Raw genomic sequence first — 56252 nt, 5'->3', positions numbered from 1 at the left:
CTCGGGCGGCCTCGCGACGTCGGTCAAAGGAGCGATGGCCGCCTTGCCGACGCTCCAGGACGTCAAACATTATCTTTGAATATTCCTGGGACAGGCAGGATTCACCGCGTCGAAAAAGGAATAATCTGGTACTGGAGAAATCACAAGGGGGTGTGAGTTGATGTTCGAAAAAATCACGGATACACGCGAATCCCGGCTCTTTGCGAGCATCACGACCGGTACCATGCTGCTGTCCGTACTGATTGCGACGGTGCAGTTCCTATGAAACGCATCCATTTCCTCTACATGGGGATCCTCTTCCTGATCGCAGGCGGCATCCTCTACTCGCTCGAACGCATCGTCGCCCATATTCACTGGACCGCCCTCGTCGGAACGGGCGAGTATCCGCAGTTTCCGCCGCTCGAACCTTTCACGCAAAATCTCTTCCTCCCGCTCTTCCTGGTCGTCGGCATCATCCTGCTCATCATCGGCAGCAGGCGCACCGACTGACGCTTCATTTCGCTAAAGCGATTGTCACTCTCTCCTTCTTTGTACTAAGATGGAGGGAGTTGTTGTTTTTTTGAAAGGAGAATCTTTTTGCCGCGACCTGCCCTCGCCACGCTCCAGTGGTTTTTATTCATCATCTGTACGAACATCGCCCCGCCGCTCGCGATTGCCGCTTCGTTCGAATTGTCAGGTGCGGACACGCTCGCCTTCCTGTCCCGCTCGCTCTTCCTGTTCGCCCTGCTCAGCATCGTCCAGGCCGCCCTCGGACACCGTTTGCCGATCATGGAAGGACCAGCCGGCATCTGGTGGGGTGTGTTCGCCCTCTATGCATCGATTGGCGTGACGCTCTACGGCAGCTATTCGAACACGCTTCAATCGCTCGGCTTCCTGCTCATCGTCAGCGGGGTCATCTGCATCATCCTGACGCTGACCGGTGTGCTGCGCCGGCTCATCCCGCTGTTCACCCCGCAAGTCATCGGGGTCTACATGCTTCTGCTCTCGGCACAGTTGTCAGGTTCCGTCATGAAGGGGCTCATGAACATCGAGAACGGCCGGATCCAGGTGCTTCCTGCACTCATTTCCGTCGTCACCGTCCTGATCGCCCTCTACCTCGAACGCAGCGACCGTTTGCGTCAATACGCGCTCCTCATCACGCTGATCGCCGGGTGGACTATGTTCGCCCTGATCGGACGCGCCGAACGCCCTGAATGGGACGGTTCCTGGTTCACGCTTCCTGAGCTGATGCCGTTCGGGACGATTCACGTCGATTGGAGTCTGCTCCCGACCGCTCTCGTCATCTCGCTCCTGTTGATGACGAACGTCCTCGCGAACATCAAGGTCATCGAACGGATCATCCATTCGAAGAACGGTCAGCGTGTCAAAGGTAAGGTCAGTCCAGCCGGCGTCTCTGCCGGTATCGGGCAGATGTTCGCCGGTCTGTTCGGGACGGTCGGACCGGTCGCGATCTCCGGCACGGCAGGCTTCATCGCCTCGACCGACAACACGGAGCGCAAACCGTTCCTGCTCGCGAACGCGATCAGTCTCGTCCTCAGCATCTTCACCCCGTTCATCGGGCTGATCGCGAAGATCCCTGTCGCCGTCGGCTACGCGATGGTCGCACCGATCGTCGCCGGCATGGCGATCATCGGCGTGACGGAATCGGGCCGTGACCTGAACCGGAAGACGGCGACGATCACCGTCGGACTCCCGCTTCTCGTCGGCATCGGCGCGCTGCTCCTGCCAAAAGGCGCGACGAGCGACCTGCCGCCGCTCGTGACGACGCTCATGTCGAACGGTCTCGTCCTCGGCACGCTCGTCGCCTTGTTCGCGGAGCTGTTGCGCCGCGTCCGGACGAATGATTGAACGCAAAAAATCCCGATCCTTCCTTTCCGGAAGAGATCGGGATTTGTCGTTTAGCGCACGCCGCGCATATATTTTTGCATCCGTGGCGCGATCAGGTAGAGGACGAGTCCGAAGAAGATCGCCACTGCACCGATGACACCGAAGTACATGACTTGGTTCGCATCGTTGTAGAATTTTACGATTTGGGCGTTGATCGCCTGCGCCGAGGCGTTCGTCAGGAACCAGAGGCTCATCGTCTGTGCCGAGAAGGCAGCAGGCGCGAGCTTCGTCGTCGCAGACAATCCGACCGGCGACAGGAAGAGCTCCCCGATGACGACGAGGAAGAAACTCGCGACGAGCCACATCGGGCTGACGAGCGTATCCGTACCGTACAGGAGACCCGGGAACATCATGACGATGAACGAGAGTCCTGCGAAGATCAGGCCGAACGAGAACTTGCGTGTCGTCGTCGGCTGGTGGTCGCCGAGGCGTACCCAGAAGCTCGCGAACACTGGAGCGAGCGCGATGATGAAGAGCGGGTTGACCGACTGGAAGTAAGCCGCCTTCAATTCCCATCCAAGCAGCGACAGACGCGTCTGTTCGTCAGCGAAGATCGACAGGACGTAAGCCCCCTGCTCCTGGATCGCCCAGAAGATCATCGCCGCGATGAAGAGCGGGATGTAGGCGAGAAGACGCGATTTCTCGTCTTCCGTGACCTTCGGGCTCTTGTACATGACGACGAAGTAGGCGATCGGCAAGAGGATACCGAGGATACTGACGAGGAACGTGAAGCTGTTCAACGTCAGGATACCGATCGATGCCGAGACGAATGCGAGCGCGGCCACGACGACGACTCCGATCGCGATCCGTCCGAGCACCTTCTTGCGCTCTTCCGGAAGCAGCGGGTTCGGCACGTAGGCACCGGCTTGACCGAGGTTCTTCTTCTTCGTCAGCACGAACACGAGAAGACCGAGGAACATCCCGATCGCCGCAAGACCGAATCCGAGGTGGAAGTTTCCGCCTTCAGACACCTTACCGACGATGAGCGGGGACAGGAACGCCCCCATGTTGATCCCCATGTAGAAAATACTGAATCCAGCATCGCGACGGCCATCCGTGCGGCTGTAAAGGTCACCGACGATGTTCGAGACGTTCGGCTTCAGAAGCCCTGTCCCGATGATGATGAGGCCCATCGAGATGAAGAGCGCGGTCGCTCCGCCTGGAAGGGCGAGGACGATGTGCCCGAACATGATGAGAATCCCTCCGTAGAAGACGGTCCGGGACGTCCCGAGCAGACGGTCCGCGATCCAGCCCCCAAGGATACCCGACATGTAGACGAGTGAACCGTAGACGGCCATGATCGACGCGGCTGTCGATTTCTCGAAGCCGAGCCCACCTTCTGAGACTGAGTAATACATGTAGTAGATGAGGATGGCGCGCATCCCGTAGTACGAGAACCGTTCCCAGAATTCCGTGAAGAACAATGTGAACAGGCCTTTCGGGTTTCCGAAGAAGCCCGTTTGCGGGACGGTCTCATAGACCTTTTCCCGGTCGAACGATGGCGGTTGTTTGGCCATTGTAGTAACCCCTTTCTGTCGAACGGATGCTTTTTGACAAGCACCCGCTTCCATGGAAGCACCTCAAGCGAAGCGGCCACGGAAGCTACATTACTGACTGAATTGTCTCAATTCTTTTTTTCTTGAGACAGCACTATACTATTCAACATCAAAACGTTTCATCCGTCAAATGCCCCGCCGGCTATCGAAAAAAGGACTGCCGGGCGAAAGCCGATCAGTCCTGACGCATCTCTTTTGATTCTACGATCGTCACACCCGGCGTCGCGGCAAGCGTCCGCTCGATCATCGCCCGCGCGACGTCCCGCGCCTCGATCGGCGCATAGGCACTCTTGCGGATGATCGGACGGAGTAACGTCGAGACGCGCGCCGCCGCCTGTTCGCCGAGCCGGAACTCGTCACGTTCCCCAAGCAGAAGCGATGGACGGAACAGAAGCAGTGATTCGAAACCGATCACGCGCAGCCCGTTCTCGACGTCACCCTTGACCCGGTTATAGAACGTCTTCGCGTTCGGATGAGCACCGAGCGCAGAGACGAGCGCGAAGCGTGTCGCCCCGAGTTCTTGAAGCTCACGCCCGATTTCAAGCGGATACGTGTAGTCGACTTTGCGAAATGCTTCCTGGGAACCTGCCTGCTTGATCGTCGTACCGAGCGCGCAGTAGACATGATCGACTTTCGGCAACTCGATTTCGTTCACCTCGTCGAAATTGATGACCCACTCCTCGAGCTTCGGATGGAATCGGTTGTATGGCCGGCGCACCAAGACGTGCACCTCCGAATAATTCTCATTCGCGAGCAAAAGATCGACGAGCTCCTGCCCGACGAGTCCTGTCGCCCCTAAAATTGCCGCTTTCATCCGAATTCCTCCCCCTTGATCCCGATCGGCAAGAAATACGACCGGTTGCCTGTGATTCGTTCGCCAGCACGTACGCCGATCGCGCTCGGCTTCCCACCGAGTGAAAACGAGCCGAACATGTAGGCGAGACCCTCTTTGATTGGAGTCACAGGCAACTCCACGTAACTTTGATAGACTGCCGCCTGGTCGCGGAATGATTGCTGATGCTCGGCGAGCCGGAGCGTACCGTCGGCCTCATGGATCGTCACCGTGTCACCTTCCCGACCGAAGACCGGCTTGCGCACGTACGGGCGACCGAGACGCCGAATCTCCTCCTCGTCAAGGTAGGTCGGCAGGAAATACCGGCCGATCCACTCGTGTTCCTCTTCATCGAAATATGGATGACGTGTCTCATGCAACATCCAGATCAATGCTTGTACGGATTTCGCCTGCATGAGAAAGGCAGACGGCGGATTGATGATCTCAAGCAGGCCGGTCTCGACAAGCTCGAGCAGCCCTGCACCGATGTTCTCCCCTGCCTCCCCGCGGTCGAGCAGCATGACCTCGACCGGGAACGTCTGACGGTAGAGTATGTCGATCCGTTGTCCTTCCGCGTCGTACAGCCCGTCTCCCGCCCGCAGTTCGAGCTGATCGAGCGGGCAATAGGAAGCCTGTGTGAAGGAGCGCAAGTATTCCGTCGTCAACCGGTCCTCGATGTGGTCTCCGTGAGAAGTAAAGACGACTCGTGCCTCGTGAGGCACCCGGTGCCGGCACGCCGCGATCGCCTTGTTGACACTCGCAGCGAGCAACTCCTCCTCGCCCGTGTTGACGCCGAGAAATCCGCGCTTCGCAGCGATCCTGTCATTGACGACGAACAGTTCCTTGATGAAGGTCGGCGTGTCCGCGTTCCACTCCATCAGCGCGATCCGGTCAGGCGTGACGATGAAGTCGTACCGCCCGATCACGGTCAATGGCCGCATCGTCTCAAGGCGAAGGAACGGCAACGTCTCCTCCGGATATCCGAGTTCACGAAGCGCCGCATCGTCCATGTCCCGCAGGACGGGTGCCGTCTTCTCGAATATGCGCTGGACGCGTCCGGTCGCTTCGCGAATCCGGCGGACGGTCTCCTCGGAGACCTCCATCACTTCCGTCAAAGCATATTCTTCCCCCTCGAGGATGTCCCAAAACCCCTCGATGTCTCCATACAGCGCCTCGCGACGCGTCATCCGCCGAAGAATCCTTTCGACGATCCCGTCCCGGAACCCGTACCGAACCCTTTCGTCTTCGAGTTGTAACGCATCGTCTCCTTCGAACCCGGTGTGTACCCTTTCTTCTTCATCGCGCTGTGCATGAGTGCCCGTGACGCGAAGTAGGTGCCGCCCCAGTAGAAGAAGCCGTAGTGCGGACCGCTCGCGTCGTCACAGTACCAGACTCCCTCCTCGTTATCGTATTCGTAATCGTCGCAATCCGGATCGTTCGGCTGTTCCGCCATCGTATCATCCGTACCGCAACCGCTGAGCGTCGTACCGATGAGAAGCGTCGCCGCTAATGTCGCCTGTTTCATCCAACTCACGTTGCATTCCCCTCCATTAATCGTTATATGTTCTAAGTATACGCCTTTTCGGAGAAAAAGTTTCTGTTCGAACGGCAACTTTTTCGGTACGCTCAAGTCAACAAGGAAAGGAGCGTTCACTATGTCACTTGCCTATTACGCGGAACAGGACGGCGAATTCAGACCGATCTATCAGTACACGCGCTTCGCGATCGAGGCCGACGAGATCATCGCCCATCAGCTTTGTGAGTATCATGTCATCCAAGGAGCGCAATACGCCCTCAAGTCGAATGAGATGAACGGGGAGTATGATCAACTGATCGTCGAATACATCGCGGACGACGTCCGCAAGCCGGACGAGAAGGTTTACCCGCCCCATCAGATCCATCTCGAGTTCCGGACCTATCAAGGGAAGGACGACTACCCGCTCCTGAAGACGATGACGGTGCCGGATCACGTCCAGGCGATGCGCTATCTCGTCAAGGACATGATCTCGCTCGATCAGGAGACTTACGAGCGCGACAGCTGTGAAATCGACATCGATCGCAACTGTTATGTCGTCTATCTGGGAAAGAAGGTCTCCTGAATCGAGTCCAGTCCATTTTCATTTCCCCGCTTTTTTGGCATACTAGGGATAAGAACTTACCGATCGAGGTGAACACATATGGCAGAAGAAAAAAAACTATCGCTTCAAGAAGCGATGATGGAACGTCTGAAAGCGAAGAAACAGGCGCAGACGAAACGTCCGACTGGCCTTCACGGGACACAGACGAAACAACTGACGAGCCAACAGACGAAGAAGGCGAACAACCAGAAGAAGCGGACCGGCGTATAAGCCGGTTCCTTCGATTTTTTTGATAAGGGAGAAAATCATGAGTATTTTAACCGTAACGAACTTGAGCCATGGCTTTGGCGACCGCGCGATTTTCGAGGACGTCTCGTTCCGCCTGCTCAAAGGCGAGCACATCGGTCTCGTCGGGGCGAACGGCGAAGGAAAATCGACGTTCATGAACATCATCACGTCGCAGCTCGAACCGGACGAAGGGAAGGTCGAATGGGCGAAGCACGTCCGTGTCGGTTATCTCGATCAACATGCGGTCCTCGCGCGCGGCCTGACGATTCGCGACGCGCTTAAAGGCGCATTCCAATACCTGTTCGACATCGAACAGGAGATCAACGACCTCTACGGCAAGATGGGCGAGGCGACACCGGAAGAAATCGAGCAGATGCTCGAAGAAGTCGGCGTCCTCCAGGACATCCTGTCGAACAACGACTTCTATACGATCGATGCGAAGGTCGAGGAGATCGCCCGCGGTCTCGGACTCGACGAGATCGGACTCGATCGCGACGTCCAGGACCTGAGCGGCGGACAGCGGACGAAGATCCTGCTCGCGAAGCTGTTGCTCGAGAAGCCGGACATCCTGCTGCTCGATGAGCCGACCAACTACCTCGACGTCCAGCACATCGAGTGGCTGAAACGCTATCTGCAGGAATATGAGAATGCCTTCATCCTCATCTCGCACGACATCCCGTTCCTCAACAGCGTCATCAACCTGATCTACCACATGGAGAACCAGGGACTGAATCGCTACGTCGGCGACTACGAGAACTTCCTGTCCGTCCATGAGGCGAAGAAGAAGCAGCTCGAGTCCGCCTTCAAGCGTCAGCAGCAGGAGATTTCGGAGCTGAAGGACTTCGTCGCCCGCAACAAGGCGCGCGTCTCGACGCGCAACATGGCGATGTCACGTCAGAAGAAGCTCGACAAGATGGACATCATCGAACTCGCGCAGGAACGTCCGAAGCCGGAATTCAATTTCCTGACGGCCCGTACGCCGAGCAAGCTGATGTTCGAGGCGAAGGACCTCGTCATCGGTTACGACGAGCCGCTCTCGCGTCCGCTCAACCTGACGATCGAACGCGGACAGAAGATCGCCCTCTACGGTGCGAACGGCATCGGGAAGTCGACGCTCCTGAAGAGCCTGCTCGGTGAGATTCCTGCCGTCTCAGGGACGGTCGAGCGCGGAGAGAACCTCCACATCGGCTATTTCGAACAGGAGATCAAGGAGAAGAACTCGAACACCTGCATCGAGGAGATCTGGAACACGTTCCCGTCACTCAACCAGCAGCAGGTCCGGGCGATGCTCGCGAAATGCGGCTTGATGACGAAGCACATCGAATCGAAGATCGAGGTGCTCAGCGGTGGCGAGAAGGCGAAAGTCCGTCTCTGCAAGCTGATGAACACGGAATCGAACATCCTCGTACTCGATGAGCCGACGAACCACCTTGACGTCGACGCGAAAGCGGAGCTGAAGCGCGCGCTTCAGGAATATAAAGGCACGATCCTCCTCATCTCACACGAACCTGAATTCTACGAGGGTCTCGTGACGGACAAGTGGAACTGCGAATCGTGGACGACAAAAGTATTCTAAAAAAGCGAAGGCTGCGGCCTTCGTTTTTTTGTTAACAGACTTAACGTTTGATTTCAGGAGCCACTTCCATCAAACTGGAAAGAACAGCATGTCAGCAAGGGAGAGATTCATATGGAAACGAAGACGCTTCAAGCAGACCTGACCTTACTTTCTTTGCCGAGCGGAGGGAACGAACCGCTCTTTTGCCGTCTCTATTCTCCGGCAGGGACGGGACCCTTCCCGACGATCGTCCTGTTCCACGGATTTCCCGGGAAACAGCTCAACATCGACTGGGCCGTCGACCTGCAGAAGCAGGGATACAACGTACTCGTCACGACATATCGCGGCTCCTGGGGAAGCCCCGGCGACTTCACGTTCGCTCACGCGCTCGAGGACGCTGAGGCTATCATGGACGAAGTGCTGTCGGAGGCATTCGCGGCAACGCACCATGTAGACCGCGAAGCCGTGACGATCGTCGGCCACAGCATGGGCGGCTTCGTCGGTCTCCATGCGTTCGCGGCCTTGCCGATGATCAAGTCATGCGTCGCCATCTCCCCGTTCAACTTCGGACTCGTCGGGTCATTGATCCATGATTATCCGGAGCACGAACCGACGCTGCTCGGCGTACTCGAGCGCGGTGCCGTCTTCTTGAACGGCAGTGACGCGCACGCCTTGCTCTCGGAGCTGAAGGAACATCATGAAACGTGGAATCTCCTGACGCTGAAAGAAGCGCTCGCGGCCCGCGACGTCCTGCTCGTGACGTCCGAGACGGACGAGACGAGCGTCAAGTCGCTCCATCATGATTTGCTCGTCGATGCCTCGAACTTCGAGGAGCTGGTCGTCGAGACCGACCACAACTACATCCAGAACCGCGACGCGACCTTCGCCTCGTGGACGAGCTGGTTGAACGCGAAAAAAGGCTCTTCCTCACGCTGAGGAGGAGCCTTTTGCCGAACGTTCCTGTTTTACGGCAGGCCGTTTCCGAAGCGTCATCCGGTAGAGGACGAGCCCTGCGAAAGCTAGCGTCGCAAATACATACCATAACAGGACGAGAAGGGATCCGCTGTCCGTTCCGGCCATCACGCCGTGAAGCGTCATGAGCAGCCAGGCCGGCAGGACGAGCCAATGCGTCAACTTCCAAATCCGTCGTCCGAGCGTCTGTTTCAAGAAGTCCGAGCTGATCAGGACGAACCCGAACAGGTAGAAACCGACCGTGCCGACGCCGTTCCAGAGGGCTTCGTAGGAGGCGTTCCCCGGCAACAGGATTTCGCTGACCGTCAGCGGCGCATAGTGGTCGACCGTCAAGAGCACGATATGGAGGATGACGGCAAGGAAACCGAACCAGCCGCTCTTGAGGTGGACATCATGGAGCAGCGCCCGGTGCCGCTTCAGAGCTGGGAACGATCCGAGCAAGCCGGCGAACAATGATGCCGTGAACATGAAGTGGCCGAGTAAGCCGCCTAAGCGGATCAGCATCCACGTCGAGAAGAGCCATTTCAACCATTCCATCGCATTCGTTCCCCCTTCTTCTCCAAGGTGATTTCACTGGAAGCCTCGACGACGAGCAGCTGGGCGTTCGGGAACCAGTCGAACAGCAAGTCCTGACGCTCCTCGGCCGTCAGCTGGAAGGCCACCTTCGTCATCACCTCTGCATCATACAGCTGGTTCGCGATCGCCGTCACCTGGACGACGGACGTCGTGACCGAGCGGCCCGTACGGCCGTCGAGCAGGTGATGCCGATCCTCTTGATCGGTCTTCCACGACCGGTACCGGCGATTGGATGTGGCGACCCCGCCTTGACGGAGCGTCAGTTGCGTCATCTCCTGACCGGTCTCCGGATGGATGATGTCGATCGTCCAAGGCGTGCCGTCCGACCAGACGATGACGTCCCCTCCCGCCTCGACCATCCCGCGGGCATGTTGTTTCCGCAACAGCTGAGCGGCCTGCATCGCGGCCGCGCCCTTGCCGATCCCGCCGAGGTCGATCCGGCCGCCGCCGACCCGTGTGACGTGCCGTTCCTCGATCTCGAACGGGATCGCCTGTTCCGGCGAGGGAACGGTCTGTGCGACCGCCTCGGTGAATGGAAACGACTGACTGTAGCCGTTCGCCTGCTGCTGCTCGAGCAGATATGGGGAGAACAGCCGGTCCGTCTGCTCGAGGTAGCGCGTCGCCTTGCGCAGGAGACGAGCGAGCGGCAGCGAGACGCGAAGGCTCTCTCCGATCCGAAGCCCGTTCAGCCGGCTGACCTCGCTGTCCGGTGTGAAGCGGGACCATTCGGCGTCGACATAGCGGAAAAAGGCGGATATCTTCTCCCACTCCTCCTCGCTCATTCCGTCCCGCGTCATGAAGCGGACGGTGTTATGCATGGCATACAAACGCTTTTCCATCGCGCCCACCTACTTCGAGCGCTCCGAGCGTCCTTCACCCGGTTGCGACGGGGGCGCAAAGCTTCCGCTCTCGTCATCGTCCCATCGTTCTCCTTCATCCTCATACTCATCCTCGTACTCGCTGTCCTCTCCCCAGTCTTCGTTCTCCTCATAGGAATCGTTGCCCGAGCTCCATTCGCCGTCGCTCGGCGCGTAACTGCCTTGCGCCGATTCAGTCTGTCCCTCGTTCGAGGAATCGACGCTCAACTGTCCGATCATCAAGGCGAGGAACGCGGCACCGCCCGTCCCGACGACCCAGCGTCCATAAGGTTTTTTCGCTTTCATCCCGCTCACCCCTTCTTCAGTTCATACTCTTACCTTAAGCTGAAAATCTGACAGCCGCCTGACGAATCTTATGGGATAATGAAGAAAACAAGCACGGGAAGGGATGGATGACATGCGGATTCTAGTGGCGGAGGATGATGCTCGTCTCGCGAAGATGTTACGCCTGCATCTTGAGCGCGCAGGATATCTCGTCGACGTGGCGGAGAATGGGGAGGAGGCTCTCCTCCAGTGTGAGGCGCACCATTATGCCTTGGTCGTCCTTGATTGGATGATGCCGGTCCACTCCGGGATCGAGGTCGCTTCGCGCCTGCGCAAGGACGGGTTCGAAGGCGGCATCCTCATGCTGACGGCGCGCGACACGGAGCACGACCTCATCCATGGCCTCGACAGCGGAGCCGACGACTATCTCGTCAAACCGTTCCAGGCATCAGAGCTCCTCGCCCGCCTCCGTGCCCTCAGCCGCCGTCAGAGCAAAGCGTTCGTCCCCGTGCTCGAATACAAAGGGTTGAAACTCGACGTCATGTCGCAGACGATCCATTACGAAGACACGCCGCTCGATCTGACACGGCGCGAATTCGAGCTACTCGCCGTGATGCTCCGCCGGCCGGAACAGACGATGACGCGCGAATTGCTGATCGAGGTCGTCTGGGGAATCGGGGCCGACATCACAGACAACGCGCTCGACGCGCTCGTCCGGCTCGTCCGCAAGAAACTTGCGTCGACAGGCGCCCCGCCGCTCATCAAAACGGTACGCGGTTTCGGCTACCGGCTCGGTGACGACAATGTTTGAGCCGGTCCGCAGACGCTTGACGCTCCTCTACACGGGTACCTTCCTCCTCCTGTTGCTTGCGATCCTCGGGACGCTCTACTTCTCGACCGAGCACCTGCTCAGCCGGATGGAATCGAGACAGCTCGAGAGTATCGCGGACCGTGAATTGTTCGAACGGATCGAGCACGGTGAAAACACCAGCGGAGCCGATACCATCTATTTTGAGATCAGGAATCCTGAAGGACGCATCCTCTTCTCCTCGCTCCCCGACTTCGCGGAATCCGAAGCGCTCGACCGCTTCGCACGGTCCGACGACGCTTTCACCGAACAGGAGTGGTCCGGACGAAATATCCTCCTTCATAAGAGGGAATCGGATGATCGGACGGTGTTGCTCCTAAAGAACGTCACCCCGACGAAGGAGACGCTCAATCAACTGATTCTTCTTCTCGTCGCGATCGCGATCGTCGCGACAGTCCTCCTGACCGCGATCGGCTACTTCCTCGCCGGTCGGACCGTCCGGCCGATCCAGGCCGCCTTCGAACGGCAGCGACAGTTCACTTCAGACGCTTCGCACGAACTGCGGACGCCGCTGACGATCGTCTACAGCGGCATCGAGCTGCTCGAGACGGAACCGTTGACCGAAGAAGGACGACTCGTCCTGAAAGACGTCAAATCGGAGACCGAGACGATGCAGTCGCTCATCTCGGATCTCCTCCTGATCGCAAGGGAAGGGCAGTCGACACGGATGACGCGCATCTCGCTCAGCGAATCGGTCTTGCGCGCTGCCGAGCGCTTCCGTCACGTCCTGCCGGCGGGCCATCACCTCGAGCTGTCAATCGAGCCTTCGATCCACATCATGGGCGACGATCAGCAGATCGGGCGACTCGTCCACGTCTTCCTCGAGAACGCCGTACAGTACAGTGATGGCGGTGTCATCCATATCTCTTTGACGGACGAGGAGGGACCATCTTTGCGCGTGACCGACACTGGCATCGGCATCGATGAGAAGGACACCCCTCGCCTGTTCGACCGGTTCTATCGCGGCGACCACGCGCGGCACGGAAGCGGGAGCGGCCTCGGTCTCGCCATCGCGAAGACGATCGCGAACAACCACGGGGCGACGATCGGCGTCGAATCCGTACACGGACAAGGGACGACCTTCACCGTCCGTTTCCCTGACGCGCCTGTCAGCTGATTGTCAGAAAAAGCGGGTATCTTCATAGTAGATTCTTATCCAGATCAAGGGAGGACTCACCATGTTGAACGGAGTACCGCTCCACCCGCTGCTCGTCCATGCGCCGATCGGCCTTTTGCTCTTCGCCACCGTCCTGATTTTGTTCAGCCTCAAATGGGTCCAGGCCCGCCTGTTCGCGCTCGCGACAATCGCTGCAGGATTGCTCAGCGGCGTCGCCGCCTACCTGAGCGGTGACGGCGCGGAGGAATTCGCTGAGGCGAACTTGAACGCGAGTGAGATGCTGATCGAGGACCATGAGCATTTCGCCCTGTTCAGCCTCGTCAGTTTCGGCGTCGCCTTCGTCCTGCTTCTGCTCGGATACCGGGCGAAAGGGAAGCTGTTCGTCGTGCTCTCCTTGATCGCCGCACTGATCGGCAGCGGACTCCTCGCCTATACCGGGCATCTCGGCGGCCAGATCGTCTACGGCAATTTCTGAGCACGACAATAAGGGAGTGAGGTCGATTGACCTCACTCCCTTTGTTTTGCTCACGTCATCTCCGGCGTGAATTGTTCGTCCGCCGGTTCGAGGAACGGCGCGTGTTGCCGCGCCCTTCGGCTGGCTTGCTCGACCCTTTGCTCTGGTCGTGCTGGCTTGCGATCATCTCTTCCGACAGTTCGACCGTGATCGGCGTCACGTCGATGCCGAGTGTCCGTTCGATGTCACGGAAGGCGCGTTCGTCGCGCGGCGTGACGAGTGTGATCGCCATGCCGTCGTTCCCGGCCCGGCCTGTCCGACCGATCCGGTGGACGTAGCTCTCGGCGTCATCCGGCAAATCATAGTTGAAGACGTGCGTCACACCTGTGACGTCGAGTCCGCGCGAAGCGACGTCCGTCGCGATCAGGAACGGTGTCTTCCCTTGATAGAACTTCGCCATCGCCTTCTCGCGCTTCGCCTGCGTCAAGCCGCCGTGCAGTTCGTCCGTCGGGTAGCCCTGCATCTGCAGCTCTTCGTTCAGCTTGCTTGCGCGGCGCTGTGTCCGGCAGAAGATGATCGCAGCGTATGGGCGCATCTCATCAAGCATCGCTCGGAGCGTCACCTGCTTGCGCCGGTCCGTCGTCATGATGACGTGCTGATCGATCGTGTCGACCGTCACCTTCTCCGCCTCGACGCTGACTTCCGCAGCGTTCTTCAGATATGTCTTCGCGAGCTTCTCGACCTTGTCCGGCATCGTCGCCGACAACATGACGAGCTGACGGTCGCGCGGCGTCGCAGCGATGATGTCCTCGACCTCCGGCAGGAAGCCGATATGGAGCATCTGGTCCGCCTCGTCGAGGACGAGCGTCTTCAGTTCGCGGAGATCGAGCGTGCCCCGGTCGATATGGTCAAGGATACGCCCAGGCGTCCCGATGACGATCTGCGGCATCCGGTCGAGCTTGTTGATCTGTTTGACGACGTCCTGTCCGCCGTAGACGGCGAGCGCACGGATGTCCTCGAGGTTGCGGATCAGCTTATGCGTCTCGTCCGCGATCTGGCGAGCGAGCTCACGCGTCGGTGCGACGATCAGCGCCTGGACCGATTTCTGCTCGAGGTCGATTCGCTCGAGGATCGGCAACAGGAACGCGAGCGTCTTGCCCGTTCCCGTCTGTGCCTTTCCGAGCAGGTCTCGTCCAGTCAGCAGGTGCGGGATCGCTTGCGCCTGGATCGGTGTCGGTGTCTTGATTCCTTGTTTTTGCAGTTTTTTTATCCACAGTTCTTGAATATGAAGTGTTTCGAATGTTGACATGGTGCCCTCCTAAAATTAATCCACAGAAAAAAGCTGTGGATAACCTGCTTCGCATTGACCAAAACAGTTATCCACAGCCGTGCTGTATCCAGTATACACAATTTTTGCTTACGCTGCTTCCTCTTTCAGTTTCCGGTCGAGGACGAACGTCCCGAACGGAATGAACGACGCAAGGAAGGCGATGCCCGTCTTGAGAATCGACCAGCGATACTTGAACTTGACGACGACGAGCCAAAGCCCATACATGACGAACAATACTCCGTGAGCAGCACCGACGACAGCGACCGCCTGCGGCATATCCATCATATACTTGAGCGGCATCGCGATGAACAACAGAACCAAAAATGAAATCCCTTCTAAAATCGCGATCATGCGGAACTGACCTAATACGTTGCGTAACATCCCGTCACCCTTTCAAACGTTGCTGACCCCATTATACAGGGTGTGACGGAAGAACGGGTGCATGTCACAGGATTGTCAGATTTCGAGCGGACGCAGGCGTGCCTCGATCTCAGCCCGTTTCGGCTCGAGGAAGGGAGGAAGGGCTAGCTTCTCGCCTAACGTCTCGACCGATTCGTCCGTCGCGAATCCCGGCGTGTCGGTCGACAGCTCGAACAGGATCCGGTTCGGCTCACGGAAGTAGAGCGCCTGGAAGTAGTGCCGGTCGATCTTGCCGGAGTTCGGCAGGCGAACTTGCGAGAGACGCTCGTACCACTCGTCATACTCTGCTGAATCCGGTACGCGGAACGCGACGTGGTGGACGCTGCCGCGTCCCGGACGCTCCGGTGCGAGATCCGGCCGTGCCTCGAGATGGACCTCGGCTCCGACGCCGCCCTCGCCCGTCGCATAGACGTCGATCGCATGGCCTTCGTCCGTGTAGCTGCCGATTTTCCGGAAGCCCATGACGTGCGTCAACACGAGCGCGGTCGGCTCCGGGTCCTGGACCGTCAGCGTGACTGCCCCGAGCCCGACGATCGCGTGCTCCGCCGGAATCTCGTCATGTTTCCACGGGACGCCGCCTGCGACTCCCGCTTCCCCGTCCTCTGCCGCGAGGATGAGGCGTGTCCCCTCCTGATCACGGAAGGCGAGCGTGTTGCGCCCGGCGCGTTTCTTGATTTCGTCATGGTCGACGCCGAGCTTCTCGAACCGCGCCTTCCAGAACCGAAGAGACTCCGTCGTCTTGACGCGCAGCGACGTCGACGAGATGCTTGATGATCCAGGAACCGCCGTCCCGAGGTGCGGGATGTCGAAGAAAGTCAAGTCCGTCCCTGGATTACCTTCCGCGTCCCCATAGAACAGATGATACGACGTCGTGTCGTCCTGGTTGACCGTCCGTTTGATCAGGCGCATCCCCATCGTCTGTGTATAGAATTGATAATTGCGCTCCGCCATCCCCGTCAAGATCGAAACATGATGAATGCCTAGCAGTTCCATATGATCCACTCCTTTTGATTTGGTTGTTGTTTCCAGTATAGCGAATGATTATCTTGAATTCAAGATAATTGACCGGAAAAGAAAACCGCCCGTCGCGAGACGGGCGGTTGAAGAGTCGAAATTAGAGTTTTACAACGTTAGCAGCTTGCGCGCCGCGGTTGCCTTCAGTGATTTCGAATTCAACTTCTTGACCTTCTTCGAGAGTCTTGAAGCCTTCACCAGTGATTGCTGAGAAATGTACGAATACGTCTTCTCCGCCTTCAACTTCGATGAAACCGAAACCTTTTTCTGCGTTAAACCATTTTACTTTACCTGTGTTCATGGGAACAACCTCCAAAAATAAATTAGCTAATACATACGATACATACGCCTCGCATATGAAAGCAATCCATTATTGTCCCGAATCCCATGATCGACGAAAAGTGTTCGCAAAAATGTGAATCAGTGAAGACAATAACCGTATTGAGCTGACTTCAGTATAGGTGCAACAAGCCGTTAAGTCAAGTTGTCTTACCAATTCATTTTCCATCTTTTTTCCAAAACTATATCGAAATATAAAAAAACGGAGCGGAAAATCCCGCCCCGTCCATTCATCATTTGTGGATCCAGACCGCTCCAGCAGAGTTGTCCTTCGCTTCGCCGATGACTTGGACTTTGAGTCCGTGTTTCGGCAGAAGTTTACCCGCGTCAGGAATCAGGCTGTTGATGTACGAGTTCGCGTCGTCGAACGTCGTCACGCCTGCAAGGCCTTTGTAGTCATAGATTCCGCGTGATGGTGAGTTGATGTACCAAGCTGGTGCCTTGTCGTAGCTGAAGGCAGCGTCAGCGATTTGGTACCGTGTGCTTTGGTTCGTCGTCGGCTGTCCGTTTAGCGTTCCGACGATTGCCCCTGCGTGCGCATCGACGACACCGAGGAATCCTTCGCCCGGGTGTACACCGACCCAGTTGTCCGTGAAGCTTTCATCGCCGTACCATACGACCATACCTGTGTTGTATTTCACGCCTCGTGCGTACTGGAGCGCGACATCCGATCCAGCGTAGTTGCGCCATTCGAGGTAGTAGTAGTGTTTCTTGAAGTCGAATCCGTTCGAGACTTCGAAGCCGTCAAGCGCAAGCTTCGCTTCGCCTTCCGCGCCGTCCTCGAAGACGACTTTTCCGTCGACCGTCAGTTTCGCTTCGTCGAGAGCGAATCCGTCGAGGGCGAGACCGCCATCCGTCACGTACTCGAACTCGAGCGTGACTTTTTTGCCTGCGAACTGGCTGAGGTCATATGATTTGTCGACCCAAGCGCCTTTCGTCGACTCTGCACGAGCGTCTCCGTCCGTATCGTCGTCGCCGATCGTATCAAGAAGCGTCTTCTTTCCATCGACGATCGCGTTGACATACAAGTAGTCATATTCGAACTCGACATCGTAGAGCGTCTTGAAGTCGAACGATGCACTCGTCGCATTCGTCAAATCGAATTCAGGCGTCGTGAGTGCCGTATGAAGGTCGTCGCCTTTCGTGCTGTAGTAATACTTTTCACCGAACGCCGGCTGGATTCCTTTGACAGGTTTGTCCGGCAGGTTGACCTTGATGATCCCAGGGTTCGCCGACTTCGTGACGCTCTGGTCGAGGATCGCAGCGATGCCGTTGTTGTCGAGCGCGCTGTAATCGATCTCCGTCATGTTCGCCCAGTTGCCGCCCATCGTCTTTTGGAAGAATTCCTTGTTTTGCGGCGAGAAGCTCGTCGGCTCCGTACCCGCTACGCGACCGTTCCAGCTTCCGCCGGACATGATCGACCACGAAGCGACCGGTTCGCCTTGTCCCGTGTACTGCGTGTCATACTCATCCGGCAGACCAAGGTCATGGCCGAACTCGTGCGCGAAGACGCCGACTGCGCCGTCTTCAGGCTGAACCGTGTAGTCGTAAGCTGCCATCTTTCCGCCCCAGTAGCCGACTTTCGCAGTCGTGTTCGCTACAGGATAGACGCCGTTGAGTACCCAGCGGTGTGACCAGATTGCGTCGTCTCCGAGCGTTCCGCCGCCAGCTTCCTGTCCAGTACCGGCATGGATGATCATCAAGTGATCGACGAGACCGTCCGGCTCGTTCTGATTGCCGTCACCGTCGAGGTCATAAAGGTCGAACTCATCGTATTCCGCGAGATCGATTCCCGAAGCGACCGCTGCGTTGAGCGCGTCCTTGACGAGGCCGCGCGGACCTTTCGTTCCAGGATTGTTATCGTTTCCGCCGGCAGGGTTGTCACTGCCGTAGTCCTTCGCTGTGCCCGGAACCGACAGCCAGTTCGAGACCGTCCCGTCGACCGTATAGCTGCCGCCAGACTGTTCTTCGTAGTACTGCTTGAACGTCTTGACCTTGTCTCCGCTGAACAGTTCGAACTCCTCGTCGCCGAACATCAGCTTCTCGTAGTGCTCCTTGCTGAAGTTGTCGGCGTACATGTAGCCTTCTTCCTGAACGACGTTGTTATGCTTGAAGTCACTGTATTCCGTCAAGAGAACGAGTACCTTGTCGCTGCGGACGCCACCATTGTATGTAGCTGGCTTCGCCGGGTCGACTTTGACCGCGCCGTTCGGTTTTCCTTTCTTGAAGTTCTTGTGCCCTTTATCGAGCTGCTTCGCGAGCTTGTCCTTCTGCTTCGTCAGGAAGGCCTTTGTCTTTGCGTCGAACTCCTGTTCCTTCTCCGAGTGTTTGCCGTGTGCGGCCGGTTTGCCGTTCGCCTTCTGCTCGAGGTATTGCTGGACGGCTTTTTGCACTTCCTTCGCCGAAGCCGCCTTCGAGATGACGCCGCGCTTCTGGAGCGCCTTACCGAGCCGTTCCTGATCGACTGTGTTCAAATCCATCGGTGCGCCTGATACCGTCGCGCTTGCTGCTTCCACTTGGTTTACCTTCCCACCTGGTAAGACCGGAGTGAATGCGAATGCACTTGCCGTGATGCCTGACAGGACGACGAGTCCTAATTTTTGCTTTTTGCCCACGTGATGTACCCCCTATGTTGGATGAGTGATTATTCAGAATATTCAAATCATAATCCATAATACTTAACAAAGCAAACATTTTATGATAAATAAGGACTTTTTTCCTATACCTATTTTTGGTCCTGTTTCCATTTTTTATTATTGGGTTACCCGCCCCCGCTATCCAACCCGATGCCCCGTCCCCTATACTGTACTTAGAACGATGATTAAGAAAGGAGCAATGCGGATATGGCAAGACGACGCTGGTACCGCAGGAAGGAATGGCTCATCCCGATCCTGCTGTTGCTTTTCTTCGCTTCATTCGGTGTCTACAACCGCGTAAAACCGTTGCCTGAAGGCACGTCCTATCAGGGAGAATGGCGGCAAATCGCTAGCAATGACGTCAAGTTCCTCGAGGATTCGACCTACTCGGTCGATGGCCAATCCCGGAGCGATCAGATGATCTTCGACGAACTTTTCGACACGATCGGGAAGGCGGAAGAGTTTCTCGTCCTCGACCTGTTCCTCGTCAACGGTTATCACAAGGAGGACCGCCTCTATCCGAAGCTGAGCAGCCAATTGACGGAGGCCATCAAGCAGCAGATGGAGCGACATCCCGATTTGAAGGTCGTGTTCATCAGCGACATCGTCAACACGACTTACGGCTCGCACGAGGCGGAGGCGCTCGCTCCGCTCGAGAAGCTCGGGGCAGAGGTCGTCTTTACCGACCTCGATCGTTTGCGCGATCCGAACGTCCTCTACTCGAGCGTCTGGCGTCCGCTCTTCTCCTGGACGGGAAACTCGACGGACGGCTGGATCCCGAATCCGATGGGCACGAACGCACCTGACGTCACTATCCGCTCCTACGCGCGGCTCCTCAACGTCAAGGCGAACCACCGGAAGGTCGTCATCACGGAGGACACCTCGCTCGTCCTGTCGGCGAACCCGCATGACGCGAGCGCCTATCATTCGAACATCGGATTCCGCGTAGACGGCAAGATCCAGGAGGACCTGCTCGAGTCGGAACGCGCCGTCTTCGCTTTCTCAGGCGGAGACGCGGAGCGTTTCCCGCGCTTCGAGACGAAAGAAGACGTCGAAAATCCGATCGGGGAAGCCCGAGTCGTCACCGAGCAGCAAATCCAGGACGCCGTCGTCGGAGCGATCGACGATGCAACGACGGGCGACATCGTCTGGGTCGGCATGTTCTATCTCGCGGACCGTGACATCATCGACGCGCTCGAGGACGCGGCAGAGCGCGGCGTGACGGTGCGCCTGATCCTCGATCCGAACCGGAATGCCTTCGGCCAGGAGAAAATCGGTCTGCCGAACCTTCCGGTAGCTGCCGAACTGTATGAGACGCGCTCAGAGCACCTCTCGATCCGCTGGTATCAGACAGGGACCGAGCAGTATCATTCGAAGCTCCTCTATATCGAAGGGGCGGATACGAGCCGGATCATCGGCGGCAGCGCGAACTACACGTCGCGCAACCTTGACGACTACAACATGGAGACGAACCTCGACTTCCGCGTCGATGCCTCCTCTCCTTTCGCGCAGTCGGTCGATCGCTACTTCAAGAAGCTTTGGACGAACGACGGAGCCGTATACACGGCAGACTATGAGAAGTTCCAGGAAGACATCCCGCTCTTCAAGCTGACGCTCTATGCCATCCAGAAGCTGTTCCAGGTCACTACCTATTGACTCCGGTCTCCGCATCCGTGCGGAGATTTTTTTTACGCTGAACCTATCGAACCTCAGCATTCCACCCGATAAACAAGATAGTACGAATTCGAGTTAACTCAATTGGAGGAATCGCCATGTTTTTCAAACGTAAGCCAACAGAATCGGCAGAACGCCCTGCCATCAAGACACGTCTTGATTTGACAGGAAGCGAGAAGGAACAAGCGGACATGATCGACCTGACAGAGGAGGACCTCGCACACCTCGTCGCCATCTGGCCAGATATCGCTGGCCACATGCCTCAGGCAGCCGAGGCCTTCTACGCCGCCATCTCGAAATCACGTGAGACGGCTCAGATCATCCGTCAGCACGGGGATACGAAATCGCTCACACAGACGCTCGCACGCCATGTCGAGACGATGTTCTCCGGGACGATCGATTCGAACTATGTCGCGGGCAGACAAAGGGTCGCGATGAGTCACGTCCGCATCGGACTCCCGTCGCACCTTTATCTCGCCGGATTCCAGGCACTCGAGGCCGTCCTTCGTGACGCCGTCTTCAACGTCCAGTCAGGCGTGTCCCTTCAGCAAACGCTGACGGCCCTGCGGAAGGTGATGAACTTCGAGGCACAACTCGTCCTCGACCGTTACGCACAGGTGATGGATGCGCAACGCGCCGAGGCGGAATTGACGGTCCGCCGCGCCGTCCAGCAGCAGATCGGAAAGAACACCAATGATCTCGCCGCCTTCTCGCAAGAGACGCTCGCCCGCTTCGAGGAATTGGCTTCGACGGTCCGGACGTTCAAGAACGATTCTGTCGAACTCGTCTCCGAGTCCGAGACGATGCTCAGCCAGGCGACGAAGAGCAGCAGTGCGACACAGGCCGAGATGCAGAAGCTCGCCGAGACGGTCGAGCGCGTCTCGAGTCTTCTGACTCAGACGGAAGAACTCAGCCAGGTCATCAACGAGATCACGGACGTGACGACGATCGTCAAGGGCATTGCCGATCAGACGAACATGCTGTCGTTGAACGCCTCGATCGAAGCGGCTCGTGCCGGTGAAGCAGGACGCGGTTTCGCGGTCGTCGCGACCGAGGTCAAGGTGCTCGCGGATGAGACTAAACGATCGACCGACCGTGTAGACGACCTCGTCCAGCGCATCCAGACTTCCCAGCAGGCGGTCCGGCGTGAGCTCGACACGGTCAGCGGTCGGATCAACGAGACGGCTCAGTCGATGCGTGACTTGACGTCGCAGCTCGACGCGATCGTCCAGTTCGCCGAGGTCACGAAGTCGAAGTCCGCCCTGTCAGCAAAACGGACGGATGCGATCGATCAGACGGTCCATCAGTTGACGCATTCGACCGAACGACTGTCGACGAGCACACTTCACCTGAACGAAGCCGCAGCCTCGCTCGACCAAATCTGACTTTGTGTGCCCCTTCATTCGAAGGGGCGCTTTTCATCCACCATCCTCAGAGAGCAAGGAAGTGATCTCATGCCGGTCTTCCAACTCGTGGAACGCCAACTCATCAACAACTACATACTCGGTTCCCTCTTCGCCGTGTTCGGCGTCGGATCGCTGTTCATCTTCGAGACGCTCGATCTGTCGCTTCGCGAGACGCTCGTCCTGCTTGCGATCATGGGCGTCTCCGGGATGCTCATGCTGACACTCGAATATTCCGTCTACCGGCGCCACATCCGCCCGGTCGCGCGTGCTTGCGCGTCGGAGGCACCGGACTTCCGGATGATCGAAGCGGCCTACCGTACCGTTCACCGCTTCCCGTTCCTGACGATCAAGCGGATACTCGGTCCGCATCTGTTCGGACTGTCGGTCCCGGCGTCACTCCTGTCCTTCTTCGCGATACGCGCCGGTCTCCTCGACCTGCCCTATCGTCTGATCGGGTTCGCCTGCTTCGGCGCCGTGTTGATCGCGATCCTCCATGCGCTGATCGAGTTCTTCCTGACGTACCGGGTGACCGGTCCGCTGCTCGCCCACCTGAACGACCAGGCTGTCGTCCTTCACGGTAGACAGCCCGCGCTGAACGAGGACGACATGATCAGCCTGCGTCAAAAGATGTTGATCAGCACGCTGATCATCGGTGTCTTCCCGATCTTCCTGTTCAGCCTCGCCTCTGGCATCCAATTGTCGGAAAACGAAGGCATCCGCTCGTACTGGAGCTGGGCAGCACTCATCCTCGTCGTCATCCTCGGTGTCGCGACGTTCTGCAGCCTTCTTCTGTATGAGAACATCAAGAAGCCGATCAGCGCTCTGCAGACGAGCGTCGAGAACATCGAGGCCGGCCGGATCGAACTGATGGACAACCCCTATTCGGACGAGTTCTTTCATCTCGTCAAAGGCTTCAACCACATGGTCGACAGCATCAAAGGACGCGATGCCGAGAACGCACAGCTGCTCGACGCGCTGTTCACCCTGTTCGCGGCGACGCTCGACGCACGTGACCCGTATACGGCCGGGCACTCCCAGCGCGTGGCGGAGTACACGGTCCGGATTGCCCGTGCGGCCGGCATTGCTTCAGGCGAGCTCGACCTGATTCGCAAATCCGCGCTGCTCCACGACATCGGAAAAATCGGGATACGCGACGACGTCCTGCTCAAGGAAGGGCGTCTGACCGACGTCGAGTTCGACCGGATCAAGGAGCATCCCGTGATCGGGGTGCACATCCTCGAGCAGATCGAGCTGCCGGAAACGTTACAAGGAATCATTCCCGGGGTAAAGTATCACCACGAAAGATATGACGGAAAAGGGTATCCGGAAGGTCTCGCCGGCGAATCGATCCCGCTCTTCGGACGGATCATGGCGATCGCCGACGCCTACGACGCGATGACGTCTGACCGTCCTTACCGCAAGGGGATGCCCGCCGAAAAGGCACTCTCGATCCTCGAGGCAGGAAAAGGGACGCAATGGGATCCCTATTATCTGCAGATATTCCTTGAACTCATGAAGCCGAAGGAGGAACCGAAGTGGAACCTGAAATCGTCGAACGGGAAAGTTTCAACACCATCGGGCTGACGTTGACTTGTGAGGAGAATGAGCTTCATTTCCTCATGCCGGAGCTGTGGCGGGAATTCTCGCGCCGTTCAGGAGAAATCCCTGCGCTCCCCGAGGCGCGTCCGATGGACATCGCCCTCAGCAGACGGGGGACGACCTATACCCAGTGCGTCGGACTGCCTGTCGCTTCGCTCGATTCCGTCCCGAAAGGAATGAAGGGACATGAAGTTCCAGAGGGACGTTATCTCTTCGTCAAGCACGCCGGTCCCGAGACAGACATCTGGAAGACGTTCGCAAACATGCAGCAGTTTGCCGAACGCGAAGGGCTAGCACTCGATCCGGTCGACTTCAAGATCGACGAGACGCACGACGATGGACATCATCTCTATCAAAGATTGTCATGAACTGTGATCCCTGCTCAGCCGCTAAGCTGAGCAGGGATTTATTTCGTTCCCGGGCGCATGCTTCGCAACAAAAACAATTTACTTCCAGTACTTTGTCCCTAATTATCAGAATTTTCTAAATAAGTCGATTGACTCATGTTCACTACCCGCCTCCTTTGGCATAGTTAGACTCAACCCAATCAAGGAGGCGATTTATTTGAAAAAGTTCTTGGCAACATCGCTCGTCGCAAGCGTGCTCGTCGTTCCATCGCTCGTCGGTGCAGAAGAGGTCAAAAGCGGCAAGCTGACTCCTGCTTCTAACGAGCCGGCAGCCACGGTCGTCAAAGGATACGTCAAACAAAAAGGTGAGTTTTCGGTCAAGGGAATCGAGAAGGATGGTACATCCAGCATCGTTCGCCTCCAACAACATGTAGACGGTGTGCCTGTGTTCGGCAGCGTCGTCATCGGACACGTCGCGAAGGACGGGAGCTTGAAGGCTGTCGTCGACGATGCAGTGGACGTCAAAGGTAAGCCGGGTCTCGCAAAGAAGCCGACACTCTCCGAGAAGAAGGCGATCGAGCTGTACAAGGCGGAGATCAAGGAGACAGAATTCGAGGTGGCGCCTCGCGCAGAGCTCGTCATCTTCCCTGACGGAGACGACGCGGTCTACGCTTATCAGGTGACATCGACGGCACACGGCGAGACACCGTCGCGCTGGGTAGCATTCATCGATGCGAACTCAGGCAAGGTCCTCAACAAGTTCGACCAGCTCAACCATGCGAAGCCGGTCACGACGATCGCAGGCACGACATATGTCGGATCCGGGACGGACGTCCTCGGACGCAGCGTGACGTTCAACACGACGAAGAGCAGCTCGAACGGCTACTACTACCTGCAGGATTCGACGCGCGGAAAAGGTGTCTTCACGTATGACGCGAAGAACCGGACGACTCTGCCGGGCTCGCTCTGGGCAGATGCGGACAATGCGCTCAACGCTACGTATGACCGCGCAGCGGTCAGTGCGCACGTCAATGCTTCGAAGACGTACGACTTCTATAAGAACACATACGGACGGAACAGTTACGACAACGCAGGCGCGGCACTCCACTCGACGGTCCATTACAGCACGCGCTACAACAACGCGTTCTGGGACGGCACGCAGATGGTCTACGGTGACGGTGACGGCACGCAATTCACGTACCTCTCCGGCGGACTTGACGTCGTCGCTCACGAGTTGACGCATGCAGTCACGGAATACACGGCTGGCCTCGTCTATCAGAACGAGTCAGGCGCGATCAACGAAGCGGTCTCAGACATCCTCGGTACGGTCGCTGAGTACTCGGTCGGCTCGAACTTCGACTGGCTCGTAGGGGAAGACATCTACACACCTGGCACGAGCGGCGACGGTCTGCGTTCGATGTCGGATCCGGCAGCTTACGGCGATCCGGACCACTACTCGAAACGCTACACAGGAACGCAGGATAACGGCGGTGTCCACATCAACTCCGGTATCGTCAACAAAGCCGCTTACCTCCTCGGTAACGGCGGCACGCATTACAGCGTGAGCGTCACTGGAATCGGAGTACCGAAACTCGGTGCGATCTACTACCGTGCGCTCAACGTCTACCTGACACCGAACTCAAACTTCAGCTCGCTCCGTGCGGCGGTCGTCCAGTCGGCGAAGGACCTCTATGGCTCGACGAGCGCGGAAGCGACAGCGGCAGCTAAGTCGTTCGACGCGGTCGGCGTATACTAAGCAGAATTCTCTCCCAAGAGCAGACACCCCCGAAGCCTATGGCCTCGGGGGTGTCTTGTCGTTCACTCGCGGATTTTGACGCGGACCTCGTTCTTCCGCAGCATCGGCGGTACGGCAGGACCGTTGTAGAAGGCATATTCCGCCTCGCCGACCGGGACGAAACCCGTCTTCTCGAGCCGTTTCAAAAGCGTCCGCTTCTTCCGCTCGAGCCGTTCCTTCGTCGCCCGTCCCTTGAACGACAGGACGGCGTAGTCATGGGCGGGAACCGCTTCGATCCGGACGTGTCCGTCGGTCGGCGCCGGGACCGAGTCGAGCTTCGGCAGGACGAATGCCATCTCCTTGTTCGCCGTCCCGTGATTCAGGTGCAGCACGGGGGCCGTCATCTTGATTTTCTTCTGCTCGGCATTCCCCTTGTTGATGTAGCCGAACAGACGGCGGAACGCCTGGTCGTCACGTGCCTCGAGACTCGCCGTCTTCGCGATCGTGATCTCCGGGTAGTGCCGCAGTTCGATCTGCTTCGTCTTCTTCAGCTTGTCGTACGGTACTTTCTTCACCATTCGAATCTCCCCTTTCCCTACTGCTAGTTCCCGTTATCGGACGAAAAAACACCTCCTTGAGCTGCAGCTCGAAAGAGGTGTATCCTGATTATTTCCCGGGATCACGCGCGAGACGGACCCGTGTCGACCCGTTGTCAGGGAAGGCTTTCAGTTGCAGCTTCTCCCCCTCGTACCACGTCCCGTACTCCGTCTCGACCGCCGCGTCGAGCGCTTGAAGCGCTCCTTGCGCGCCGGGGACGTTCATCCAGTCGATCGCCTCGACGACTCCGTCCGAGACGACGAGCAGGTAGCCCGCGTTCGAGAAGTAGTACGTGTTGACCGCATCCTGTTGTGTGTTGCCGAGCTTTCCGTACTTCGCCTCAAACTCCGCGACCGGTTTGCCGAGGTATTGCTCCGGCTGCTCGATCGGTTGGCTCGGAATCGCCGCCGCGAGCGCGCCGAGCAGCTCCTCGTCGCTCGCTCCCTTCGGCGCGTCGAGCGACACGTCCGATTCCGGCATCCAGCCGTCGATGGCATCGGTCAGCTGAAGGTGGACCATTCCGTCTTCCGTCTCGAGCACCTGATAGACGTCTCCGAGGTCCGCCTTGTAGACGACCTGCCCGCCTGACGCTGATGCGAAGACGTTCGCGAACGGCCGCTTCACCCAGGCCGCCTGTTCGATCTCAGGCTTTTCCTTTTTCTCTTCCTTCTTCGCCTCAGGCTTCTTCTCTTTTTCTTTCGCCTTCGGTTCCTCTGCCTGCTCAATCGGCTTCTCGACGCTCGTCGTCGCCTTTTCCGGGCTGTCGTCGTTCGTCTGGACGAGATATGTCCAGCCGGAGACGATCAGAGCGGCAGCGAGTACGCCTCCTGCTCCGAGCAGGCGTCTACTGCGCTTCTGGCGCCGGCGTTCGTGGCGCGAGACGCGTTCATTCTCGGCCTGAGTCTGTTGATGTTCTTCTTTCATGTTGATTCCCCCTCGCCATGCTTTTCCACCATTCTAACATGGCGACACTTCCTTATTTCCTAAAAAGCGATGACAGTTCTCCCGCGATGCGTCCCAGCGAGCAACTGTCCGACGACTTCCGGCAAAGCGTCGAGCGGACGGACCTCCGCCATCTCGTCGAGCTTCGGCAGACGCCATTCCTGGCCGAGCAACTTGAAGAGGCGTTCCCGGTACGCGATCGGCTGCTGGACGGAGTCGATGCCGATCAAGCTGACGCCGCGCAGGATGAACGGGTAGACCGTCGCCGTGAACTCAGCTCCGCCAACGTTTCCGCAAGCCGTGACGACGCCGCCATATCGGACACGCTTGAGGGCGGACGCGAGCAACGGGCCGCCGACCGTGTCGATGACTCCTGCATACTCGCTCTTGAGCAGCGGACGACCGGAATCGTCAAGCAGCTCGTCGCGCGAAAGGACGGTCTCAGCCCCCAGTCCCTTCAGCCAATCCGCCGCCTCCTGCTTGCCGGAGACCGCGTGGACGGTGAAGCCGATCCGGTGGAGCAATGCGACGGCGACGCTGCCGACGCCACCCGTCGCCCCTGTGACGAGGACCGGTCCATCCTTTGGCGCGATCTTCTTGAGCAGCTCATCGACAGACTGGGCCGCCGTCAGTCCTGCCGTCCCGAGGATCATCGCCTCGCGCGCAGACAGCGTCGACGGCAACGGCGTCACCCAGTCGGCCGGGACGCGGATGTATTCCTGAAACCCGCCCGACGTGTTCATCCCGAAGTCGAACCCGTTGACGACGACCGTCTGACCGGGCGAAAAACGATCGTCCCTTGATTCGACGACCATACCGGCCGCATCGACGCCCGGCGTGTGCGGATAGTTCCGCGTCACGGCCTTGTTGCCCGACGCGGACAAGGCATCCTTGTAGTTGACGGACGAATAGCGGACCTTGATCAGCACATCCCCCTCCGGTAGCTCCGAACGGTCCTTCTCCTCGATCCGTCCCGTGAAATTCCCGTCCTCTTCCCGAACCACGTACGCACGAAATCTCTCCATCTCGATCCCTCCTGAAGTCATTTTCTGTCGACCATCTTTCCGATTGTCGTCTTTCCCTTCGAATGATACCGTTGATGCATACAAAAGTCACCGGGAGGTACGGCCATGAAACAGAATATCTATGATGATCCGGAGTTCTTCTCCGGATATAAGGCACTGCGCGAACAGGCGCACAACTACAACGTGCTGCTCGAGCAGCCGGCCCTTCGCGCACTTCTGCCAGACCTGGCCGGGAAGACGGTGCTCGACGCCGGCTGCGGCGCGGGCGACCTGTCCGCCTATCTGACCGCGCGTGGCGCGACGACCCACGGAATCGATTTGTCGGAGAAGATGTTAGCGCTCGCGCAGAAACGCTATCCGGAGTTGTCGTTCGAGCGGCTTGCCCTTGAGGACATCGCGTCACTCGAAGAATCGTATGACCTCGTCGTCAGCTCGCTCGCCTTTCATTATATCGAGGACTATACCGGCTTGATCGCATCGATCCGTGAACGGCTGAAGCCGGGCGGAGAGCTCCTCTTCTCGATCGAACACCCGTTGACGGTCGCAGACAAGCAACGCCGCTACTGGGTGAAGGAGGCGGATGGAACGGACCACTACGCGTTCGACGACTATCAGGAAGAAGGGCGCCGTGAGTCGCGCTGGTTCGTCGACGGCGTCGTCACCTTTCACCGGACGTTCTCGAGCCTGCTCCGCCCCTTCCTGAACGCAGGATGGACGCTCGAGGCGGTCGAGGAACCGGTCCCGTCGGAAGAGGCGATCATGCAGATGCCGCGAATCGCGCGCGAGCTGCGGAAGCCGTCCTTCCTGATCGTCAAGGCGAAGAGGTTCTTACGCGTGTTAGGTGAAGGTGTCGACCATCCGTTATCGTTGTATAATCAGGGAAAAGGTCGTGAAGACAATGGATGACATCCTGAAAAGGTTGGATGAAAGACTGTCGGTCACATCGGTTGTCATGGAAGAAAGCCAGATCCGTGTTGAAGCTCGGCTGTCGAGCAACGGTGCATCATGTCCGCGATGTGGCTGCCATTCCTCGAGACGTCATAGTCTGTACACCCGGACCTGGATGGACGTCCCGGAGGGAGCGATGCCAGTCTCTGTCCGTCTTGCGTTGCCGAAATGGTTCTGTGACGAGAAAGGATGCGCCCAATCCGTGTTCGCCGAGCGACTCGAGTGGCTCCCGTCCTACAACCGCCGGAGTTCCCGTCTGGACTCACAGATACGTGCGCTCGCTTTTTCGATGAGCGCCCTACAGACCGAGCGGGTCTGTTCACAGTTCGGCATCAGGATAAGCCACGACGCCGTGCTCCGTCTGGTCTACAAGACAGGCGTCGACGAGTCGGCCAGCCCCTTTCGTCGGAATCGATGACTTCTCGCTACGACGGGGACACACGTACGGAACGATCATCTGCGACCTGAGGACGGGCCGGCCGATCGACCTATTGCCCTCGCGTGACACGGAGGCCGTATTGGAATGGCTCGACGCTCAGCCACGAATCACCTTGGTGTCCCGCGACCGCTTCCTGCCTTATGCGGAGGCGGTCCGTCTGACATCGCATCCCGTCGTCGACGTCCTCGACCGTTTCCATCTGGTCCAGAACCTTTGGAAACTGTATGAAACGGCGGTCGCGTCCATCCTGCCGAACAAGATCTTCTTGGATGAGGAGGAACAGTCAGAGACGATCACGCAGCAGGACGAGGCCGAACGGAAGAGATGGGACCATCCGACGTGGCATCGGGCGTTGGAAATCAAGAAGGCGAGGGCAGAGGGTGAATCGATTGCCTCGATCGCTCGCCGTCTGGCGATCAGCCGGAACACCGTATACAATGACATCCATCGTGAAGCGCCAATCATATGGGGCAGGAGGAGCAGGACGCACGAGGTCCAACAGTGGAAGGGGCGCATCATCGAACTGGAGGAAAAGCACCTCACGGTGCAGCAAATCCTTGAGACTGTGAGGAGTGAAGGATACACAGCCGCATCCAGGGCCGTCCGGCTGGTCGTGGAAGCGATACGGCGCGACCGTCGAAACGTATCCCGCTATCCAGAGCCGCCGTTCTTTTCCCGGAGGCGCGCACTCGGATACCTATGGAAATGGCACATGGGAGACGCTCCCGAGCGCAGGGAGGTCGTCGACAAGCTCTTGGTCCGCTTCCCGGAACTCCGGCCAGTCTTTTGTTTCGTCCACAGCTTTCGCGAGTCGATCCGACACAAGGACGGACCAGGTATGCTCGCCCTGTTGACGTCAGAGTTCGAACGCAAGGACCGGTTTACGATCCGGTTCGTCCGGCGACTACTCAAAGAAGCGGAAGGAATCAAGAACGCCTGTGAAAATCCCGAAAGCAACGGTCTTGTCGAAGGTCACGTCAACCGGCTGAAGTTGGTCAAGCGTACCATGTATGGGCGGGCCAGTTTCAGACTCTTGCGGATCAAGGTCTTACATCATCCATCCTAAAACATATATCGATATATCAACAGATTCTGTCGAGGGGTTCACCCGAATTTATTCCCCAACATTGCGTAAGAACCGCGAAGAAAACGGAAAATCCCGCTTGAATGAGGACACGCACGGGAACAAAGGTAAGGACAAGTAGTCTTCAAAGGAGTTGTTCGTATGCTTACCTTAGATCCACACCATGACCCGAAAGACAACGCCCGCCTGATCGCGGAACACGTCGAGAGCGCGAGCAATCGCGAGGCGATCACCGCGGCCGAGGCGATCATGCAAAAAAGCGCCTGGGTCGAGCCGCTGCGCGACCAGACGCTCGGACGCATCCTGCGCGCGAAGATCTCGCCGCTCTTCCTGACCGACCGTTCGAAGCACATCCTGCCCTTCACGCCCGCCTTCGTCGGCGCGGACGATCTTGTCCGGCCGAGCTGGTTCGGGCGTCTCAAGTACGCGCTCGAGCAGTTGCGCGGACACGTCGAGACGGTCGACGTCCGCGACTTCGGTGCGAAGGGAGACGGCGTGACCGACGACACGCTCGCCTTCAAGGACGCGCTCGGCGACGGCCATCGGCAGGTCATCGTCCCGGAAGGCGTCTATGTCGTCCGCGGCATCCGCCTGCCGAGCTGGTCGATCCTGACCGGTGCCGGCAAAGGCAAGACGATCATCACGTTCCACTCCGATACACCGAAGGGTCGGCGCCTGATCACGAACGACAGCTATACGCTCGGCAACAGCCATCTGCTCGTCGAGAAGCTGACGCTCGACTGGAACGTCGAACGGCTCGGCGAGGCGAAGAAATCTTGCACCTGGGGGACGCACTCGAGCTGCCTGACATACGCCCGCGTCACGTTCGGTTTCGCCTTCGACGTCGAGGCACGCAATCCTGGGTTGCACGGATTCGACGTGACGACGCCGTTCTACAACTACAACGGGGACGGGGCACGCGCTGCCGGCAGCAGCTCGTTCGTCTGGTTCGACGGCCTGACCGGCTACGGCTTCGGCGACGACGGCATCACGACCCACCACAGCGACCATCTCTACATCTCGAACTGTTACATGCACGATCCGTCCGGACGCGCCCACAAGAGCGGTTTCTCGAACTCGAACGGGATCGAAATCGACGACGGGTCACGTGACGTCTGGCTCTTCAACAACGCGACGGCACGCTGCTTCGGCGGCATCGAGGTCAAGGCGCACGCGACGTCGTCCGCCGCCTCGACCGTCAAGATCGTCGGTCATCTGTCGGCCGGTGACCACCGCTCGTTCAACTTCCGTCACATCGGTCACCACCATGCGACCGATCCGACGTCGCAGACGGCCTACAACATCATCGCGACGCGCCTCGTCTCGATCGCGCCGCAGTACACGCCGCTCTATGCGAACTCGAAACCGCGTGCCCTGATCGTCTCCGCTTATCGCAACGTCGTCGTCCACGACTTCACCGTCGTCGGCGACCCGGACTACGACTACCGGGACGAGCCGGTCATCGGCATCCAGTACAAGGCACGGAACGTGACGCTCAGCCACGTCCGGATGAACGGATTCCGTACGGCGAAATGCGATATCCGTGTCTTCGGCGGCGACAACCGGGCGGATCACGTCTGCCTCGACCACGTCCAGATCGAGAACTCGGCGAAGCACGGCATCACGATCGGTCCCGCCATCGAATCGGTCCGCCTCGCGAACGTCTCGCTCAAGGGCGACGGGATGATCGGCCTGAACGCGACGTCCGAACCGGCGCTCGAACGGTTCGTCGCACAGGGCTTCAAGACGGCGATCCGGGCAGCGAAGACGGAACGTCCGACGCAAGGTTGACAACAAGAAGAGCGATCGCCCGCGCGGGTGATCGCTCTTTCGTCGTTATTATTGCCCGCGCAAGTACGCGAGGACACGTGAATCGATCTTCCGGTCATGCTCCCGCATCTCGAAGTTCTCGGTATGCAGATAGCTCCGGAGCGCATCGTCGAACGTCGCCCCCGTGTAGCCGAGCTGTCCGATCTTCTCTGCGATCTCCTGCTCGAGCTCATCGTCGATCGGGATGATCTCGTCCTCACGGCTCGGCTGCAGGTACAGCTCGTGCAACGCATAGATCCGCTCAAGCTCCCCGATCGGACTCGGGTGGTCGTCGACGCGTAAGTCGACGAACCGGTCGTTGAACCCGCCGTATCCGCCCTTCTCCTTGACGACGAGCAAGGCAGCCGACTGCATCCCGCGTGCGTCACCGCCCGCCTCCTGCCCTGCGGCGAGCGCTTTGAGCAGGCGCTCCGCGAGCGGTCCGTCCGTCGCTTCGAACGTCCTTGCCATCGCCTCGACCGTCTCGGCACTGACCAGGATGTTCCCTTGCGCGGCGAAGTGCTTGCCGGCAATCCCCCCGGCCCAGTCAGAGCAGTTCGCTCCGGTGTAGGTCGCACTCCGCCCCTCCGCGTCGATGATCCCGACCTGTCGCTCGGCGCGTCCCGTGTCCGCGTCGGTCAAAAGCTTGATCACCTCTTCAGCCGACTTGCCTTCCCGGATCAGGCGGAACGCCTCCGGTCCGTACGTCGTGTTCGCGAACGACTGGGTCGCGACGGCGCCGACGCCTGCGACGGCGAACGGGACGGCGCTCCCGACCGCGAGGAACTTCGACTGGACGGCGACGCCCCATTCCTTCTCCTTCTCACAATAACCGACGATTGAATATGTCATCCTTCTTCCCCCTTCAGCACACAGCTTGAATATCTTAGATTCGAATCATCACCCGCATGTTCCTGCCTTTCACACGAAACAAAAAAGGTCTTCGACAAGCGAAGACCGTGCAGGAATCATTTGATGCCGAGCATGACAGCGAGCAACAAGGCGCAGCAAGCGAGCACGATCCAGATCGCGAACAGCTTGCCGACGAAGCGGAGCCAGCGCTCGTACGGGATGCCGGCGATCGCGAGGAACGCCATCAGGTGGGCGCTCGTCGGGAAGACCATGTTCGTCAGCCCGTCACCGTACTGGAAGGCGAGGACCGCGACCTGACGCTCGATCCCGAGCAGGTCGGACAGAGGTGCCATGATCGGCATCGTCGTCGCGGCCTGTCCGCTGCCGGACGGGATGAAGAAGTTCGTGATCAGCTGGACGGCATACATCCCGATGACGGCGAGTGACGTCGGCAGATGACCGACTGCCTCCGACAGACCGTAGATGACCGTGTCGATGACGCGCCCTTCCTCAAGGATGACGACGATCGCACGGGCGAACCCGACGATCAGCGCGCCGAACGTGACGGCCTTCGCCCCGTCGATCAGGCTGTCGAACGTCTTATTGACACCAAGGCTGGCGAGGCCTGCGACGAGGCCGATGATCAGGAACGAAGCCGTCAGCTCGGTCAGGTACCAGCCCCACTCGAATATGCCGATGACGTTGAGCGTGATTCCGCCGACGAGGACGAGCAGGACGAACGCATGCCGCTTCGTGAACTTCTCGAACTCGACGGTCTGCGTATGCCGATGCTGCTCCAGGTCATGGACGAGACTCTTCGTCGGGTCCTTCTTGACGCGCGACGCATAGCGCCAGACGTAGGCGATCGTCACGGCAAGGAAGACGAGATAGACCGCCGTCCGGTAGCCGAGTCCGCTGAAGAGCGGTACCTCCGCGATCGACTGGGCGACGCCGACCGTGAACGGGTTGAGCATCCCGCCGGCGAAACCGACGGCTGCACCGAGGCTGACGATGGCCGCACCCGTCATCGCGTCATAGCCGAGCGCCCGTGCGAGCATGATGCCGATCGGGACGAAGATGATCGTCTCCTCCGCCAGCCCGATCGTCGCGCCCGCGATCGAGAACAGGAACATCGTCGCCGGGATCATGATGTGTCCCTTCTGGCCGAACCGGTTGATCAACTGGCTGATGCCGGACTCGATCGCGCCCGTCTTGCGGATGATACCGAAGACGCCGCCGACGAGGAAGATGTAGAAGATGATGGCTGCGCCTGCCTCCATGCCTTTCGGGATCGCCTGGAACAGGCCGAAGAAGTCGACCGGCGCCGACTCGACCGCCTTGTACGTGCCGTCGACGACGACCGTCTGCCCGTCCATCTTGTCGCGGTCGAACTGACCGGCCGGCAAGACGTATGTCGCGATCAGCGACAGGACGAGGATCGCCATGATGATCGCGTATGTATGGGGCATCTTGAAGAACGTCCTGTCTGTCTTTGGTGTTTCTTTCGGGGCTAGGTTCATGATAGTTTCCTCCGTGTTCTTTCTCTCTTATATAGTTGTCCCCTAATTTTGGCAATGAAAACCCAGTTCTCATTATTTTCATCGTCATCTTCTCAGATTCTAATTCATTTCCGGAAAAAGAACAGACCGAATCATGATTTCCCGTCATTTTTTTAGACAGGAGGAAGGGCGACGCACCTCGAATCCATCCAGAGAACGACTAAAGGAGGGAAACACATGAATCCGATATTGAACCGGATCGGTACCGTATTCGTACCGGTCAAGGACATCGAACTGGCGCGGGATTGGTACGCCGACCTGCTCGGACTGCCGGCGGGCGGTGAGATTTTGTTCGGTCACCTGCACGTCATCCCGATGGACGGGACGCGGATCGTCCTCGACAGCAAGATTTTTTCCGAGGAGCGCGTGTTCGACGTGCCGCCGTTCCATCTCGACACGCAGGACATCGAGCAGGCCTATGCCTACATGCAGTCGAAACGGGTCGAGCTGACGACAGGGATCGAGCACGGTCAGTGGTTCAACTTCAAGGATCCGGACGGCAATCACCTGATGATCTGCCAGTGCTGATCCATCCTGCACGCACACAAGCAACACCCCGGAGATACGTTCTCCGGGGTGTTGCCGTCTTATCCATGAACTCACTCACTCTTTGGGCAGTCGAGGTCCCAGATGATGCCGAACTTGTCCTCCACCTTGCCATAGATCGAGTTCCAGAACGTGTCCTGCAGTTCCATCCGGACGTCGCCGCCGTCACGCAGCGCGTCGTACACCTGACGGATCTCGTCCTCCGACTCGAACGTGAACGCGAGCGAGACGTTCGAACCCTTCTCGACCGGACGATCCGGTGTCGTGTCGGAGAACATGAGACGGCGTTCCCCGTCCTTCAAGTGTCCGTGCAGCACGAGATGATCCGCTTCCGGCGACGGTGAATAGTCCGTCTCGCCGTACGTCTGCACCTGCTCGATCTTCAGCTTGAAGGTTCGCGCGTAGAACTCCATCGCCTCGCGTGCATTTCCGTTGAACGTCAAATATGGAATGATTGGACCTTTCATGATTTTTTCCCCTCTCGTCATGTGTTTTCGATCCGGACGCTGAGTCCTGAGTTCGCCCCTGCCGGCAAGCCGAGCGCGGAGTCGAACGAGGTCGACACCCGCAGATCCTGCAGCAGGCGGTACGGATTGACCTTCTGGCCGATCTTCTCCTCGGAGGCGGCGCGTGGACTCGCCACTTCCTTCGCCCGGTACACCCGGAGCGTCTCTTCCGTTTCCCCTGCCTGCAGGCAGAGCGCGCGGATATAATACCGGTTGAACTCGGCCTCGGCCAAGCTCTCCCCTGCGTTCTTCGGCACCTTGACGAGCTGGACGCCGCTCGTCGTCCGCCTCGCCTCATACGTCTCGAAAAAACCTTCGAGCGAAGCAGCGAGCGTCTGCTCGTCGCCACTTCTCATCGCTTCCCGCAGCAGGCGGTGGAACTGGACCTTGCCGTCGTTCGTCAGGCGCGGACTGACGAAGTGGTTGACCTGGCGCAAGTCGAAGTCGAGCTCCTGCTCCATATACAGCCGCGTTCGCGGTGTCAGGTCCTCGAACCGGAATGCCATCCTCATTCCCCCTTTCTTCCACTATCCGACTTCCCGTTCCGCTGCCCGATTAATCCCTTCTGAAGTCGGGTACTGTTTTCAGAGAGAAGCAAAGGAGGCGGCTTATGCAGACGGAACAGCACTTCTTCGAAGATGACGGGACGATCCCGAACAACCGACGCTTCCCAGTCCTGCTCTACCATGGGGTATTCACGAACCCGGACGCCATCCAAGCGACGTTCGAGGCGAACGGCTGGGGCAACAGCTGGGTCGACGGCATCTTCGACTTCCATCATTATCACAGCACGACCCACGAGGTACTAGGCGTAAAGAGCGGTCAGGCAACGGTCCTGCTTGGCGGACCGGACGGCAAGACGTTCGACATCGCAGCGGGTGACGTGCTCGTCCTGCCTGCTGGGACGGGACACCGGCGCCTGGAGGCGAGCCGGGATTTCGCGGTCGTCGGCGCCTATCCTGGGGGAAGCGACTACGACACGCTGACCGGGGAGTCAAATGAGCGGCCGGACAACGTACGGCGAATCGAGACCGTCAAAAAACCGGCGACCAATCCCGTCCTCGGCGTGAACGGACCATTGATCGACATCTGGAAAGGAGAGGAACACTTATGAACGATACACGGCATACATTGATTCTCGCGGCACTGAAACAGAACACGGTCGTCCTGCATGACGACACGCACGTCCGCGTACTCGGACAAGGGACATGGCGGATGGGTGAGGATGAATCGAAGCATGACGCAGAGATCGAGGCGTTACGGACAGGTCTCGACTGCGGCATGCACCTGATCGACACGGCGGAGATGTACGGCGAGGGGCTGGCCGAGGAACTCGTCGGCGAGGCGATCAAGGACCGTCGCGAGGACGTCTTCCTCGTCTCGAAGGTCTATCCGCATAACGCGGGCGGCGACAAGCTCATCGCGGCATGCGACGCGTCGCTCAAGCGGCTCGGGACGGATTACCTCGACCTGTACCTGCTCCACTGGCGCGGCAGCGTCCCGCTCGCGGAGACCGTCGAAGGACTCGAGCAGCTGAAGGCGGACGGCAAAATCCGCCGCTGGGGCGTCTCGAACTTCGACGTCGACGACATGAAGGAACTGCTAGCACTGCCCGGCGGCAAACACTGCGCCGTCAATCAGGTGCTCTACCACCTCGGCTCACGCGGCATCGAGTACGAGCTGATGCCGTACTTGAAGGAGAACGGCATCCCGGTCATGGCCTACTCGCCGCTCGCAGAAGGCAGCGACGTCCGCGACAAGCTGTTCAACGATGCGACCGTCAAACGGATTTCTGAGGAATACGGCGTCACCCCTGCTCAGCTCCTGCTCGCCTGGAACGTCCGGAGCGGTGACGTCATCGCAATCCCGAAGGCGGGTCAAGCGGCGCACGTCGAGGAGAACGGCGAGTCGATCCTGATCCACCTGACGGACGAGGACCTCGCGGCGCTCGACGCGGCCTTCCCGCCGCCTTCCGGCAAGGAACCGCTCGACGTCATCTGAACTTGAGCAAAATCGCACCTCCCTGCCTCCCGCTCGCGCTATGATGGAAAGCAGAGGGGGTGCTTTTGTTGAAACATGAATTCCATTTGAAAGCCGACTGGCCCGGGCTGCGCAACGACGTCGGGGACATCGAGTCGGGTGAGCTGAAGACGCGCATCTCGATTCCGCGCGAGATGGACGGACCGGGCATCGGCACGAACCCGGACGAGATGCTGCTCGGGGCGGCCGCGACGTGCTATATCATCACGCTCGCCGCGATGCTCGAACGCAACCAGATCGAGAAGACGTCACTGACGCTCGAGTCGGTCGGGACGGTCGACGTGACGGACGGTGTCTTCACCTACGAGAAGATCACGCATCGTCCGACGCTCCTGCTCGCGAAAGGTTCTTCCGACGCGGACCTTCGCAAGGCACATCGCCTCGCCGAGAAGGCGGAGTCGTCCTGCATGATCACACGGGCGCTGCAGGGCAACGTCGAGATCGCGCTCGAGGCGACGGTCGAAATCGAGGCATGAGAAAAGCACGGTCCGCGGACCGTGCTTTATTATGGTTCGAGCGCTCGGAACAACAATTGCGTCACGACCTCGAACTGGTCGTGGATCGTGTCACTGCGCCACTCGAACGACAGCGTCGGATGATGGAAGCGGGCCGTCCCGTAGAACAGACCTTCCGCGATTTCCCGCGCGCTCATCGCGGTCGTGACGGAACCAGTACGTTGCGCCAACGCGATGCGCGTCTCGAGCTGCGTGACCAGTTCAGCGAGATGGTCCTCGACCGCCTCGGCCGCTTCAGCCGTCAGCTCCGTGTACATATCGAACAGTTCCGGATCCGCATGGTACAGATCGTGCTTGAGCATGACGAGCCGCTTGATCCAGCCTTCGACGCCTGCGCGTCCCGCCGAAGCGTCGAACGGGGTACGTTCGAGATTCCGGGCATGCTCCTTCAGCCAGATGCCGAGGACCGCCTCCTTGAGCGCCGCCTTGTTCTCGAAGTGGCGGTAGATCGTCCCGTGACTGACGCCGAGCACCTTCGCGACGTCCGTCACCGACGTCTTTTGCGGGCCATACTTGCGCAACACCTCGATCGTCGTCTCGATGATGCGCTCCCGTGTCAGGATCATCGGCCGCGCTCGCTGTCGAGCATCCCCATCTCGTACGACGCGTAACGCGTGCCGCTGACGGCATCCCTCGGGATGAGGGCCTCGATCTTCTTCAAATCGTCCTGTGTCAGATCGAACGTCATGCTCGCGAACGCGTCCGCCAGCTGGTCCGTCCGGCGCGCCCCGAACAACGGGAAGATGTCGTCGCCCTGCGCAAGCACCCACTTCAAGGCGAGTGATGCGACGGAGACCCCCTTCTCGCCCGCAAACGCCTTCAGGCCCTCGACGAGCTTCAAATTATGTTGCAGCGCGTCACCTGTGAAGCGTGGCGCTCTTCCCCGGAAGTCACCCGGAGCAAGCGTCCGCTCGGCCGTCCATTTCCCGCTGAGTAATCCGCGCGACAGGACGCCGTAGGCGGACAAGGAGATCCCCAGTTCGCGGAGCGTCGGCAGGATGTCATCCTCGACCGTGCGGCTGAACAGCGAATACTCCGTCTGGACGGCACTGATCGGTGCCGTCGCGTGTGCCCGGCGGATCGTCTCGCTCCCTGCCTCGGACAATCCGATGTGGCGGACGTACCCTGCCTGAACCATCTCCTGGATGGCACCGACCGTCTCCTCGATCGGGACGTTCGGATCGATCCGAGCCGGCTGGTAGAGGTCAATGTGATCGACCCCGAGCCGCTTCAGCGTCATCGCAAGGAAGTTCTTGAGCGCGGCCGGACGCGTGTCGATGCCGACCCAGCCGCCGTCCGGTGAACGGAGCGCTCCGAACTTGACGGCGATGAATGCGTCGTCGCGGCGATCGCGGACCGCTTCGCCGATCAAGAGTTCATTCGCGCCTGACCCATAGAAGTCGCCCGTGTCGATGATGTTGATGCCGGCGTCGAGCGCGGCATGGATCGTCTTGATGCTTTCCGCCCGGTCTGCCGTACCGTACAGATCCGACATCCCCATCGCGCCGAGTCCGATGGCACCGAGTTCCTGTTTCCCTGCTAATGATCGTTTTTCCATGTGAGTTCCTCCTCGAATGTTCCTGATTGATTCGAGTATACGACCTTCACCCAAAAATGACAAATTATAAATTTTGTCATTTTATTTTTTCGTTGACCCTCTTCCGACAACATCCTATCATTAAGGTCAACAATGACTTTTTAGGAGCACTTACATATGACACCGATCATCTCAGAAGCACGGCGCAAGGAGCGGCGGCGCCTCATCCTCACGGCAGCGACCGACGTGTTCATCGAGAAAGGCTACAATGCGACGACCGTCCAGGACATCATCGAGCGTTCCGGCGTCAGCCGCGGCGGCATCTATACCTATTTCGAGAACACGGAGGACATCTTCCTGTCGCTCCTCGAGGAACGCGACAAGGCGGACGCGCTCGACGTCGATGCGCTCTGTGCCGGACGGACGAGTAGGGAAGCGCTCGAGTTCCTGCTCGATGCGGTCGCTACGGCAATCGAGGAGCAGCACGACCCGCTCGTCCCGGCACTGTATGAATATTACTTCACTACCGGCTGGCGCTCGAAACGTCACGTACCGGGATTGTACCTGCGCATCGAGAAGGCCGTCGACGCCGTCGCCTCGATCCTCGAGCGCGGCATCGCTTCCGGTGAGCTTCCACCGGGACTCGCGACGGAATCCATCGCCCGGATGGTCATCACGTTCTGTGACGGAATCTACGTCAATCGTCTTCAACTCGGACCGGGACGCATCGAGCTGCGCAAGCAGTTCGATGCGTTCCGGACGCTCCTGTCCCATACCTTGACCTTGAACCCCGCGGAGGATCTTTCATGAAACGCACACGCATTGGCGCATATGCCGCTTTCGCGGTCGGGATGTTCTTCTTCCTGTCCGTCCTGACCATCCTGCTCACGTCGCCCGGTCCCGGCTCTCTGATCGACCATATGACGTACATCTATGCGACGATCGGCATGCACTACCTGCTCGGCCTCACCGGCATCCTCGGCGTGATGGTCGTTCTCGCCGTCTCCCGGATGATGGAGGAGCACGAGTCGAACGAGTGGTTCACCTATGCGAAGTTCATGGGGCTGATCGGTTTCGCCTTGCTCGCGACGAACAACTTCCGTCAGATCGGTCTCGACTACGAGATGCTGCATCAGGCGAAAGAACCCGGCCAGACCCAGCAGTCGATCGACCTCGCCTGGGCCGGCATCATCGAGCTCAGTCCGAAGGGATGGCTCGACTTCTTCCTGATCGGCACATGGATCCTGACCGTCAGCTGGATGGCTTGCCGGAGCGACCGGAAGCAGACGTTCTATCGATTGACGGGCATCATCGCCGCCCTGTCGTTCTGGCTGATCGTCCTCGGCAACATGGGTGAATACAGCCTGCTCGTCCTGCTCGGGATGGGGGTCGGCGGACTCGTCATGGTGCCGATCTGGTTCGGATTGAATGGATTCAGATTGCTCAAGTTCGACCACGACGTGCAAGAGATGATCCAAGAAACAACGATGAAGAATCCGGAACTCAGAAAGTATCATGAGTAGGATTCATCATCTGGCAATGACCAAAAAGGGGTATCGCAATGCGCGACACCCCTTTTCCTGTTTCATTACGCTTCGATAACGTCGAGCAGATACTCCTTGTTCAGCCAAAAACACTTCTTCGTCTCATAACCGCCTTGAGGAGTCGGATAGACGTCGGCCTTATTCCTTCCGTGTGGACGAACGTGACAGACGTTCGATTCCGACTTCTTAGGGAGTTGATCCGCTCGCCCTTCCCGTATGCGGAGGACGGTCTCCTCCCATACCGCCCTGACCTGCGTATCAAGATCCTGAATCGGCATGTTCCAAAGGACCGCCTTGTCGAAGACGAACTCCTCATGCTCATTCTCACGGAACGCGACGATTAGATAGCGTGTCGTCTCGAACATCTCACGAAGCTCGGATTCTTCCCACGTCTCTTCTACGATTTCCGTGTACTTGAAAGCCGGGAAGGACATCTCTTGCTTCAATTTCCCGTTCTTTCCGACGCGAATCGTCTTCAGCTTGATTTTCGCCTTCTGGAACTCGTCGGATTTCTCCGCATTGTCGAACGAACCGTTCAACATGCGAGAGGCGAGTAGCGCGTATCTCGACTTCGCCTTCGAGTCCAGCTCGAACATTCGCGCCAGCTCCGTCGTCGAAATACCATGAAAGGCATTCATCTTCTCGAGAATCCACTGGTCGAGCGTCTGCTCGTGCAACGCGGGAACGAGCTTCCGGTATGTCTTGATGTCGTTCAATATGTACTCGTTCAAGACGGCCGTCATATAGGACCCTTTCAAAGAGAAGGCGCGCTGCATCGCCAGCTCATCCGAATAGGGTTGTTCACGCAGACTATAACGGTTCGCTCCTTTCGTGCAGGCCCCAAGATAGTTCGTGTCTCCCTCCGATAGGAGATGTGCCTGCCCGGCCTTCACCTTATCCACGATGACGTTCCAGTCATCCTTGATGATTTTCAAATCCTCTTCCGGGAACTGGAACAATTGAGCGTGGGTGATCGGATAATCCAGTCGTTCAAGCCCTTCCTGCCACAGATAGTTGACTAAGAGAATCAACTGGTTCTTGTGATAAAAGCTGCTCGTATCGAACGTCTCCTTCACGACTTCCTCGTAGTTGATCACGTTCAGGACGAGGCGTTCCTTCGCTGAATATCTCTTACCTCGTTTCAATTTCTTGTACGGCGTCACCTTCAGCTCTACTCCGGCCTCCGGGAAGTCCGGCGCGGCGTTCGAGTTTGGACTGTACCCGAAATAATGTTCTTCGAGCAATGTACCGAGGTTGCCCTTCGAGGCGACGTTCTCCACCGCCTCAGGCATGACCTCACGAAAGCTCTTCCCTACGAGACCTTGTGCGTACTGCTCGATCGCTTCTGGACTCGTCACATCATATTCCACTTTTCGTTCCATCATTCTTCCTCCATTTCAGGTTCGAAGTTCGGATTCCCGATCAGCTGGGCGACATAATCCTGACTGTATGCCGTCTCGGTGTAAGGGAAGACGACGGCGAAAGCCGCGACATCGACTCGTCGTTCGCCCTCTAAGAAGAGCGCTGCCCCATGTGCCGTCTTCTTGGCTGGCTCCGAATCTTTCCACAGGTGATAGATGACGAGATGTGGTTTCTTCCGCATCTCGAAATGGCGTCCTGCCGTCAGTTTCCGTGCTTCCTCCCGTTCTACGAGGTCAGCGAGTAAGTCCTGTGGTGCAGTCAGGGACAGGATTTTTTCAGTACCTCGCTCCCGGGACCGGATAGATGGCGTGATTTCGAGTCCTCCAACCTTCAGCGTCGGCTGTCCTTGTCTGCCACTCTCCCCTACCGTCACGAACGAGACGTTCCATTCAGCCAGCTCGTCCGGATTCTGCTGACGGACGTTCTTGATGTACTCGAGCATCGATTTTCTGAGTGAATCCGAAGCCGCTCCCAACTCGAAGTCCTTGAGGAGCTTCAAGACTTCTCGACTCGGAACATTGTTCGTCAGGAGGACCGAACTCTTGCGTTCGAAGGCATCCGTTCCGATTCCGCTGACCATCCGTTCCGTCGCCTGCAAGTTCGACTCCAGGGCATCGGGTCTACCAATCGGGTAATGGACGAACGGGACGACGCGTGCCGCGAAGGAATCCGAGACCTGCTCCCCTTTTCCGAACTTCGCTGCGGATGTGACCTTCATCGTCTTGTGCGCACGGATTTGGATCGCCACGTCGATCGGCTTCATCCCCTCGTCCTCCATCGCCTCGATTTGATGACGCATCTCTTCCTCGACGAGTGCGAGTTCTTGGAAGAACTCGACCAGTTCCTCGGTCGTATAGACGCGCGTCAAGTCCGCATATCCCATCCGATAGCCGAACCAACGGCCCATCTGAAGAAGAGTGTCGTATGCCTTGGATGTCCGGACGAAGTAGCTCGTCATCAATCCTTCGAGCGTCAGGCCGCGCGACAGCGTATTCCCGCCAATCGCGATGACCTTGAGTCCAGGGTTGCTCAGGTAGTCGAGCTGATCCTCGCTCTTCGAGTTGAGGACGAGGACCTTCACTTCCGGCAACAAGGACCGGACTTCGGCCACTACCTCCGCATAGGACGGACCAGTCTCCTTGAACTCCTCTCGCCAGACCGTCTGCGCCTTCTCGAGGAACGCATCTGACAACTCGCCTTCTTCAGCCAATGTATCTCTCCATCTCGCGATTTGGTTCTCCACAACTTGAAGCATCTGATTATGCCCTGAAGTCAGGTGCGTCGTGTGGATCAGCATCGACATCGCCTTCTCACCGTCCCCACGCACTTGGCGAATCCCACAAGCAAGAAGGTGAGCGATCAGAGCACGTTCGAGCGACGCGCGCATGCGGAAGCTGAACGTCTTTTGTCTCCGTTTCCGTACGCCTGGAGTCCGCTTCTTTTTCCTAGCCGGTTTCGAATCACCTCGGAACACCTCGGCATCGGCTTCCGGCACGATTCGGAACATCCGCATCGCGTCATCCTGTTTCCGGAACGTCTCCGCCGCACCGATATAGTCCTTCGGTTTGTTGAGCGAGACGATGAAGTCCCTCGGATATAGGTCGTCCTCCATGTCGCAATCGATCAAGACGTTCGCGAACGGCGTCGCCGTATATCCGACGTAGGCATGCTTGTTCGCGAACAATCCAAGCAAGTCCTTGATGGCTTGGTTCGTCTGCGAGGCCTGCACGTCCTCCTTATTGGCATTGATGTCAATCGACGCCTGGTCTGCCTCATCATCGATCAAGAGTAAGGGCAGGCGATGGCGAACCTTCTCATCCGCCTTGCTCAGCCAGTTGATCAAGTGCTGCATGACCTTGACGTTCTTCTTGATGACGATCAGGAGCGGACGTCCATGCTCGACCTCCGCATCGAAGGGTTGAGGCACGTTTCGACTGAAGTCCATGTCCATACTCGTCAGACGAATCCACTGCTTGTCGGCCGTCGGACGGCCGATGGCACGTCCTCGATGCCCCTCTGGGACGACTCCGGTCAGTTCCTCGTCGAGTCTGAGTTGCGTCTGATTCCGGAGATTGTCATGCATGCCGGATAAGACGATGATGATTCGATATCCCGCATCGACCGCCTTGGCCGTGACCGCAGTGAAGTTCGCCGTCTTCCCGCTCTGGACGTATCCTAGGACGAGTCCCTTTTTCGAGAAGGAAGACGCTCTCGGGTTCCCTAGCGACGAGACGACCTTCGTGCTCGCCGCATCGATGCTGTTCACGATTTCCGCGGCCTCCGCCCGTTCGTATCGCTCTTCCATCTTGCTGAGCGTCTCCTCCTTCAAACGATTCCAATAGTATTGTTCTGGAGTTTCGTCCAACCACTCCGCATACCACCCCTCCTCCTCGGCCACGACCGCAGTGGTGCTATCTTCCCCGACTACTAGCGGCAGAAGGCGCGTCAGCAGTCTCTCCTTCTCGTCCAGACCGGGTTTCTCCCCGTAAATTTGACACATGTATGAATCTTCTATGTAGGTCTTCAATTGTTCTTCGTTGAATCCGCGCGTCGTGATGATGCGCTGGATGATCTGTTCTGCCATTTCGAAATCAATCATGAATTCAGCCCCCAAGATAAATGTTCTCTACCGTCTATGATACCGTATGGTCTAGCGAAGACCGCACAAAAAAAATGACGGGCCTCCACAAAGGAAATCCGTCATTCACACAAATCATTGAAGTCGACTTCTCCCTCCAAGTCTTCCTGCACGTCACTGTGCGCCTCACGCTGTGCAGCCAAATCATCGTGAACCTTGACGATTTCTGCAATCACCCGCTCGAAGTCGTCATTGACCTCGTGCTCCCAAAAGCGAAGAATCGTCCACTTCTCGCAAACGTAGTGTTCCGTCTGCTCCTTGTCGCGTTCACGGTTGCGCTTGATTTTGTTGCGCCAGAACTCGACGTTCGATTTCGGTTCCTTATAGTGGACCGGACAACCATGCCAGAAGCAGGAGTCGAGAAAGACGACCATCCGCAAGCCAGGAAAGGCGATGTCCGGCGTACCGAGCAACTTTCGATAGTTCTTCCGGTAACGGAGACCTCTCCGCCATAGTTCTTGCCGTACCTTCACTTCCATCTTCGTGTCCTTTCCTCGGACACGGCTGAGCGTCTTGTTCTTCGATGCTTCCATCGCTTCCACCACCTTCATGGGAATGTCCTACTAGTAGAAACCATTCCCGTCTCGTGGCACCGGACAAACAAAAACGAGCCTACCGTCATCCGGCAGGACTCGTCTGATTTCCTCAAGGTTGTTCAAGGAAGAATTTTTCTTGGTTCGGGACTTCAACGGTGTGCTTCTTCTCAATCTGCTCGATCCGCTGGCCCATCCGTTCGATCAATCCTACGACGAGTGCGTTCCCCATGCAGAAATAGCGCATGCGATCGCTCATCGTGTTCGTCCAGTTGTCAGGGAAACCGTTCAGGCGCTCACATTCGACCGGCGTCAGGAAGCGACGACGTCCGTTCACCTCGACGACGTGGGAGCTGCGATTCGTCGTCCCCTCGCTCGTCAACATCGTCCGGCCTGGCTTGTCCAAATCATCGATTTCCGACATGCCGCCTTCGGAGTAGATATACTTGTGTCCCGCTGCTGACGTCCGCTCGATTTTCTTCGCACCTCGAAGGAACTTGAACTTCTCGACGGCCGCCTCGGACAAGTAGTATTTCTCATCGACCGTCTCTTCCGGCTCGAGGATGTCAGCGAGTGGAACCGCCTTCTCGAAGACTGGTTCCGTATGGATGGAGAAGAACTCCCCATCCTTCATGAATCCCGAGTTATGGAACGATGCTGAGAACGTATCCGAAATCTCGACGATGTCATCAGGCAACACGCCATGCAACCGACGATTCTTGATGACCTCTCGCTTCACCGGGAAGACTGGAGCGAAGAAGCCTTTGTCGAACAACACGTCATCCGATTCATAGGATTCAAGTTCCTTCGCGAACCCCGTATCATTGCGAGTAGCAAAGATGAAGACTCGGCGGCGGCGTTGGGCTTGACCGTATTCCGCGGCGTTGATCACACGCCATTCGACCGTGTATCCGAGGTCGCGGAACGTCGCCAACATGACCGCGAAATCGCGTCCGCGCTGGCTCGCAGGGGACTTCAAGAGGCGGTCGACGTTCTCGAGCAGCACATAACGCGGTGCCGTCGCCTCGACGATTCGCTTGATTTCCCAGAAGAGGACTCCTTTCTTCCCTTGGATTCCCTTCTCGCCAGACAGGCTACGTGCGACAGAGTAGTCCTGACACGGGAATCCGCCGACGACGATTTGTGCATCCAAGTTCTTGAACGCCTCATCCGTCACGGTCGTGATATCCTCGTTCGAATGGATCCCTTCGTCGAAGTTCGACGCATAACAGTCGAAGGCGTCTTGCGCCTTCTTCGATGGTTCCCACTGGTTGCCCCAGACGACCTTGAAGAGTTCAGGATTCGCCTTCTCGAGCCCGACACGAAAACCGCCGACACCGGCGAACAGTTCAATCGTGTTCAATTTATTCATATGTTCCATAAAAGCGAACGCCCTTTCGTAATTTCGATTGATCTCATTATAACAAAAGCAGGACGCCTTGGGAAGATCGAATATTTCCGAATTTCTCGCCACGTTTTTATATCATGTTCCCATCCTCGAGCATGACCGCGAATGACCTCGGCTCATCTCTCGTAGTAGCGTATTCTCCCTCGCTTGGTCGATTGACTTTCTTTGTAGACTTCGATGAAGAATGATTCCGGCTTCTCTAATCCGATGATCACCAGAGGGACGGTCAACTGATTATGGAGCGGCTTGAGATGGTCCACGTATTTCTCGAACGTACCAATCGCACCATCGAACCCACCCTTATTCCGAAGCTCGTTGGTCGCACAAATCACGATGCCCACCTTGGCCTGGACAGTTTTCCCCACTTGGTTCGACTCGGCAGCGAGTACCGGCTTCATCAAGTTCCATGCGATTGTCCCTCCATGGTTGAAGCCAACCTCGAGTGAGATGCTATCCTTCATGAAGTCCAACTGCCATGTCTTATCTTGATAGCGTTCTTCCTTGAATATGTAGACACCCTTCTTCCATCTCATCTCGAGGAGTTGCTTCGTGATCATGTCCGTGAGCGTCTTCGAGATACTTTTATTCGAGGTGATGTAATGCTGTTCATGATACTCGATGATCATTTCATCGGTAATATTATGTAGTGCGGATCGTACTTCCTCCCAAGCCTCTTTGAACTCCACATCGTTTTCTAGCGTATTCAGACCGTGTCGATGCGAATGTATCCGATAATTCATCCATGTTCCTCCTCGTCCTTCATAAGTCGATTCCATAGATTCGATTATACAATACCAATCAAAAATGATCAAACATGCGAGCTATTCTGATTTATAAAAAAAAGCGGCTCGCTTCTCGCCCGCGGAAAGCAAGCGAAAGGAGCGAAACTGACTCTTCGAAAGATGGATTTCGACTTATCCACATGTGCATAAGTCTTCCTATGCTATAATTCCCTAAGTTATCCACAACTAGAAACGAGGTTTTCCCATGCTACGTGAAATCTATCCCCTCGTCGTCAAGGACGCGCAAGTTGCGCGCTTTCGCGACGGTTATCCGTTCATCTTCAAAGAGGCGTTGACTGACAGCCGCCACGTCAAAGAGGCGGGCGCCCTGCTCCACCTCCGCGATGAGGCCGGTGACTACATCGCAACCGGTTATCACCACGGTCAACAGGAAAAAGGTCTCGGCTGGGTCTTATCCACAGACGAGACGGAAGAGATCGACACGGATTTCTTCAAACGAAAAATCGAAACGGCGCTCGACCGTCGTGACGACTTCTTCGAGAACGACGACCTCGACGGCTTCCGCGTCTTCAACGGGGAAGGCGACGGCATCGGTGGGCTGACGATCGACTGCTACGACCACCACTACATGATCACGTTCAAGAACGAAGGCCTCTTCAGCTTCAAGAGGGAGATCCTTGCAGCACTCGAGTCGCTGATCCACTTCAAGAGCATCTACGAGAAGCGCGCTTTCCAGATCGACGGACAGCCGGTCAAAGGCGACGACTTCCTCGCAGGCGAACGGGGCGACTTCCCGGAAGCACTGCTTGAGAACGGCGTCGAGTTGCTGTACGATCTCGACGGAGGCATGCGGACCGGACTGAACCTGGCTGAACGCGACGCACGTCGCTTCGTCCGCGAGAACGCGGAGGGCAAGACGATGGTCAGCCTGTTCGCGGATACCGGGACGTACGCACTCGAAGCGCTACTTGGCGGAGCGAGCAGCGCGACGAGTGTCGACTTCGCGACGCGCAGCCGCAACAAGACGCTCGAGCAGCTGAAACATCACGGCATCGAGGCGAACCACGAGTTCGTCACGCAGGACGCGTTCGACTACATCGGGCAGGCGGATAAGGCGACCCGGTTCGACCTCGTCGTCCTGACGCCGCCGAGCCTCGTCAAGACACGGACCCGGACATTCCGGGCCGAGATCGACCTTCCTGCCCTGTTGCAGCAGGTCGTCTATTTGACGAACCGCGGCGGACGTCTCGTCGTCGCGACGGACTGCCCGCTGTTCGATCTCGAGCGTCTTGCGCAGATGGTCCAGTCGGCGTTCAAGAAGACACGCCAAAAAGGCATCCTCGTCGCGAAGTACGAGTCGCCTGCCGATTTCCCGCTCCATCCGCTCCTCCCTGAAGCCGGTCAGAAGACCGTCGTCTTCGAGAAGAAATGATGCACGGCCGCCTAGTGATGGGCGGCCGTTTTCGTGCAGTCACTTGATTCGCGTTCGATCTGGATCGTCGCGTCCCCGATCCCGAACTCGTCGTGCAGCAGGCGCCGGACTTCGCTGAGCACGACCTGTTCCTGCGCGTCCTCCCGAATGACGAGGTGGCAGCTGAACAACGGCATGTCGCTCGCGAGCGACCAGATTCGTAAGGCATGAAGGTCGATGACTCCGTCCACTTCACGCATCCTCGCCTCGATTCGTCCGCCGTCGATCCGCTCCGGCGCGCCCTCCATCAGGATGTGGAAAGCGTCGCGCGTCACGCGGACCCCGCTGAAGGCAATCAGCATCGCGACGACGATGCTCGCGACCGGGTCTGCGTATTGCCAACCGAATACGATCAGCAAAAGTGCCGCGACGATCGCCCCGGCCGACCCGAGCAGGTCACCGAGCACATGCAAGAAGGCGCTGCGCACGTTCAGGTTCGTGTCCTTGTCTCCCCGCCTCAGGATGAGCGCCGCGATGATGTTGACGACAAGACCGATGACGGCGATCAGCAGCATCCCCTTGCTCAAGATGCGCGGCGGGTCGACGAACCGATGATAGGCCTCGACAGTGATGAAGACGGCGATGACGATCAGCGTCAATCCGTTGACGAACGCCGCGATCGTCTCGAACCGCTTGTAGCCGAACGTCTTCGAGCGGTTCGACGGACGGACGCCGAAGAGGAGCGCGAGGAAGCTGAGCCCGAGCGCCGCCGCGTCGCTCAGCATGTGTCCCGCGTCCGACAGCAAGGCGAGGCTGTGCGTCCAGATGCCGCCAGCGACCTCGATGACCATGAAGAGGGCGATCAAAATGAACGCCGCACCGAGCGCCTTCCTGTTTTTCGTGTGGGCATGTCCATGATCATGATGATGAGAATGAGCCAAACCAATCCATCCTTTCCCTATTACACTGCTTTTCTTTTCCCGCCCCACCGCTTCTTGAAGCCGCTGTACTGAATGGGAAAAGAAGGAAAATGATGCCTCATCGACGAAAGAAGGGGCATCATACGATTTCAGGAGGACTTTCATGAATCCGATCGACCATATGCGACCGAAAACGCGCAGCAAGGCCCGCATCTGGGCAGGGACGCGCGTCTATCAACTGAAACGCTCGCTCGCCTGGCGCTTCGACGGCAAACGGTACGCCCGGACGAAGCAGGAAGCGCTGTTGCCCTATCCCGTCAAGGCGCACCGGACGCCGTTGCTCCGCCAGCTCAAGGACGTCGACATGGCGTTGCAGCACAACAAGATCATCAACTTGCGCCTCGCGACGAAACAGCTCGACAAGATCACGCTCGCGCCGGGCGAGACGTTCTCCTACTGGCGCCTGATCGGCAATCCGACGCGCCGCAAAGGATACGTCGACGGGATGATCCTCCACTACGGCAAGGTGACGACCGGGACGGGCGGCGGACTCTGCCAGCTGTCGAACCTGCTCTACTGGATAACACTGCATACGCCGCTGACCGTGACGGAACGCTACCGTCACAGCTACGACGTCTTCCCGGACTCGAACCGGAGCCAGCCGTTCGGCAGCGGGGCGACGTGCGCGTATAACTATCTCGACCTCCAGATCAAGAACGAGACGGAGACGACCTACCAGCTCCACCTCAATCTGACCGACAGCGATCTGATCGGCGAGTGGCGCGCCTCGCTCCCGCCGACGCGGACGTACCGGATCTTCGAGGCAGATCCTCACTTCACGCGCGAATGGTGGGGCGGCTGTCTCCGCCATAACGAGATCCACCGGGAAGTGTTCAACCTTGCCGGCGACAAGATTGGCGAGGAATTCGTCACCGAGAACCATGCGATCATGATGTACGAGCCGTTCCTGACGTACGACGAACAAACATGAGCAGCCAAAAGCCGCGTGCCCCTAGGGAACACGCGGCTGTCTTTTACCGTACGACGACCTTACCGAAGTGCGACTCGTTATCGAACGCCTCGTACGCCGCTTGGAGCGAATCAATCGTCCGCTCGACCGTCTTCTCGATCACGACCTCGATCGTCCCGTTCGCGGCCAAGTTCGCGACCGACTGGAGATGGTCGCTCTGTGTCTTCATCTCCTCCTGCTTACCTTTTAAGAGCGGCAGGGCGACGAACATCGCCTCGAGCGCCAGCGCCTTGCTGTGCATCGGCGTCAAGTCCTGCGTCGTCCGCGTCGCGATCGAGACGATGCGTCCCCGATCCCGTGCGAGCTTGAACGATTCCTGCAGGTGGTCGCCGCCGACCGTGTCGATGATGACGTCGAATCCGTCATGTCCGAGCCGTTCTAGCAACGCTTCTGCCGTCTCCTGTTTGTAGAGATGGATGCGGACGCCGCGCTTCTGGAGCCAGGCCGCCTTCTCCTCGCTCGACGCGCTCGCCGTGACGTCGCATCCGAAATGCTTCGCGAGCTGGACGACGAGGTGTCCGACGCCACCCGTGCCGCCTGCGACGTAGACGCGCATGCCGGGCTCGACCTTGGCCCGTTCCTTCAGTGCTTCCATCGCCGTCAGACCGATGATCGGCAATGCCCCTGCGACTTCCCAGGCGAGCGCGTCCGGCTTCTTGATCGCGAGCACGGCCGGGACGTCCATCTGTTCCGCGAGCGCCCCGCCCCGCTTGCCGAGTCCGCCGCCGTAGGCGATGATCGCGTCGCCCACTTCGAACGCCGTCACGTCCGTGCCGATTGCGACGACTGTCCCCGTGACGTCTCCTTGCAGCACGCCGTTTTCCGGTGCGACGGCGACCTTGCCCGTGAACATCTTCGTATCGAGCGGGTTGATGCTCGACGCTTCGACCTTGATCCGGATCTCGTCCGGCGCAAGCGGTCCTGGTTCGATCTCCTGCTCCATGAAACGGGCCTGTTCCCCGTATGTATCGACTGCGAATGCCTTCATTTCGATTCCCCCTTTTCCCCATCTTATCATTTTCGGGCTGTCTGTCTTTTCCCGTGATATCATGAAGTTATTCTCATACGGAAAGGATGTCATCCCTTTGAAACAAGACCTCATCCATCGGCTGACTACATATGTCAAGGTCGATACCCAGTCGAGCTACGCGAGCACGTCCGTCCCGACGACGCCGGGCCAGCTCGAGCTCGCGAACCAACTGCTCGCGGAACTGAAACGGATCGGCATGACGGAAGTGACGATCGACGCCAATGGCTACGTGATGGCGACGCTGCCGTCGAACACGGACAAGGACGTACCGACGATCGGCTTCCTCGCCCACGTCGACACGGCGACTGATTTCACGGGAACGAACGTCAACCCGCGGATCATCGAGGCGTATGACGGCGAAGCGATCGTCCTGAACGACCAGCTGCCGGTCATCCTCTCACCGGACGACTTCCCGTCGCTGAAGCAATACGTCGGCCACACGCTGATCACGACGGACGGGACGACGCTGCTCGGTGCCGACAACAAGGCCGGCATCGCCGAGATCATGACGGCGATGGCGTACTTGATCGGACATCCGGAAATCAAGCACGGTCGGATCCGCGTCGCCTTCACGCCGGACGAGGAGATCGGGCGCGGTCCGCACCACTTCGACGTCAAGGCGTTCGACGCGAAGTACGCCTACACGGTCGACGGCGGTCCGCTCGGTGAGCTCGAGTATGAGAGCTTCAACGCAGCGGCGGCCGAGATCGTCTTCCATGGCACGAACGTCCACCCGGGCACGGCGAAGGACAAGATGGTCAACTCGCAGAAGCTCGCGATGGCATTCCATAACCGCCTTCCCGCGAAAGAGGCACCGGAGTTCACGGAAGGCTACGAAGGGTTCTATCATTTGATCTCCCTCGACGGATCGGTCGAGACGACGACGGCCCACTACATCATCCGTGACTTCGACCGGACGAAGTTCGAGGCGCGCAAGCAGTTCCTCTCGAGCCTCGTCGACGAATGGAACAAGAAGTACGGCGCAGGCAGCGTCTCGCTTAAACTCGAGGATCAGTACTACAACATGCGTGAGAAGATCGAACCGCACATGGAGATCGTCGACGTCGCGCACGAGGCGATGACGTCGCTCGGCATCACGCCGATCGTCAAACCGATCCGCGGCGGGACGGACGGTTCGCAACTGTCCTACATGGGACTGCCGACGCCGAACATCTTCACGGGCGGCGAGAACTACCACGGCAAGTTCGAGTACGTCTCGGTCGACAACATGGTCAAGGCGACCGAGGTCATCGTCGCGATCGCCCAAGGGTTCGAACGGAAGGCATGAAAAAGTCCCGCTCCTGCGTTCGCAGGGCTGGATTCGTTCGTTATGGGATGAGGAGGACCGGTATCATCCCCTCCGCTCGTTTAAGAACCGGTGAGGGTGACTCAAAAGTAGAACGATCACCTCTCTCTAATGAATGAAAGACAGCGCGTTTTCGAGGATTTTTCTCGAAAACGCGCTGTCTTTTTCCTTGCCTTGCCTCTTTTTCAATCGATTTACCTCATCGCTACGGTTGTATTAACTAGTTTCCGGAGGTTATGTGCGGTGGCTGCCAGTCCGAACTCCAGAGAGGCCCCTTCGAGGCCAAGGAGCCGAAATCGCCGGAAGCCCCAATTGGACTTGATCGAGCCGAACACGGGCTCGACCTCGATCTTGCGTCTTGCTGCGATGGCCCTCCCGGTCCCGGATTCCAACTTCTCCTTCATGGCGCGTTTGAGCCGAAGCCATCTCGAGGAACGGCGCACCGTCTTCCGGGGCTTCTCGAAGGAACGCTCGGAACGGCGATGGCGGATGCAGTCATCGAGGAACGGGCAGCCGACACACTCGTCGCACACGTACACCGCTTGCTCGATGACAAACCCGGAACCGGTCTGTTGGCGACGGGTTCCGGAGCGTCGGAGTAGTTTGCCGGCAGGGCAGGTCAGCGTGTCGGTCGTTTCGTCGTGTGGCCATTTCTCCGTCACGAACGCGTCCTTCGCGTAGCTCCGTTTCTGTTCCTTGGCATAGTTGTTGTACTTGACGAGGGCATCATATCTTAGCTCATTCAGCGCGAGAAAGTTCTCCTCGGACCCGTATCCGGCGTCCGCGATGATCCGTTTCGGCCGTCGGCCGAGCGGTGCGAAGAAACGTTCCATCCCCTCGAGGTGTGGGACGAGGCAACGGGCGTCCGTCGGACGCTGATGGACGCTGTAGAAGAGGACGACCTGGTTCTCGGTCGCCATCTGGACGTTGTACGCGGGCTTGAGCTGGCCGTTCCTCATATGATCATCCTTCATCCGCATGAACGTGGCGTCGGGGTCCGTCTTGCTGTAGCTGTTCCGGTCGTCTCCACAGGTCGCGAGCTGCGTGGCGTAGCGCGCTTGCCGCTCGATCCACCCGTCGACCTGCTTGGCGGCCTTCTTCAGTTCCCGGTCCTTCGGCGCCTCGGCGAGGCGCTCGCCGATCAGTGCGCGTCCGAGCCCGAGTTTCTCCTCGAGCGTCTCCGGCATCTCCACGCTCTCGTTGCCTTCCTCGAGGATCTGGCGCATCAAGCCGTCGAACTTCTCCTCCATCTTGCGCTGGTGAGATTGGACGCCTCGTTTCCAGGTGAACGTGTAGCGGTTCGCGCGGGACTCGATCTTCGTCCCGTCGACGAAGTAGTCCTCGAACTTCACCTCGCCACGATCGATCAGGAGGCCGAGGACGGCGCGGAACACCTCCCCGAGCAGCGCGGCCATCGGTCCCGTCCGGAACCGGTTGATCGTGTTCGCGTCCGGGCTCTCGAGCGCGGCGAGCCACATCATCGGGAGGTGCTCGTGGAGAAGGCGCTCCATCCGTCGCCCGGAATAGACGCCGACGGCGTAGCTGTAGACGACGACCTTCGTCATCATTTTCGGGTGATAGCGCGGTCGGCCCATCGTCTTGCAGTGGGCGAGGAAAAGGTCCGCGTCCATCCCCTCGATGACGGCGTCGACGAGCCGGGCCATATGCTCTTTTGGTACATACTCGTCGAGCGTGATTGCGCTCTGACGGCGGTTCGTATTATAGTGACGGTAGAGGGCGGCTCCGGTCTGCTCTCGCATGGTCCTCATTCCTTTCATGGTTGTTTCGCAGCTCCATTGTACAAGGGATGAGGGCTTTTTTCATGCGCGCCAAAGGTGCGCGGCAGAGTGTCTCGGAAGAGATGGCAGAGCATAGAAAAATCCGACCGTCCCGAGAAATAAATCGGGACGGTCGGATTTTTTTGTTCAGACAGGGCAGGCATAGTCGCCGCTCGACTCCGACGGGAAGATGAAGCGCGATCAGCGCTTCAGTCAGGGACAGGCGAGACCCGGCACGGCCGCAGGGAGTGCGGTCCGGCCGCGG

57 protein-coding genes (1 of these 57 running past the window's edge) are annotated in these 56252 nt (G+C 58.3%); 28 read left to right on the top strand and 29 right to left on the bottom strand.

Annotation, left to right across the window (positions count from 1 at the left end):
• The 3 genes from DFG60_RS12540 to DFG60_RS12530 form a co-directional block, all read left to right on the top strand.
• Positions 1 to 79, top strand: the final stretch of a protein-coding gene (locus DFG60_RS12540) for a carbohydrate kinase family protein (RefSeq protein WP_408608668.1). It extends 890 nt beyond the left edge of the window; 79 of the gene's 969 nt are visible here — the last part of the coding sequence; its start codon lies off the left edge, out of view; the stop codon is at positions 77 to 79.
• A gap of 182 nt (positions 80 to 261) precedes the next feature.
• Positions 262 to 489, top strand: coding sequence for a hypothetical protein (locus tag DFG60_RS12535; protein ID WP_114572123.1), 228 nt, complete (start codon positions 262 to 264; stop codon positions 487 to 489).
• 87 nt (positions 490 to 576) lie between these two features.
• Complete coding sequence (locus tag DFG60_RS12530; RefSeq protein ID WP_114572122.1) at positions 577 to 1848, top strand: purine/pyrimidine permease; 1272 nt, start codon at positions 577 to 579, stop codon at positions 1846 to 1848.
• A 50-nt stretch (positions 1849 to 1898) separates the two neighbouring features.
• Here DFG60_RS12530 and DFG60_RS12525 read toward each other — a convergent pair whose 3' ends face one another.
• The 4 genes from DFG60_RS12525 to DFG60_RS12510 all read right to left on the bottom strand — a co-directional run bounded on the left by DFG60_RS12525 (position 1899) and on the right by DFG60_RS12510 (position 5800).
• Positions 1899 to 3404, bottom strand: a complete 1506-nt coding sequence (locus DFG60_RS12525; protein WP_114572121.1) for a peptide MFS transporter — start codon at positions 3402 to 3404, stop codon at positions 1899 to 1901.
• A 214-nt stretch (positions 3405 to 3618) separates the two neighbouring features.
• A complete protein-coding gene (locus DFG60_RS12520) occupies positions 3619 to 4257 on the bottom strand; it encodes an NAD-dependent epimerase/dehydratase family protein (protein WP_114572120.1) in 639 nt (212 codons plus the stop codon).
• Entirely contained in the window at positions 4254 to 5462 is a 1209-nt protein-coding gene (locus DFG60_RS12515; protein WP_114572119.1) for a glutathionylspermidine synthase family protein, read from the bottom strand. The genes DFG60_RS12520 and DFG60_RS12515 overlap by 4 nt, the downstream gene beginning before the upstream one ends.
• Positions 5459 to 5800, bottom strand: a complete 342-nt coding sequence (locus DFG60_RS12510; protein WP_114572139.1) for a hypothetical protein — start codon at positions 5798 to 5800, stop codon at positions 5459 to 5461. Before DFG60_RS12510 ends, DFG60_RS12515 begins: the two co-directional genes overlap by 4 nt.
• A 130-nt stretch (positions 5801 to 5930) precedes the next feature.
• On the opposite strand from DFG60_RS12510, the gene DFG60_RS12505 reads away from it, so the two are divergent.
• The 4 genes from DFG60_RS12505 (at position 5931) to DFG60_RS12495 (ending at position 9132) form a co-directional block, all read left to right on the top strand.
• The gene (locus DFG60_RS12505; RefSeq protein WP_114572118.1) at positions 5931 to 6374 is read left to right on the top strand and encodes a hypothetical protein; all 444 of its coding nucleotides are present in this window, start codon (positions 5931 to 5933) and stop codon (positions 6372 to 6374) included.
• 78 nt (positions 6375 to 6452) lie between these two features.
• The gene (locus tag DFG60_RS13755; RefSeq protein ID WP_198661598.1) at positions 6453 to 6623 is read left to right on the top strand and encodes a hypothetical protein; all 171 of its coding nucleotides are present in this window, start codon (positions 6453 to 6455) and stop codon (positions 6621 to 6623) included.
• A gap of 37 nt (positions 6624 to 6660) precedes the next feature.
• Positions 6661 to 8217: an ABC-F family ATP-binding cassette domain-containing protein gene (locus DFG60_RS12500; RefSeq protein ID WP_114572117.1), complete on the top strand. Its 1557-nt coding sequence runs from the start codon at positions 6661 to 6663 to the stop codon at positions 8215 to 8217.
• Positions 8218 to 8328: 111 nt separating this feature from the next.
• The gene (locus tag DFG60_RS12495; protein WP_114572116.1) at positions 8329 to 9132 is read left to right on the top strand and encodes an alpha/beta hydrolase family protein; all 804 of its coding nucleotides are present in this window, start codon (positions 8329 to 8331) and stop codon (positions 9130 to 9132) included.
• On the opposite strand, the gene DFG60_RS12490 is transcribed toward DFG60_RS12495, so the two are convergent.
• The 3 genes from DFG60_RS12490 to DFG60_RS12480 are packed head-to-tail and all read right to left on the bottom strand — an operon-like array spanning position 9124 to position 10907.
• Positions 9124 to 9705, bottom strand: a complete 582-nt coding sequence (locus DFG60_RS12490) for a hypothetical protein (RefSeq protein WP_114572115.1) — start codon at positions 9703 to 9705, stop codon at positions 9124 to 9126. The two genes, DFG60_RS12495 and DFG60_RS12490, sit on opposite strands and share 9 nt — an antisense overlap.
• Positions 9693 to 10583 carry an FAD:protein FMN transferase gene (locus DFG60_RS12485; RefSeq protein ID WP_114572114.1) on the bottom strand — a complete coding sequence of 297 codons (891 nt, stop codon included), beginning with the start codon at positions 10581 to 10583 and terminating at the stop codon, positions 9693 to 9695. Before DFG60_RS12485 ends, DFG60_RS12490 begins: the two co-directional genes overlap by 13 nt.
• Positions 10584 to 10592: 9 nt before the next feature.
• Positions 10593 to 10907, bottom strand: coding sequence for a hypothetical protein (locus DFG60_RS12480; protein WP_114572113.1), 315 nt, complete (start codon positions 10905 to 10907; stop codon positions 10593 to 10595).
• A 112-nt stretch (positions 10908 to 11019) separates the two neighbouring features.
• On the opposite strand from DFG60_RS12480, the gene DFG60_RS12475 reads away from it, so the two are divergent.
• The 3 genes from DFG60_RS12475 (at position 11020) to DFG60_RS12465 (ending at position 13346) form a co-directional block, all read left to right on the top strand.
• On the top strand, positions 11020 to 11697 hold the full coding sequence (locus DFG60_RS12475; RefSeq protein ID WP_114572112.1) for a response regulator transcription factor: 678 nt from the start codon (positions 11020 to 11022) through the stop codon (positions 11695 to 11697).
• Positions 11690 to 12871 carry a sensor histidine kinase gene (locus DFG60_RS12470; RefSeq protein ID WP_114572111.1) on the top strand — a complete coding sequence of 394 codons (1182 nt, stop codon included), beginning with the start codon at positions 11690 to 11692 and terminating at the stop codon, positions 12869 to 12871. The genes DFG60_RS12475 and DFG60_RS12470 overlap by 8 nt, the downstream gene beginning before the upstream one ends.
• 61 nt (positions 12872 to 12932) lie before the next feature.
• A complete protein-coding gene (locus tag DFG60_RS12465) occupies positions 12933 to 13346 on the top strand; it encodes a DUF2231 domain-containing protein (protein WP_114572110.1) in 414 nt (137 codons plus the stop codon).
• 55 nt (positions 13347 to 13401) lie between these two features.
• On the opposite strand, the gene DFG60_RS12460 is transcribed toward DFG60_RS12465, so the two are convergent.
• The 5 genes from DFG60_RS12460 to DFG60_RS12440 form a co-directional block, all read right to left on the bottom strand.
• The gene (locus DFG60_RS12460) at positions 13402 to 14634 is read right to left on the bottom strand and encodes a DEAD/DEAH box helicase (RefSeq protein WP_114572109.1); all 1233 of its coding nucleotides are present in this window, start codon (positions 14632 to 14634) and stop codon (positions 13402 to 13404) included.
• 108 nt (positions 14635 to 14742) lie between these two features.
• A complete protein-coding gene (locus DFG60_RS12455) occupies positions 14743 to 15036 on the bottom strand; it encodes a DUF3817 domain-containing protein (protein WP_114572108.1) in 294 nt (97 codons plus the stop codon).
• Positions 15037 to 15111: 75 nt separating this feature from the next.
• Entirely contained in the window at positions 15112 to 16068 is a 957-nt protein-coding gene (locus DFG60_RS12450; protein ID WP_114572107.1) for a ring-cleaving dioxygenase, read from the bottom strand.
• A gap of 121 nt (positions 16069 to 16189) precedes the next feature.
• Entirely contained in the window at positions 16190 to 16390 is a 201-nt protein-coding gene (cspD, locus tag DFG60_RS12445) for a cold-shock protein CspD (protein ID WP_114572106.1), read from the bottom strand.
• Positions 16391 to 16661: 271 nt separating this feature from the next.
• Complete coding sequence (locus tag DFG60_RS12440; RefSeq protein ID WP_114572105.1) at positions 16662 to 19043, bottom strand: immune inhibitor A domain-containing protein; 2382 nt, start codon at positions 19041 to 19043, stop codon at positions 16662 to 16664.
• A gap of 228 nt (positions 19044 to 19271) precedes the next feature.
• Here DFG60_RS12440 and DFG60_RS12435 point away from each other — a divergent pair, with 228 nt between their 5' ends.
• The 5 genes from DFG60_RS12435 to DFG60_RS12415 all read left to right on the top strand — a co-directional run bounded on the left by DFG60_RS12435 (position 19272) and on the right by DFG60_RS12415 (position 25846).
• The gene (locus DFG60_RS12435; protein WP_114572104.1) at positions 19272 to 20720 is read left to right on the top strand and encodes a phospholipase D family protein; all 1449 of its coding nucleotides are present in this window, start codon (positions 19272 to 19274) and stop codon (positions 20718 to 20720) included.
• A 116-nt stretch (positions 20721 to 20836) separates the two neighbouring features.
• Positions 20837 to 22123 (top strand): globin-coupled sensor protein, encoded by a 1287-nt coding sequence (locus tag DFG60_RS12430; protein WP_114572103.1) that lies wholly within the window; start codon positions 20837 to 20839, stop codon positions 22121 to 22123.
• Positions 22124 to 22192: 69 nt separating this feature from the next.
• Complete coding sequence (locus DFG60_RS12425) at positions 22193 to 23728, top strand: HD-GYP domain-containing protein (protein ID WP_114572102.1); 1536 nt, start codon at positions 22193 to 22195, stop codon at positions 23726 to 23728.
• Complete coding sequence (locus DFG60_RS12420) at positions 23680 to 24111, top strand: GyrI-like domain-containing protein (protein ID WP_114572101.1); 432 nt, start codon at positions 23680 to 23682, stop codon at positions 24109 to 24111. Before DFG60_RS12425 ends, DFG60_RS12420 begins: the two co-directional genes overlap by 49 nt.
• 196 nt (positions 24112 to 24307) lie before the next feature.
• Positions 24308 to 25846 (top strand): M4 family metallopeptidase, encoded by a 1539-nt coding sequence (locus DFG60_RS12415; RefSeq protein WP_114572100.1) that lies wholly within the window; start codon positions 24308 to 24310, stop codon positions 25844 to 25846.
• A 62-nt stretch (positions 25847 to 25908) separates the two neighbouring features.
• Here DFG60_RS12415 and DFG60_RS12410 read toward each other — a convergent pair whose 3' ends face one another.
• From DFG60_RS12410 to DFG60_RS12400, 3 genes are all read right to left on the bottom strand, one after another.
• Complete coding sequence (locus tag DFG60_RS12410; RefSeq protein WP_114572099.1) at positions 25909 to 26403, bottom strand: SOUL family heme-binding protein; 495 nt, start codon at positions 26401 to 26403, stop codon at positions 25909 to 25911.
• Positions 26404 to 26491: 88 nt separating this feature from the next.
• The gene (locus DFG60_RS12405; protein ID WP_114572098.1) at positions 26492 to 27346 is read right to left on the bottom strand and encodes a hypothetical protein; all 855 of its coding nucleotides are present in this window, start codon (positions 27344 to 27346) and stop codon (positions 26492 to 26494) included.
• 59 nt (positions 27347 to 27405) lie between these two features.
• Positions 27406 to 28389: a YhdH/YhfP family quinone oxidoreductase gene (locus DFG60_RS12400; protein ID WP_114572097.1), complete on the bottom strand. Its 984-nt coding sequence runs from the start codon at positions 28387 to 28389 to the stop codon at positions 27406 to 27408.
• Between the two features lie 105 nt (positions 28390 to 28494).
• Here DFG60_RS12400 and DFG60_RS12395 point away from each other — a divergent pair, with 105 nt between their 5' ends.
• The 4 genes from DFG60_RS12395 to DFG60_RS12380 all read left to right on the top strand — a co-directional run bounded on the left by DFG60_RS12395 (position 28495) and on the right by DFG60_RS12380 (position 32651).
• On the top strand, positions 28495 to 29295 hold the full coding sequence (locus DFG60_RS12395; protein ID WP_114572096.1) for a class I SAM-dependent methyltransferase: 801 nt from the start codon (positions 28495 to 28497) through the stop codon (positions 29293 to 29295).
• Complete coding sequence (locus tag DFG60_RS12390; RefSeq protein ID WP_114572095.1) at positions 29288 to 29755, top strand: transposase family protein; 468 nt, start codon at positions 29288 to 29290, stop codon at positions 29753 to 29755. Before DFG60_RS12395 ends, DFG60_RS12390 begins: the two co-directional genes overlap by 8 nt.
• The gene (locus DFG60_RS12385) at positions 29748 to 30842 is read left to right on the top strand and encodes a transposase (protein WP_332871689.1); all 1095 of its coding nucleotides are present in this window, start codon (positions 29748 to 29750) and stop codon (positions 30840 to 30842) included. Before DFG60_RS12390 ends, DFG60_RS12385 begins: the two co-directional genes overlap by 8 nt.
• Positions 30843 to 31001: 159 nt before the next feature.
• Positions 31002 to 32651 (top strand): glycosyl hydrolase family 28-related protein, encoded by a 1650-nt coding sequence (locus DFG60_RS12380; protein WP_114572093.1) that lies wholly within the window; start codon positions 31002 to 31004, stop codon positions 32649 to 32651.
• A 48-nt stretch (positions 32652 to 32699) separates the two neighbouring features.
• Here DFG60_RS12380 and DFG60_RS12375 read toward each other — a convergent pair whose 3' ends face one another.
• Positions 32700 to 33521: a DUF1028 domain-containing protein gene (locus tag DFG60_RS12375; RefSeq protein ID WP_114572092.1), complete on the bottom strand. Its 822-nt coding sequence runs from the start codon at positions 33519 to 33521 to the stop codon at positions 32700 to 32702.
• Between the two features lie 116 nt (positions 33522 to 33637).
• Positions 33638 to 35041: a YfcC family protein gene (locus tag DFG60_RS12370; RefSeq protein WP_114572091.1), complete on the bottom strand. Its 1404-nt coding sequence runs from the start codon at positions 35039 to 35041 to the stop codon at positions 33638 to 33640.
• A 216-nt stretch (positions 35042 to 35257) separates the two neighbouring features.
• Between DFG60_RS12370 and DFG60_RS12365 the strand changes: the two genes are divergently transcribed.
• A complete protein-coding gene (locus DFG60_RS12365; protein WP_114572090.1) occupies positions 35258 to 35608 on the top strand; it encodes a VOC family protein in 351 nt (116 codons plus the stop codon).
• 71 nt (positions 35609 to 35679) lie between these two features.
• Here DFG60_RS12365 and DFG60_RS12360 read toward each other — a convergent pair whose 3' ends face one another.
• Entirely contained in the window at positions 35680 to 36093 is a 414-nt protein-coding gene (locus DFG60_RS12360; protein ID WP_114572089.1) for a VOC family protein, read from the bottom strand.
• Positions 36094 to 36110: 17 nt separating this feature from the next.
• Positions 36111 to 36638: a hypothetical protein gene (locus tag DFG60_RS12355; RefSeq protein ID WP_114572088.1), complete on the bottom strand. Its 528-nt coding sequence runs from the start codon at positions 36636 to 36638 to the stop codon at positions 36111 to 36113.
• A gap of 104 nt (positions 36639 to 36742) precedes the next feature.
• Here DFG60_RS12355 and DFG60_RS12350 point away from each other — a divergent pair, with 104 nt between their 5' ends.
• From DFG60_RS12350 to DFG60_RS12340, 3 genes are all read left to right on the top strand, one after another.
• Positions 36743 to 37246: a hypothetical protein gene (locus tag DFG60_RS12350; protein ID WP_114572087.1), complete on the top strand. Its 504-nt coding sequence runs from the start codon at positions 36743 to 36745 to the stop codon at positions 37244 to 37246.
• Positions 37243 to 38133, top strand: a complete 891-nt coding sequence (locus tag DFG60_RS12345) for an aldo/keto reductase (protein ID WP_114572086.1) — start codon at positions 37243 to 37245, stop codon at positions 38131 to 38133. Before DFG60_RS12350 ends, DFG60_RS12345 begins: the two co-directional genes overlap by 4 nt.
• A gap of 65 nt (positions 38134 to 38198) precedes the next feature.
• Complete coding sequence (locus DFG60_RS12340) at positions 38199 to 38648, top strand: OsmC family protein (protein ID WP_114572085.1); 450 nt, start codon at positions 38199 to 38201, stop codon at positions 38646 to 38648.
• A gap of 29 nt (positions 38649 to 38677) precedes the next feature.
• Here the strand turns inward: DFG60_RS12340 and DFG60_RS12335 are convergent, their stop codons facing one another.
• Both DFG60_RS12335 and DFG60_RS12330 read right to left on the bottom strand, forming a co-directional pair.
• Complete coding sequence (locus tag DFG60_RS12335; protein ID WP_114572084.1) at positions 38678 to 39253, bottom strand: TetR/AcrR family transcriptional regulator; 576 nt, start codon at positions 39251 to 39253, stop codon at positions 38678 to 38680.
• On the bottom strand, positions 39250 to 40245 hold the full coding sequence (locus DFG60_RS12330) for an aldo/keto reductase (protein ID WP_114572083.1): 996 nt from the start codon (positions 40243 to 40245) through the stop codon (positions 39250 to 39252). The genes DFG60_RS12335 and DFG60_RS12330 overlap by 4 nt, the downstream gene beginning before the upstream one ends.
• A 156-nt stretch (positions 40246 to 40401) precedes the next feature.
• Between DFG60_RS12330 and DFG60_RS12325 the strand changes: the two genes are divergently transcribed.
• Positions 40402 to 41034: a TetR/AcrR family transcriptional regulator gene (locus DFG60_RS12325; RefSeq protein WP_114572082.1), complete on the top strand. Its 633-nt coding sequence runs from the start codon at positions 40402 to 40404 to the stop codon at positions 41032 to 41034.
• Complete coding sequence (locus DFG60_RS12320) at positions 41031 to 41747, top strand: hypothetical protein (RefSeq protein WP_114572081.1); 717 nt, start codon at positions 41031 to 41033, stop codon at positions 41745 to 41747. Before DFG60_RS12325 ends, DFG60_RS12320 begins: the two co-directional genes overlap by 4 nt.
• A 65-nt stretch (positions 41748 to 41812) precedes the next feature.
• Here the strand turns inward: DFG60_RS12320 and DFG60_RS12315 are convergent, their stop codons facing one another.
• The 5 genes from DFG60_RS12315 to DFG60_RS12295 all read right to left on the bottom strand — a co-directional run bounded on the left by DFG60_RS12315 (position 41813) and on the right by DFG60_RS12295 (position 48509).
• Complete coding sequence (locus DFG60_RS12315; protein ID WP_198661597.1) at positions 41813 to 43150, bottom strand: Sau3AI family type II restriction endonuclease; 1338 nt, start codon at positions 43148 to 43150, stop codon at positions 41813 to 41815.
• Positions 43150 to 45789: a Z1 domain-containing protein gene (locus tag DFG60_RS12310; RefSeq protein ID WP_114572079.1), complete on the bottom strand. Its 2640-nt coding sequence runs from the start codon at positions 45787 to 45789 to the stop codon at positions 43150 to 43152. Before DFG60_RS12310 ends, DFG60_RS12315 begins: the two co-directional genes overlap by 1 nt.
• A 101-nt stretch (positions 45790 to 45890) precedes the next feature.
• Positions 45891 to 46361, bottom strand: a complete 471-nt coding sequence (locus DFG60_RS12305) for a very short patch repair endonuclease (RefSeq protein ID WP_232818711.1) — start codon at positions 46359 to 46361, stop codon at positions 45891 to 45893.
• Positions 46362 to 46473: 112 nt separating this feature from the next.
• Positions 46474 to 47742 carry a DNA (cytosine-5-)-methyltransferase gene (dcm, locus tag DFG60_RS12300; RefSeq protein WP_114572077.1) on the bottom strand — a complete coding sequence of 423 codons (1269 nt, stop codon included), beginning with the start codon at positions 47740 to 47742 and terminating at the stop codon, positions 46474 to 46476.
• A gap of 143 nt (positions 47743 to 47885) precedes the next feature.
• Positions 47886 to 48509: a BglII/BstYI family type II restriction endonuclease gene (locus tag DFG60_RS12295; RefSeq protein ID WP_114572076.1), complete on the bottom strand. Its 624-nt coding sequence runs from the start codon at positions 48507 to 48509 to the stop codon at positions 47886 to 47888.
• Between the two features lie 247 nt (positions 48510 to 48756).
• On the opposite strand from DFG60_RS12295, the gene DFG60_RS12290 reads away from it, so the two are divergent.
• Complete coding sequence (locus DFG60_RS12290) at positions 48757 to 49944, top strand: class I SAM-dependent rRNA methyltransferase (protein ID WP_114572075.1); 1188 nt, start codon at positions 48757 to 48759, stop codon at positions 49942 to 49944.
• 11 nt (positions 49945 to 49955) lie between these two features.
• Here DFG60_RS12290 and DFG60_RS12285 read toward each other — a convergent pair whose 3' ends face one another.
• Complete coding sequence (locus tag DFG60_RS12285) at positions 49956 to 50864, bottom strand: cation diffusion facilitator family transporter (RefSeq protein WP_114572074.1); 909 nt, start codon at positions 50862 to 50864, stop codon at positions 49956 to 49958.
• 142 nt (positions 50865 to 51006) lie between these two features.
• Between DFG60_RS12285 and DFG60_RS12280 the strand changes: the two genes are divergently transcribed.
• Positions 51007 to 51834 carry a VanW family protein gene (locus tag DFG60_RS12280; protein ID WP_114572073.1) on the top strand — a complete coding sequence of 276 codons (828 nt, stop codon included), beginning with the start codon at positions 51007 to 51009 and terminating at the stop codon, positions 51832 to 51834.
• 43 nt (positions 51835 to 51877) lie between these two features.
• Here DFG60_RS12280 and DFG60_RS12275 read toward each other — a convergent pair whose 3' ends face one another.
• The gene (locus tag DFG60_RS12275; RefSeq protein ID WP_114572072.1) at positions 51878 to 52861 is read right to left on the bottom strand and encodes a zinc-binding dehydrogenase; all 984 of its coding nucleotides are present in this window, start codon (positions 52859 to 52861) and stop codon (positions 51878 to 51880) included.
• Positions 52862 to 52958: 97 nt separating this feature from the next.
• Between DFG60_RS12275 and pepT the strand changes: the two genes are divergently transcribed.
• Positions 52959 to 54191, top strand: coding sequence for a peptidase T (gene pepT / locus DFG60_RS12270; RefSeq protein WP_114572071.1), 1233 nt, complete (start codon positions 52959 to 52961; stop codon positions 54189 to 54191).
• A 212-nt stretch (positions 54192 to 54403) separates the two neighbouring features.
• Here the strand turns inward: pepT and DFG60_RS12265 are convergent, their stop codons facing one another.
• Entirely contained in the window at positions 54404 to 55969 is a 1566-nt protein-coding gene (locus tag DFG60_RS12265; protein WP_157964450.1) for an IS1182 family transposase, read from the bottom strand.
• Positions 55970 to 56252: the final 283 nt, after the last annotated feature.

The sequence above is a fragment of the Exiguobacterium flavidum genome, from assembly GCF_003344535.1.
Classification (GTDB): Bacteria; Bacillota; Bacilli; order Exiguobacteriales; family Exiguobacteriaceae; genus Exiguobacterium_A; species Exiguobacterium_A flavidum.
The sequence above is the reverse complement of the archived record's forward strand: the minus strand, read 5'-3'. Positions and strand labels throughout refer to the sequence as shown.

What these genes read in the sequence shown, in the direction of transcription:
- cspD (WP_114572106.1), bottom strand. Translation starts at nt 16,390, where the DNA reads ATGAACACAGGTAAAGTAAAATGGTTTAACGCAGAAAAAGGTTTCGGT.
- DFG60_RS12280 (WP_114572073.1), top strand. Translation starts at nt 51,007, where the DNA reads ATGAATCCGATCGACCATATGCGACCGAAAACGCGCAGCAAGGCCCGC.
- DFG60_RS12465 (WP_114572110.1), top strand. Translation starts at nt 12,933, where the DNA reads ATGTTGAACGGAGTACCGCTCCACCCGCTGCTCGTCCATGCGCCGATC.
- DFG60_RS12430 (WP_114572103.1), top strand. Translation starts at nt 20,837, where the DNA reads ATGTTTTTCAAACGTAAGCCAACAGAATCGGCAGAACGCCCTGCCATC.
- DFG60_RS12460 (WP_114572109.1), bottom strand. Translation starts at nt 14,634, where the DNA reads ATGTCAACATTCGAAACACTTCATATTCAAGAACTGTGGATAAAAAAA.
- DFG60_RS12425 (WP_114572102.1), top strand. Translation starts at nt 22,193, where the DNA reads ATGCCGGTCTTCCAACTCGTGGAACGCCAACTCATCAACAACTACATA.
- DFG60_RS12500 (WP_114572117.1), top strand. Translation starts at nt 6,661, where the DNA reads ATGAGTATTTTAACCGTAACGAACTTGAGCCATGGCTTTGGCGACCGC.
- DFG60_RS12505 (WP_114572118.1), top strand. Translation starts at nt 5,931, where the DNA reads ATGTCACTTGCCTATTACGCGGAACAGGACGGCGAATTCAGACCGATC.
- DFG60_RS12370 (WP_114572091.1), bottom strand. Translation starts at nt 35,041, where the DNA reads ATGAACCTAGCCCCGAAAGAAACACCAAAGACAGACAGGACGTTCTTC.
- DFG60_RS12380 (WP_114572093.1), top strand. Translation starts at nt 31,002, where the DNA reads ATGCTTACCTTAGATCCACACCATGACCCGAAAGACAACGCCCGCCTG.
- dcm (WP_114572077.1), bottom strand. Translation starts at nt 47,742, where the DNA reads ATGGAACATATGAATAAATTGAACACGATTGAACTGTTCGCCGGTGTC.
- DFG60_RS12345 (WP_114572086.1), top strand. Translation starts at nt 37,243, where the DNA reads ATGAACGATACACGGCATACATTGATTCTCGCGGCACTGAAACAGAAC.
- DFG60_RS12330 (WP_114572083.1), bottom strand. Translation starts at nt 40,245, where the DNA reads ATGGAAAAACGATCATTAGCAGGGAAACAGGAACTCGGTGCCATCGGA.
- DFG60_RS12360 (WP_114572089.1), bottom strand. Translation starts at nt 36,093, where the DNA reads ATGAAAGGTCCAATCATTCCATATTTGACGTTCAACGGAAATGCACGC.
- DFG60_RS12515 (WP_114572119.1), bottom strand. Translation starts at nt 5,462, where the DNA reads ATGACGCGTCGCGAGGCGCTGTATGGAGACATCGAGGGGTTTTGGGAC.
- DFG60_RS12290 (WP_114572075.1), top strand. Translation starts at nt 48,757, where the DNA reads ATGCTACGTGAAATCTATCCCCTCGTCGTCAAGGACGCGCAAGTTGCG.
- DFG60_RS12320 (WP_114572081.1), top strand. Translation starts at nt 41,031, where the DNA reads ATGAAACGCACACGCATTGGCGCATATGCCGCTTTCGCGGTCGGGATG.
- DFG60_RS12390 (WP_114572095.1), top strand. Translation starts at nt 29,288, where the DNA reads ATGGATGACATCCTGAAAAGGTTGGATGAAAGACTGTCGGTCACATCG.
- DFG60_RS12375 (WP_114572092.1), bottom strand. Translation starts at nt 33,521, where the DNA reads ATGACATATTCAATCGTCGGTTATTGTGAGAAGGAGAAGGAATGGGGC.
- DFG60_RS12395 (WP_114572096.1), top strand. Translation starts at nt 28,495, where the DNA reads ATGAAACAGAATATCTATGATGATCCGGAGTTCTTCTCCGGATATAAG.
- DFG60_RS12410 (WP_114572099.1), bottom strand. Translation starts at nt 26,403, where the DNA reads ATGGTGAAGAAAGTACCGTACGACAAGCTGAAGAAGACGAAGCAGATC.
- DFG60_RS12485 (WP_114572114.1), bottom strand. Translation starts at nt 10,583, where the DNA reads ATGGAAAAGCGTTTGTATGCCATGCATAACACCGTCCGCTTCATGACG.
- DFG60_RS12310 (WP_114572079.1), bottom strand. Translation starts at nt 45,789, where the DNA reads ATGATTGATTTCGAAATGGCAGAACAGATCATCCAGCGCATCATCACG.
- DFG60_RS12490 (WP_114572115.1), bottom strand. Translation starts at nt 9,705, where the DNA reads ATGGAATGGTTGAAATGGCTCTTCTCGACGTGGATGCTGATCCGCTTA.
- DFG60_RS12455 (WP_114572108.1), bottom strand. Translation starts at nt 15,036, where the DNA reads ATGTTACGCAACGTATTAGGTCAGTTCCGCATGATCGCGATTTTAGAA.
- DFG60_RS12510 (WP_114572139.1), bottom strand. Translation starts at nt 5,800, where the DNA reads ATGAAACAGGCGACATTAGCGGCGACGCTTCTCATCGGTACGACGCTC.
- DFG60_RS12305 (WP_232818711.1), bottom strand. Translation starts at nt 46,361, where the DNA reads ATGGAAGCATCGAAGAACAAGACGCTCAGCCGTGTCCGAGGAAAGGAC.
- DFG60_RS12495 (WP_114572116.1), top strand. Translation starts at nt 8,329, where the DNA reads ATGGAAACGAAGACGCTTCAAGCAGACCTGACCTTACTTTCTTTGCCG.
- DFG60_RS12355 (WP_114572088.1), bottom strand. Translation starts at nt 36,638, where the DNA reads ATGGCATTCCGGTTCGAGGACCTGACACCGCGAACGCGGCTGTATATG.
- DFG60_RS12480 (WP_114572113.1), bottom strand. Translation starts at nt 10,907, where the DNA reads ATGAAAGCGAAAAAACCTTATGGACGCTGGGTCGTCGGGACGGGCGGT.
- DFG60_RS12475 (WP_114572112.1), top strand. Translation starts at nt 11,020, where the DNA reads ATGCGGATTCTAGTGGCGGAGGATGATGCTCGTCTCGCGAAGATGTTA.
- DFG60_RS12275 (WP_114572072.1), bottom strand. Translation starts at nt 52,861, where the DNA reads ATGAAGGCATTCGCAGTCGATACATACGGGGAACAGGCCCGTTTCATG.
- DFG60_RS12450 (WP_114572107.1), bottom strand. Translation starts at nt 16,068, where the DNA reads ATGGAACTGCTAGGCATTCATCATGTTTCGATCTTGACGGGGATGGCG.
- DFG60_RS12325 (WP_114572082.1), top strand. Translation starts at nt 40,402, where the DNA reads ATGACACCGATCATCTCAGAAGCACGGCGCAAGGAGCGGCGGCGCCTC.
- DFG60_RS12520 (WP_114572120.1), bottom strand. Translation starts at nt 4,257, where the DNA reads ATGAAAGCGGCAATTTTAGGGGCGACAGGACTCGTCGGGCAGGAGCTC.
- DFG60_RS12350 (WP_114572087.1), top strand. Translation starts at nt 36,743, where the DNA reads ATGCAGACGGAACAGCACTTCTTCGAAGATGACGGGACGATCCCGAAC.
- DFG60_RS13755 (WP_198661598.1), top strand. Translation starts at nt 6,453, where the DNA reads ATGGCAGAAGAAAAAAAACTATCGCTTCAAGAAGCGATGATGGAACGT.
- DFG60_RS12435 (WP_114572104.1), top strand. Translation starts at nt 19,272, where the DNA reads ATGGCAAGACGACGCTGGTACCGCAGGAAGGAATGGCTCATCCCGATC.
- DFG60_RS12295 (WP_114572076.1), bottom strand. Translation starts at nt 48,509, where the DNA reads ATGAATTATCGGATACATTCGCATCGACACGGTCTGAATACGCTAGAA.
- DFG60_RS12525 (WP_114572121.1), bottom strand. Translation starts at nt 3,404, where the DNA reads ATGGCCAAACAACCGCCATCGTTCGACCGGGAAAAGGTCTATGAGACC.
- DFG60_RS12535 (WP_114572123.1), top strand. Translation starts at nt 262, where the DNA reads ATGAAACGCATCCATTTCCTCTACATGGGGATCCTCTTCCTGATCGCA.
- DFG60_RS12365 (WP_114572090.1), top strand. Translation starts at nt 35,258, where the DNA reads ATGAATCCGATATTGAACCGGATCGGTACCGTATTCGTACCGGTCAAG.
- DFG60_RS12315 (WP_198661597.1), bottom strand. Translation starts at nt 43,150, where the DNA reads ATGGAACGAAAAGTGGAATATGATGTGACGAGTCCAGAAGCGATCGAG.
- DFG60_RS12265 (WP_157964450.1), bottom strand. Translation starts at nt 55,969, where the DNA reads ATGCGAGAGCAGACCGGAGCCGCCCTCTACCGTCACTATAATACGAAC.
- DFG60_RS12335 (WP_114572084.1), bottom strand. Translation starts at nt 39,253, where the DNA reads ATGATCCTGACACGGGAGCGCATCATCGAGACGACGATCGAGGTGTTG.
- DFG60_RS12400 (WP_114572097.1), bottom strand. Translation starts at nt 28,389, where the DNA reads ATGGAGAGATTTCGTGCGTACGTGGTTCGGGAAGAGGACGGGAATTTC.
- DFG60_RS12470 (WP_114572111.1), top strand. Translation starts at nt 11,690, where the DNA reads ATGTTTGAGCCGGTCCGCAGACGCTTGACGCTCCTCTACACGGGTACC.
- DFG60_RS12405 (WP_114572098.1), bottom strand. Translation starts at nt 27,346, where the DNA reads ATGAAAGAAGAACATCAACAGACTCAGGCCGAGAATGAACGCGTCTCG.